This window comes from Frankia sp. R82, from assembly GCF_023716925.1.
In the GTDB taxonomy this organism is placed as follows: Bacteria; Actinomycetota; Actinomycetes; order Frankiales; family Frankiaceae; genus Frankia.
In genome coordinates, this window is record NZ_JAMQQG010000014.1 from 1 (window position 1) to 45,369 (window position 45,369).

Annotated in this window: 31 protein-coding genes and 4 pseudogenes; 14 read left to right on the forward strand and 21 right to left on the reverse strand. The window is 70.7% G+C overall.

What is annotated here, in order from left to right; translation table 11 throughout:
* A pseudogene (gene rpsN / locus ND747_RS04370) lies at positions 1 to 84 on the forward strand (30S ribosomal protein S14); the annotation flags it as partial.
* Between the two features lie 131 nt (positions 85 to 215).
* On the opposite strand, the pseudogene cysE reads toward rpsN, so the two are convergent.
* Both cysE and cysK read right to left on the reverse strand, forming a co-directional pair.
* A pseudogene (gene cysE / locus ND747_RS04375) lies at positions 216 to 728 on the reverse strand (serine O-acetyltransferase); the annotation flags it as partial.
* A gap of 2 nt (positions 729 to 730) precedes the next feature.
* Positions 731 to 1,663 (reverse strand): cysteine synthase A, encoded by a 933-nt coding sequence (cysK, locus tag ND747_RS04380; protein WP_251731982.1) that lies wholly within the window; start codon positions 1,661 to 1,663, stop codon positions 731 to 733.
* 316 nt (positions 1,664 to 1,979) lie between these two features.
* On the opposite strand from cysK, the gene ND747_RS04385 reads away from it, so the two are divergent.
* Both ND747_RS04385 and ND747_RS04390 read left to right on the forward strand, forming a co-directional pair.
* Complete coding sequence (locus ND747_RS04385; RefSeq protein WP_251731983.1) at positions 1,980 to 4,001, forward strand: TIR domain-containing protein; 2,022 nt, start codon at positions 1,980 to 1,982, stop codon at positions 3,999 to 4,001.
* A gap of 103 nt (positions 4,002 to 4,104) precedes the next feature.
* Entirely contained in the window at positions 4,105 to 7,350 is a 3,246-nt protein-coding gene (locus ND747_RS04390; RefSeq protein ID WP_251731984.1) for a toll/interleukin-1 receptor domain-containing protein, read from the forward strand.
* Between the two features lie 33 nt (positions 7,351 to 7,383).
* Here the strand turns inward: ND747_RS04390 and ND747_RS04395 are convergent, their stop codons facing one another.
* Positions 7,384 to 7,770: a hypothetical protein gene (locus ND747_RS04395; protein WP_251731985.1), complete on the reverse strand. Its 387-nt coding sequence runs from the start codon at positions 7,768 to 7,770 to the stop codon at positions 7,384 to 7,386.
* A gap of 404 nt (positions 7,771 to 8,174) precedes the next feature.
* Here ND747_RS04395 and ND747_RS04400 point away from each other — a divergent pair, with 404 nt between their 5' ends.
* Positions 8,175 to 8,702, forward strand: a complete 528-nt coding sequence (locus ND747_RS04400) for a GNAT family N-acetyltransferase (protein WP_251731986.1) — start codon at positions 8,175 to 8,177, stop codon at positions 8,700 to 8,702.
* Between the two features lie 180 nt (positions 8,703 to 8,882).
* Here the strand turns inward: ND747_RS04400 and drmC are convergent, their stop codons facing one another.
* The 5 genes from drmC to drmD are packed head-to-tail and all read right to left on the reverse strand — an operon-like array spanning position 8,883 to position 22,811.
* Positions 8,883 to 9,647 (reverse strand): DISARM system phospholipase D-like protein DrmC, encoded by a 765-nt coding sequence (gene drmC, locus ND747_RS04405; RefSeq protein WP_251731987.1) that lies wholly within the window; start codon positions 9,645 to 9,647, stop codon positions 8,883 to 8,885.
* Complete coding sequence (gene drmB, locus ND747_RS04410) at positions 9,637 to 11,751, reverse strand: DUF1998 domain-containing protein (RefSeq protein ID WP_251731988.1); 2,115 nt, start codon at positions 11,749 to 11,751, stop codon at positions 9,637 to 9,639. The genes drmC and drmB overlap by 11 nt, the downstream gene beginning before the upstream one ends.
* 1 nt (position 11,752) lies before the next feature.
* The gene (gene drmA / locus ND747_RS04415) at positions 11,753 to 15,469 is read right to left on the reverse strand and encodes a DISARM system helicase DrmA (protein WP_251731989.1); all 3,717 of its coding nucleotides are present in this window, start codon (positions 15,467 to 15,469) and stop codon (positions 11,753 to 11,755) included.
* Positions 15,469 to 19,647, reverse strand: coding sequence for an Eco57I restriction-modification methylase domain-containing protein (locus ND747_RS04420; RefSeq protein ID WP_251731990.1), 4,179 nt, complete (start codon positions 19,645 to 19,647; stop codon positions 15,469 to 15,471). Before ND747_RS04420 ends, drmA begins: the two co-directional genes overlap by 1 nt.
* Positions 19,644 to 22,811 (reverse strand): DISARM system SNF2-like helicase DrmD, encoded by a 3,168-nt coding sequence (drmD, locus tag ND747_RS04425; RefSeq protein ID WP_251731991.1) that lies wholly within the window; start codon positions 22,809 to 22,811, stop codon positions 19,644 to 19,646. Before drmD ends, ND747_RS04420 begins: the two co-directional genes overlap by 4 nt.
* Before the next feature lie 172 nt (positions 22,812 to 22,983).
* On the opposite strand from drmD, the gene ND747_RS04430 reads away from it, so the two are divergent.
* The 4 genes from ND747_RS04430 (at position 22,984) to ND747_RS04445 (ending at position 27,432) form a co-directional block, all read left to right on the forward strand.
* Entirely contained in the window at positions 22,984 to 23,787 is an 804-nt protein-coding gene (locus ND747_RS04430; protein ID WP_251731992.1) for a helix-turn-helix domain-containing protein, read from the forward strand.
* A 146-nt stretch (positions 23,788 to 23,933) separates the two neighbouring features.
* A complete protein-coding gene (locus ND747_RS04435) occupies positions 23,934 to 25,070 on the forward strand; it encodes a hypothetical protein (protein ID WP_251731993.1) in 1,137 nt (378 codons plus the stop codon).
* Between the two features lie 126 nt (positions 25,071 to 25,196).
* Complete coding sequence (locus ND747_RS04440; protein WP_251731994.1) at positions 25,197 to 26,006, forward strand: SDR family NAD(P)-dependent oxidoreductase; 810 nt, start codon at positions 25,197 to 25,199, stop codon at positions 26,004 to 26,006.
* A gap of 148 nt (positions 26,007 to 26,154) precedes the next feature.
* A complete protein-coding gene (locus tag ND747_RS04445) occupies positions 26,155 to 27,432 on the forward strand; it encodes an ATP-binding protein (protein ID WP_251731996.1) in 1,278 nt (425 codons plus the stop codon).
* Between the two features lie 56 nt (positions 27,433 to 27,488).
* Here the strand turns inward: ND747_RS04445 and ND747_RS29670 are convergent, their stop codons facing one another.
* Both ND747_RS29670 and ND747_RS04455 read right to left on the reverse strand, forming a co-directional pair.
* Positions 27,489 to 28,925: a DUF2786 domain-containing protein gene (locus ND747_RS29670; protein WP_251731997.1), complete on the reverse strand. Its 1,437-nt coding sequence runs from the start codon at positions 28,923 to 28,925 to the stop codon at positions 27,489 to 27,491.
* Between the two features lie 351 nt (positions 28,926 to 29,276).
* The gene (locus ND747_RS04455; protein ID WP_251731998.1) at positions 29,277 to 30,023 is read right to left on the reverse strand and encodes an HAD family hydrolase; all 747 of its coding nucleotides are present in this window, start codon (positions 30,021 to 30,023) and stop codon (positions 29,277 to 29,279) included.
* Positions 30,024 to 30,203: 180 nt separating this feature from the next.
* Between ND747_RS04455 and ND747_RS04460 the strand changes: the two genes are divergently transcribed.
* Complete coding sequence (locus tag ND747_RS04460) at positions 30,204 to 30,848, forward strand: hypothetical protein (RefSeq protein ID WP_251731999.1); 645 nt, start codon at positions 30,204 to 30,206, stop codon at positions 30,846 to 30,848.
* Positions 30,849 to 30,921: 73 nt separating this feature from the next.
* Here ND747_RS04460 and ND747_RS04465 read toward each other — a convergent pair whose 3' ends face one another.
* The 7 genes from ND747_RS04465 to ND747_RS04495 form a co-directional block, all read right to left on the reverse strand.
* A complete protein-coding gene (locus tag ND747_RS04465) occupies positions 30,922 to 31,296 on the reverse strand; it encodes a hypothetical protein (protein WP_285899978.1) in 375 nt (124 codons plus the stop codon).
* A 2-nt stretch (positions 31,297 to 31,298) separates the two neighbouring features.
* A complete protein-coding gene (locus ND747_RS04470; RefSeq protein WP_251732001.1) occupies positions 31,299 to 31,580 on the reverse strand; it encodes a hypothetical protein in 282 nt (93 codons plus the stop codon).
* Positions 31,581 to 31,785: 205 nt separating this feature from the next.
* Positions 31,786 to 33,183 (reverse strand): MmgE/PrpD family protein, encoded by a 1,398-nt coding sequence (locus tag ND747_RS04475; protein WP_251732002.1) that lies wholly within the window; start codon positions 33,181 to 33,183, stop codon positions 31,786 to 31,788.
* Positions 33,180 to 33,632, reverse strand: a complete 453-nt coding sequence (locus ND747_RS04480) for a hypothetical protein (RefSeq protein ID WP_251732003.1) — start codon at positions 33,630 to 33,632, stop codon at positions 33,180 to 33,182. Before ND747_RS04480 ends, ND747_RS04475 begins: the two co-directional genes overlap by 4 nt.
* Positions 33,633 to 33,731: 99 nt before the next feature.
* Positions 33,732 to 34,322, reverse strand: coding sequence for an isochorismatase family protein (locus ND747_RS04485; protein ID WP_251732004.1), 591 nt, complete (start codon positions 34,320 to 34,322; stop codon positions 33,732 to 33,734).
* A complete protein-coding gene (locus ND747_RS04490) occupies positions 34,313 to 35,809 on the reverse strand; it encodes an MFS transporter (protein ID WP_251732005.1) in 1,497 nt (498 codons plus the stop codon). Before ND747_RS04490 ends, ND747_RS04485 begins: the two co-directional genes overlap by 10 nt.
* A 29-nt stretch (positions 35,810 to 35,838) precedes the next feature.
* Positions 35,839 to 36,345, reverse strand: coding sequence for a MarR family winged helix-turn-helix transcriptional regulator (locus tag ND747_RS04495; protein WP_251732006.1), 507 nt, complete (start codon positions 36,343 to 36,345; stop codon positions 35,839 to 35,841).
* Between the two features lie 399 nt (positions 36,346 to 36,744).
* Between ND747_RS04495 and ND747_RS04500 the strand changes: the two are divergent.
* The 3 genes and pseudogenes from ND747_RS04500 to ND747_RS04510 form a co-directional block, all read left to right on the forward strand.
* Positions 36,745 to 36,927 (forward strand): annotated as a pseudogene (locus ND747_RS04500) (CoA transferase); the annotation flags it as partial.
* Positions 36,927 to 37,580: a CoA ester lyase gene (locus ND747_RS04505; RefSeq protein ID WP_285899983.1), complete on the forward strand. Its 654-nt coding sequence runs from the start codon at positions 36,927 to 36,929 to the stop codon at positions 37,578 to 37,580. The pseudogene ND747_RS04500 and the gene ND747_RS04505, both read left to right, overlap by 1 nt.
* A gap of 165 nt (positions 37,581 to 37,745) precedes the next feature.
* Positions 37,746 to 37,970, forward strand: a pseudogene (locus ND747_RS04510) (cyclase family protein); the annotation flags it as partial.
* Between the two features lie 198 nt (positions 37,971 to 38,168).
* Here ND747_RS04510 and ND747_RS04515 read toward each other — a convergent pair.
* On the reverse strand, positions 38,169 to 38,441 hold the full coding sequence (locus ND747_RS04515) for a hypothetical protein (RefSeq protein WP_251732013.1): 273 nt from the start codon (positions 38,439 to 38,441) through the stop codon (positions 38,169 to 38,171).
* A gap of 155 nt (positions 38,442 to 38,596) precedes the next feature.
* Here ND747_RS04515 and ND747_RS04520 point away from each other — a divergent pair, with 155 nt between their 5' ends.
* Positions 38,597 to 38,860 carry a hypothetical protein gene (locus ND747_RS04520; protein WP_251732014.1) on the forward strand — a complete coding sequence of 88 codons (264 nt, stop codon included), beginning with the start codon at positions 38,597 to 38,599 and terminating at the stop codon, positions 38,858 to 38,860.
* 107 nt (positions 38,861 to 38,967) lie between these two features.
* Here the strand turns inward: ND747_RS04520 and ND747_RS04525 are convergent, their stop codons facing one another.
* The 3 genes from ND747_RS04525 to ND747_RS04535 all read right to left on the reverse strand — a co-directional run bounded on the left by ND747_RS04525 (position 38,968) and on the right by ND747_RS04535 (position 44,442).
* Entirely contained in the window at positions 38,968 to 39,390 is a 423-nt protein-coding gene (locus ND747_RS04525) for a hypothetical protein (protein WP_251732016.1), read from the reverse strand.
* A gap of 728 nt (positions 39,391 to 40,118) precedes the next feature.
* Positions 40,119 to 42,341: an NADP-dependent isocitrate dehydrogenase gene (locus ND747_RS04530; protein ID WP_251732017.1), complete on the reverse strand. Its 2,223-nt coding sequence runs from the start codon at positions 42,339 to 42,341 to the stop codon at positions 40,119 to 40,121.
* Positions 42,342 to 42,552: 211 nt separating this feature from the next.
* Positions 42,553 to 44,442 (reverse strand): serine/threonine-protein kinase, encoded by a 1,890-nt coding sequence (locus ND747_RS04535; protein ID WP_251732018.1) that lies wholly within the window; start codon positions 44,440 to 44,442, stop codon positions 42,553 to 42,555.
* Positions 44,443 to 44,573: 131 nt separating this feature from the next.
* Here ND747_RS04535 and ND747_RS04540 point away from each other — a divergent pair.
* The coding region (locus tag ND747_RS04540) for a flavin reductase family protein (RefSeq protein WP_308204555.1) at positions 44,574 to 45,369 on the forward strand (796 nt) is incomplete at its 3' end.

Genomic DNA, 45,369 nt, shown 5'->3' on the forward strand with positions numbered 1-45,369 from the left:
CGGTGCGCGGCTACACCCGCTGCCAGCGCTGCGGGCGGTCCCGCTCGGTGTACCGGGTCTTCGGACTCTGCCGGGTCCACGCGGGTGAGCAGGGACTGGAGGCCGAGACCAAGCGGGTCGGGCAGGGAGTCGTCGTGGCGGGCTGGCTGCGGACGGCTGCGGGTGATGATCTGGCCGGGCACGCCGACGACGACCGCGCCGGGCGGCACTTTGCGCACCACGACGGCGTTGGCACCGATGCGGCTGTCGGCACCGACGGTGAACGGGCCGAGCACCTTGGCACCGGCGCCGATGACGACCCGGTCGCCGATCGTCGGGTGTCGTTTGGTGGGTTCGAGGCTGGTGCCGCCGAGGGTGACACCGTGGTAGATCGTCACGTCGTTGCCGACCTCGGCGGTCTCACCGATGACGACACCGGTGGCATGGTCGATGAACACGCCGTCGCCGACCTGGGCACCCGGGTGGATCTCGGCGCCGGTGAGCGCCCGGGCGACGGTGGCGCCGACGCGGGCGGGCAGCGGCAGGCCGTGCGTCCACAGCCAGTGGTTGACCCGGTAGGCCCACAGCGCGTGGACGCCGGGGTAGCACAGGGCGACCTCAAGGCTGGAGCGGGCGGCCGGGTCACGGTCGCGAGCGGCGCGCAGGTCGCGACGCAGCTGCCCGAACCCGGCCGCCCGGCGCCGGACGGGCAGGGGTGGGGCGAGCCTGCGCGGGGCGGGCCTGGACATGGTCAGTCCTCGAGGCCGGCGAACAGCGGGGTGGACAGGTAGCGCTCACCGAAGTCGGGCAGCACGACGACGATCAGCTTTCCGGCGTTCTCCGGCCGGGCCGCGACCTTCAGCGCCGCCACCGCCGCGGCACCCGAGGAGATGCCGACGAGCAGTCCCTCCTCGCGGGCGAGCCGGCGGGCGAGCACCATCGCGTCCTGCGCCTCGACCTGGACGATCTCATCCACGATGGCGGTGTCGAGCACCTTCGGGACGAAGCCGGCGCCGATGCCCTGGATGGGATGCGGCCCCTTCGCGCCGCCGGAGAGCACCGGGGACGCGGCCGGCTCCACGGCGACGAACCGGGCGGACGGCCGGCGCTCCTTGATGACCTCGGCGACACCGGTGATCGTGCCACCGGTGCCGACACCGGCGACGAGGATGTCGATCTGCCCGTCGGTGTCGCGCCAGATCTCCTCGGCGGTGGTCGCCCGGTGGATCGCCGCGTTCGCCGGGTTCTCGAACTGCTGCGGCATGAAGTAGCGGGAGTCACTCCTGGCGAGCTCCTCGGCCTTGGCGATCGCGCCACCCATCCCCTCCGGACCGGGGGTGAGCACGAGCTGCGCGCCGTAGGCCCGCAGCAGCATGCGGCGTTCCACGCTCATCGTCTCGGGCATCGTCAGCACGCACTGGTAGCCGCGCGCCGCGCACACCATCGCCAGCGCGATCCCGGTGTTGCCGCTGGTCGGCTCGACGATGACCGTGCCCGGCCCGATCGCGCCGGCCGCCTCGGCGGCGTCGATGAGCGCGAGGCCGAGCCGGTCCTTGACGCTGTGCGCGGGGTTGAACGACTCGAGCTTGGCGACGACCTGCGCCCCCGCCCCCTCGGTGACCCGGCGCAGCCGCACCAGCGGGGTGTTCCCCACCAGGTGCGTGATGTCCTCGGCGATCCTCATCGACGTCCCTACTCCTCGCACCCGTGCCCGCCCGTGTTCACGGGGCGCGCCCGGCCTCGTCGGCGTTCCGGTCCATCGGCAAGGGTATGTCGCGGGTCCGACCGGACCGCCCCCTGTGGGCCACCCGGCCCCGTTCCCGACCGTTCCCGACCGCTCCCGGAAAGTGCGCTGCCGTCTGCAGCCCGCCAGACCGGTCGGGCCTGCCGCGCGTCAGGTCAGCCGACGACCGCTGCTGCCAGCGTTTACCGACGGGCCGGATACAGTGAGCTGATTTCATCGTTGTAGGTGACCGACGCGCAGGTACGGGGGTCTGGCCGTGTCCATCGTGCATGGTGCCGGCCGGCCCGCGGGGGAACGCGGCGGGCCGGTCATCTTTGTCGGCAGCTCGGGGAAGTCGGTCGAACGCGGGATCGTCACGAGGCTCGCCTCGGAGCTGGTCGATCTCTTTGACCTGCATCTGTGGCGCAATGCCTTTCCCGCCGGCTCCTACATCCTGGATGTGCTGGTCGCCGAGCTGGACGTCGCGGACGGGGCGTTGCTGGTATTCGCCGCCGACGACGAGTACGCCCGCGAGGAGGGAGACTTCGTCGCAAGCCGGGACAACGTCATTCTCGAGTACGGCTTCTTTGTGGCGGGCCTGGGCCGGGACCGGGTCTTCATCGTCGCCGAGACCGGCGTCACCCTGCCCTCGGACCTGACCGGGCTGACGGTCGAGCGGTTCGATGCCCGTGACCAGGTCACGCTCGGGATCACCCTGGACAACTGCGCCCGGAAGATCAAGGAAAGGTGGCGCTACCTGCCGCCGCGACGCTCCGGCGGCATTGCGGACGACGGGCCTGCGGCCGCCTTCGGCTACGCGGAGACCCTGCGGCGGACCGGACGCCGGTTCGCCGACACCGTCGCCCGGGTCGAACAGGTGCCAGGCGCTCTGGTGGCTGGGGTGCCTGGCGGTGGAGTACCTGGCGGCGCCGAGCTCCCGCCCCGCGGCAACCAGGTGCCCGACTCGACGGTCGGTGGGGACGCGCTGGTGTTCGACTCGGCGGAGGCCGCACTGTCGACCTACGTCGAGGCCCTGGCCCGCGTCGAACGGCGTTTCTGGACGACGACCTTCCTGTCCAGCGGTTTCTGGAACAGCCCGCAGCCGGGCGTCCTGTCGGCCAACAACCGGATGATGAACCGGCTGCGGGTGTCCGTGGGACAGGCCCGGCGCCTGTTCCTGCTGGATTCCGAACCGGAGGCGGTGCTCGCCGGCATCCGCGCCGACCGTATCCATCTGCGGGCCGCCGGACGCAGCCGGGAGCTGCGCCGCAGCGCCAGCGAGTTCGAGCACATCAAGCGCAATGTGCGCCGGATGGTCGCCACCGGCTGCGAAGTACGGGTCGCCTTTGACTCGCAGGACCTGCACACGGCTCTCCCACCCGGACTTCTGGACAATCCAGAGGACACAGAGCTTGCGATCTACGACGACTTCCGCGTCGACGCCTTTGCGGGAGGCAGCGTCGGCCAGGTGCTCCAGGTGAAAAGCTTCTGCCCGACCGTCGAGCATTTCGAGACCTACCGGACGGCCGCCGAGGGATACTTCGACGACCTGTGGCAGCAGGCGCAGCCCATCGAGGGGTTTCTCGAAGCCATGCAGCGGGCGTTCGACTCGGCGCGCACCCACATCAGCTACACGTCGAACTGGCTGGTGGACTACGAGTTCGACCTCGACCGGGTGGACTCCCGCCTCAAGGCCGCGGAGGCCGCGCGGGTGCACGCCGTCCTCACCGCTGCGGGCCGCTGGGGAGAGGTGGGCCGCTACCTGGATGTCGGCACCTGCACCGGCCGCTACCTCCTGCTCATGCGGGATGCGGTGCGCCCCGACGGCGAGCTCGTGGGCATTGACGAGGACCTCGACTGTGTCCGGTTCACCGAGGCCGCCCTGGACCGGCACTGCCCACAGGAGACCCGGATCAGGGTCGAATGCTCGGACTTCCTCACCGTGCCGACGGACACCGGCCCGTTCGACACCATCACCTGCATGCTCGGCACCCTGTCCCACTTCGGCTGGAACCGGGCTCTTGACCACGATGACGCGTTGCAGGACGCGCTCGTCCTCATGCGCTCGCTGCTGGCGGACGACGGCCTGCTGATCCTCGGGACCTGGTCGCAGCTCGCTCGCGACCGGCACGCGATGTTGGCGATCTACCAGGACTCCGACCGGCACCAGCTGGCCCGTTGGACGCCGCCGATCGAGGAGCTGCACACCCGGCTGCGGGAGGCGGGCCTCGAGGTCGTCCGGTTCGAACGTCCGGAGGCCCGGCTCGACCTCACCGTGGCCCGGCCGGTCACGGCCTGATCTCGCCGGTGCGACCGGGATCATCCGCACCGGCTGTCCACACCGTGGTCGGCTGGACGCCCGGACAACGGCAGACCGGAGGTCAACATGTCATGCTGATCGGGTGATCGGCGGGGGCGACGAGGGCGCCCTCGACTGCTTCGTGTCGTACGCGCAGGACGCGCGCCCGTGGGCCGAGTGGATCGCCGACACGCTGGAGGTCGACGGCCTTCAGGTCGCCATCGACTGCTGGGACGTGGTGCCCGGCACCCACCGCATCGCCTGGCTCAACCGATCCACCCTCCACGCCCGCCAGACCATCGCCGTGGTCTCCGACGGCTACCTGCGTTCCACCACCGCGGTGGACGAGTGGGGAGTCGCCTGGTCCGCCCGGCACGACCCGCCCGGACGACCCCGAGGTGACGGCGCGGGGCCCGCCGAGCCCGGCGAGCCCGGCGAGCCCGGCCGCAGGCTGCTGGTCGTGCGGGTCACCGAACAGCCGATTCCCGGGTTGCTGGGGCAGATCGCCCCGATCAACCTGGTCGACCTGAGCCCTCGCGCCGGACGGGAGGCGCTGCTTGCCGCCGTCCGGGGGGATCGGCCCGGCCACGAGGCCCGCGAGGCCCGCGCCGGCGGTCCGCCCCGGCATCCCTACCTGGCGCTGCATCCCAGCGAGCTGCCCACGGTGTGGAACGTGCCAACACCGCCGGTGGCGCTGGTGGGGCGGGAGACGTCCCTCGCCCGGGTGGACGCGGCGATGGCCCGGGCGCCGCTGGTCGCCGTCACCGGGCTCGCCGGGGTCGGCAAGACGAGCCTGGCCACCGCGTACGTCCACGCGCACCGCGCCGAGTTCGACGCGGTCTGGTGGGTGCCCGCCGCCCAGCCCAGGCTGCTCGACGAGCGCATCCGCGCCCTCGCACCGGAGCTGGGCCTGCCCGCCCACGCGCCGCCGGCCGCCGTGCTCGCCCAGCTCGACCGGGCCGAGGCCCGCTGGCTGATCGTCCTGGACAACGCCCCCGACGCGGCCCTACCGGACTGGCTGCCCGTCCCGGGGCCGTTCGGGTCGGGCCGGGTGCTGGTGACCTCCCGCAATCCCGACTGGGACCGGCTCGGCGCGGCCGTCGCGCTGGCGCCGATGGAACGCCGGGAGTCCGTCGCGCTGCTCACCGACCGGATCGCCGGCATCGAGGCGACCATCGCCGGCCGCATCGCCGAGCAGCTCGGCGACCATCCGCTCGCCCTCGACCAGGCCGCGCACCGCATCCTCGCCGGACGGTTACCCGCCGAGACCTACCTGGCGGAACTCATCCGCGCCCCACGACGTCTGCTGGCCGAGGGCGAGGCCCCCGGCCGTCCCGGCAGCACCGCCGCGAACCTGTGGGACGAGTCGCTGCGGGCCCTCGCCGCCGACTCCCCCGCCGCCGCGGAACTACTCCGCCTGGTGTCCCGCGCCGACGCCCAGGGCCTGCCGCTACGCCTGCTCACCGCCGACCCGCTCATGCTCGCCGACACCGTCGGCGCCCTGGAACGCTCGGGTCTCGCGCACCGGGACGGCCCGTCGGTCACGGCCCACCGGCTGGTCCGCGCCGCCGTCCGTGCCGACACCGCCCCCGACCACGCCGCCGAGCTCACCCGCACGCTGCGCCGCCTGCTGCGCACCGCCCTGCCCGAGCGGATCACCGCCACCCCGGACGCCTGGCCGGCCTGGCGCGAGCTGCTCCCCCACGTTCTCGCCGCCCTGGACGGCCCCGAGGACTCCGACGGCCCCAACGACCCCGACGGCCCCAACGACCCCGACGGCCCTGCCGAGACCGATCGCACCGACGGCCGTTCGGCCGAGCGCCCATCCCGGCCGGACGACGACCTGCACGCCGCCTGGCTCGCCGAGCATGCCGCCGCCTACCTGGTCGAACACGGCCAGGGCCGGCAGGCCCTGCCACTCGCCCTGCGGGCCGTCGAAACCCGCGGACGACTCGCCGGCGCCGACCATCCCGACACCCTCACCGCCGGCGCCACCGCCATCCACGCCGCGATCGCCGCCGACCGCCTCGCCGACGCGGGCCCGCTGGCCACCCGACTGCTCACCGAACGCCGCCGCATCCTCGGCCAGGACCATCCCGACACCCTCGCCAGCGAGGCCACCCTCGCCACCGCCTACGAACGCGCCGGCCGCTTCGACCGCGCCCTGGAGCTCCTCCCCCACACCCTGGCCGACCGCACCCGCCTGCTCGGCACCGAGCACCCCGACACCCTCGCCACCCGCCACCAGCTCGGCCGCGCCCACGACGGCGCCGGCCACCCCGACCAGGCCCTCGACCTGCTGCGCGCCGTGCGCACCGACCGCCGCCGCCTCCTCGGCGAGGACCACCCCGCCACCCTGGAAACCACCCACCAGCTCGCCGTCACCTACAGCCGCCGCGGCGCCTTCGGCGACGCCCTCCCCCTGCTCGAACGCACCCTCACCGCCCGCACCGCAGTCCTCGGCGAAGACCACCCCGACACCCTGCACACTCGCCACCAGCTCGGCGTCGTCCTCTCCGCGTCCGGTCGGCTCAGTGAGGGGACCCGGGAACTTGGCATCGCCCTTGACCGGCGCGAACATGTCCTTGGCCCTCGCCATCGCGACACCGGCGAGAGCGCGCAGAGCCTCGCCGAGGCACACCTGAACAGCGGCAACACGGAGCGAGCTCTGTCACTGTTTGATCGAGCTCTTGCGGCCCGCGAGGACTCTCACGGCCCCGACCATCCGTTGACGAACCGCACGCGGGAAATCCTTTCCGAGGTGTACCTGCGTTTGGACCGTCCTGGCGACGCCGTCCCCCATCTCGAACGCGTTCTTGACGGATATGAGCAGACAGCTGGCGCGGCGTACATCCGAACCGTCGACGCCAGGGCCGACCTTGCCTCCGCCCTTCGTCGCAACGGCCAGGCGGAGGAGTCCATACCGCATCTGGAACAGGTGCTGGCGGACCGTGGCCGAGCTTTCGGCATCGCGGATTCCCGCACCCTGTGCACGGCGGACGACCTCGTCGCGACCTATCAGGAGGCTGATCGACGGCACCTACCGAGAGCCCTCTGGCTCAGCCAGCGGACTCTGGAGACCCGCAGACATGTCCTCGGCCGTGCCCACCCCGACACCCGCGACAACGAGCACAGCCTCGGTGAGCTCTACCACCGGGCCGACCAGCCGCGAACCGCCGCCCAGCTCTACCGGGACGCACTGCGTGAACGCATGCGCGAGGACGGGCCGTTCCACCCGGACACCATCCGGGCCCGTCGGTCCCTTGCCGACGCTCAGCAGGCCATTCAGACAGAACGGAACCCGAGCGAGCGACCGTTCCAGGCCGAGCCGAGACGGGATCGCTGGTAACCAGAGGTTCCAGGGCGGCGTCCGATGGCGCGGTCAGTCGCCGCGATCGCCGCCGTCAGAGCCGCCTGCACCGGACTCTCCTGCATCGGGCCTCAGCAACCTGTCCAGCTCGCTCTCCCGGGCCCTACGCGCGGACAGGTCCTCTTCGGACGGACGCCGATCCCGCGCTTCGCGCTCGGCCTCCTGCCGTTCCCGCCGAAGCCGCTGGAGCAGCTCCTCAGACCACTTCTCAGACTGCTCGGCGAAGAGCTGGTTGGTCACGTCGTTGCCGTGGCGGGCGTCCCAGACCCGGCTGGACGAGCCGTCCCAGTCCACGGGACGCAGTAACGGGCGACCGTCGCCGCCTGGTGCATCAGCATCGGTCCTGGCCGCATCGACGTCGAACTCCTCAAGCCCGGACTGGTCGGGGCCGGCCGGCATAGGACCACCCGCCTCCGCCGATTCTACAGGCAATGGAGAGGTCGCACTGGAGTCGGGCTGCCTACCAGATGAGTCGTCTGGCCTTGCCATCCACGTCCCTTCCAGAAATCGGCGGTGACAACGTCAGTATATGTGTTTGCGCGCGTTTTCGACGACAGTCCGAAACACACATGGACGCCGACGTTCCTCGGCCCGCACCAAGCACGACCTTGATCCCAAACCGGCTTCGGCCATAGATCGGGGCCAGTCAGCGACACTTCACGCCGCACCGCATCGCAAATGACATCCGCGACACATGCTGCGATACTCGGCCGCCCTCCTGGTGCGGCTGGCGTCAACCAGCCACCTCCGACACGTACCCGTGATGCGGTGGCGAGACCTTCTACTCTGATCGGATGCCTTCGGTGGAGATCCGCACCTGCGATCAAAGTGATCTTGAGATCCTTGACCGATACATCCCGACAGGAGGCCAGATGAGCCATCACCGCCGGCGGTTCGAACGGCAGAGTAGGGGCACTGCCGCATACCTCGTGGCCTGGCTTGCCGGGCGGCCCGTGGGACATCTACTGATCATCTGGGCGGGCTGCGACGTCGACCAGGTGCGCTGGGAGACCGCTGGATGCCCAGAGCTGAACGCGCTTGGGGTTTGGCCACCGGAGCAGCGCCGGCAGGGGACAGGCCGGGAGCTTCTTCGTCAGGCCGAGATGCTGGTCTCCGCGCACGGCTACCGAGTGGTCGGGCTTGGCGTGGCCAACGGCAACCTCGAAGCTACCCGCCTCTACCGAAGCCTCGGTTATGTCGCGCGGGTGCAACGTTATGTCGATCGTTGGACCTGGGTCGACCATGATGGCGTGGAGCACGAAGAAGCAGAGGAGGCGAGTTTTCTCGTCAAGTACCTCGAGACCGCAAAGAAAAGATCGCCGATTTATTGAATTTTTCCGGGTAGCCCTTCGGCGGCGTTGCATGACGATAGGTGGTGTGCTGCCAGTCAGACAGTTCTGCGGCGCCCGACGTTCAGGCCGTCAGACGTTCACAGGAACTGTTCAACGGGTGGCAGTAGTACAACAGCCAAGAGTCGCACGGCGATGTCGGAGCGGGCGGGACCAGGATGCTCATTGAGATCGTCGACCGGTGACCGTGGGCGTGACGTGATCGAAGAGGGTTCCGTGCTGGGCTCGCAGGGTGGACTCGACGGAGGTGGCGAGGGCGGTGTCGTGGACGAGTAGGCCGAGTTCGATGTTGGTGGTTTCCGCTCGGTAGGAGAAGTTCGCGCTGGTCGTCAGCACGACCGTATGGTCGATGACGATCATTTTCGCGTGACTGACCAGGGGGCGGGGCGCGCCGGGCAGCGTGGTGGTGGCGAACACCGTGGCGGCCGGAAGGTGGTCGGCGACCTGCTGCGGGGTGCCCGCGACAGCGTCGACGTAGACGGTGACCGTCGTCTCGGGGCGCAGCGACGCGGCCCGCAGCGCGTCCCACATTCTGGAGTGCGAGGTGAAGTTGTAGCTGGCGCAGGTCACCGAGATCCGCGCGCCGTCGATGAGGCGCAGCACCTCGCTGGTCAGCCGGCCGTGTGTGCTCTGGGGGCCGGGCATGGTCCACACCGGGGTGATGCTGGTGCGGATGGAGCGTGCTCCGGCGATCGCGCGCAGAATCGCGGCAGCGGAAGAGACGTCGTCATGGCCAAGCCCGGCAGCACGCAGTAATCGTCCCGCTTCGGGGCGACGGATCCGGGTGATCTCCCGCAGGGCACCGGTCGTACTTTCGCCGGCTTCCAACGCCACGACGAGCCGCTCGGCCTCGTACTCGGTAAGGAACTCCCCAAGCGCCCGGTGCGGGTCAGCGGTGTCAGAGGCGGCATCGGGATCAGACAGCATCGGCGGCGCCGAAGAATGCGGGCACGGTGTCGCCGTTGCTGGTGGGCAGACGCAGCAGGAAGCGGCGGTCGAGGAAGCGGTTGGCCTTCTCGCAGGACGTCTCGGAGGCGAAGCAGCAGCAGTGGCAGGCCGCGCCGTGCAGGAAGTCCTCGGGATCCCGCGGCACCCGGCCGGCACAGACCGGGTCGGACGAACAGCGGCTGGCCCGGCGCAACGCCGAGACCACCAGGGCCTGCAGGCGCTCCGGCTCGCCGAGGGCGACCAGGCCGCCGAGGGTGCCCTCGCTGTCGGCGGCGGTGGTGGCGATGAGCAGGCCGGCGGCGGCCGGGCGAGTGTCGGTGGCCGGCCAGGCGTAGAGACGTTCGCTGAGGCTCGCCGCGCCGTACCCGCAGGCCATCGCCATCTCGCGGATCAGCAGGTGGGCGAGGGTGTGCACGAGCCAGTAGCGGGGAGCCGGCAGCCTGGTGGCGGGGTCGACGAGCGCGGCGGTGACGGAGAAGCGGCGGGTGAAGTTGCGCTCGTGCGCCTGCCGGTGGGCCGTCCAGATGCTGGTCTGCAGCACCTGAGCCTCCCAGGCGGTCACGGCGGGCTCGTCGAGCTGCAGGAACACGCCTTCGCCACGGTCCTCGGTGGCCGGTACCCAGGTCGGGGGCCGGGTGGAAAGCTTGACCAGCCGGCCGCTCACGTCGGCGACCCGGTCGAGCTCGTCGATGCGGGTGAAGCCGATCATGGCGTTGATCTTCTTCATCCGGTTGACGGCGATGACCCGGCTGATCGGTGCGGGCAGCCGCTCGCCGGTGGCCTGCTCGGTGACCATGAGTCCGCTGGCGTTCTCCTGACGCGCGAACAGGCTGGGCTTCTGCAGGTACTCCCATTCGGGGACGAGCAGGTCCACCGGGTCCCAGGTGCGCAGTCGCTCCTCACGCTCCTGTTCGTCGGGGGGTGGGGCGAGCGCCTGGACGGCGGCGGCGAGCAGGTCCTCGTCGCTGACACCGGTCAGGTCGGTGCGGCGGTCGAGCATGGTGCGCATGATGCCCGGGAGTGTCGCGACCGCCGTGATCTCTTCAGCTGAGCAGGCCGCCCGCAGGGTGTCGGCGAGGACGGTGCGCTGTTCGCTGGTGGTGCGCGGCATGACGATGACGGACTGGGTGGCGGAGAACCACAGGTTCGACGCGCCCATCATGATCAGCTTCGTCTGGTTCTCGCAGCCACGGTCGAAGGCGTTCAGGTGCGGGTGGCGGCCCCGACAGGTGGGGAGTTTGCGCTGCCCGGAGTCGCCGCGGGCCTCGCCCATGCTGCGGGTCGTCTGGCAGGCCTCGCAGCGCACGATGGCGCTCGCGCCCTGCCCGATGTTGGTGTCGATGAGCTTGAGCTGCGGTGCCTCGGCTCCCCTGGGGCAGTCGTTCCCCCGGTGGACCCACAGCGCATAGGGGAACTCGTCCAGATGCCCGTCGGGGCAGGCCAGCAGATAGCGGGCGGGCACCGCCGGGCTGCGCCGCTGCCGTTTCTTTGGCGCTTTGCCCTTCCCGCCCGGGCTGGGCTGGTCGTCCGTCTGCCGGCGCCGGCCGGGACAGCCGACATGTTCGAAGCAGGCGAGGTCTGGGCGGAAGGGATGGGTGTTGGTGTATTCGAACCGGGCGAGTGGTCCGAGGAAGTCGCAGCCGGTGCAGCGCATCCACTGCGGAAAGACCCGTGCCGGAATGCCGAGGTCGCTGCCGTCGGCGGAGCGGGCGTGCGGCACCGGCTGCCAGGGGAACGGGCGCAGCTGGCTGACCTTCGGTAGCAGGATCCGGATGGCGTCCAGCAGCCGCGGCTCGTCGATCTGGGGGACGAACTGGCGGCGGCGCCAGATCGGTTCCCAGTCGTCCAGGCCCGCCGGCATGATGGAGAACTGCGGCAGATCCATGACCGATCCGATGCCGAAGGTGTACAGCAGCGCGGACGGGCGGGCCGAGCCGACCTTGGCCCTGTTCTTCACCTGGGCGTCCTCGGCGTCACCGAGCGGGTCCAGTGGAAAGGTCGAGGCGAGCAGCATCGTCGGCACGTCCACCGGTGCTGCCGCGTTTCCTCCCGCGGGGGGCGCGTTGGGATCGAGTGCGGTCATCTCAGTCCTCCTGCGCCGGCAGCTGCCAGGTGGGGGCGTCCGGCGGGTCGACGACGGCCAGGCGCTGGGGTAGCGGGGACACGAGCAGATTGATCTCCGGCTGCACCTCGCGCATCGAGTTGGCGACGACGAACGGCGGCCGGGGCAGGCCAGGCGGGTGGGCCCGGCTGTTCTCCGGGCTGATCATCAGGGCGCTCAGCGCCTTCGAGTCGCCGACATGCTCATAGACGAGGGTCTGTCCGGCGCCCACGGCGTGCTGGCGCCGCGCGCTCCACTGGTCCAGCCGGTTGACGAAGCGCTGTCTGACCTGCTCGGCGACGCTGTCGCTCTGCGCCGCGGCGAGGATGCGGGCGCGCAGCCGGGCCACCAGCGCGTCGAGTGCGTCCCGTTCCTGCTCGACGCGCCATGCCTCCCGCTCCGGCGACAGGCCCTGCACACCCAGATGGCCCTGCATCACCCGGGCGGCGGCAACAAGCACGCCGTCGAGGCCGCGCTCCAGAGCCGTGGGTGAGAACGGGGTGACAGATAGCGCCTCGACCTGCGCGTAGAACGTCTCGTGGTAGTAGCGGAACTGCTCGTAATGAGCAAGGTCGCGAGGGCGGGCCCAGTTGCCGAGCGCGACAACCAGACCGGGTCGCCGCTGCGGGTCGCGCCCAACTCGGGAAGATGCCTGGATGTACTCGGCGGTGTTCTTCGGCTGGCCGACAACAAGCATCAGGCCGAGACGTTGGACGTCGACACCGACCTGCAACATCGAGGTGGCGAGCACGACGTCGAGGGGGCTCGCGGGTGGCCGCGGAGTGGGATGTCCGGCAGCCTCCGCCGCGATCCGGGCCTGTAGGGCCGCCGACGTGTAGTAGCCCGGGTCGAACTCGAGGGCCAGTGCGTCCAGGGTGCGGCCGATATCGGCGGACGCGATTCTGGCGGTGAGCTCACCGGTGTTCAGGTAACCGAAGGAACCGTAGCGGCGCGGGAAGCCGGAACCACGCTTGGGGCTGCGCACCCGGGTCTGGACGTCGTCGCCGATGTAACGGGACATGCCGGCGAGTTCGCGGGTGGCGTTGAAATAGCCGACGAGGGTCATGTACGGGTCGGCGGCGGCTCCGCTGCGGTCGAACAGCAGCTGCCCGGCGGACAGCAGCACCTCGGCGACCCGGATCTCCGCACTGGACAGGCGAACGCCCTGCGCGCTGACGCCGATGTAACGCCGGCCGGGATTGTCCGGACTGATCGGGACCTCTTCGGAGAAGAAGGTGTCGGCGACGTCCAGAACCTGCGGGGGGAACATCTGCACGCGCCGGCCGTAGAGCGCGCGCACCTGTTCCTCGGCGTTGCGGACGGTGGCCGTGGACGCAACGATCATGGGCTGGACGGGTCGGCTGGCCGCGTCCCGCCAGCTGCAGAGCGTCTCGACCGCGGCCTCGAACAGGCCGACCGTGGTGCCCAGCGCCCCGGTGATCAGGTGCAGCTCGTCCTGGATGATCAGATCCGGCGGGCGCAGCCGCGCCACCGGCCGCACGCCGGCCGCTGGGAGGCCCTTCTCGGCCCGATGGCTGGTCTTGATCGAGCATCCGGCGTAGTCGGGGTGCGCGTAGCCGTGCCGGCCGCAGCGACCCGAGACGTAACCGAACAGCGAGGCCGCTTCGCCCTCACGGGCGAGGCGGGCGAACTTGTCCACCGTCGCGATGACGAAGGCGGGGGTGAGCCGGTAGATCTCCTCGTCGACGGTGAGGACCGGCAGGCCCTCGTCGACGCCGCCGCCGCGGGAGAACGGGCAGCGGCCCAGGTCGTCCCCGCAGTAGACGAACACCCGGCGGGTGGCGGCATCCGCCCGGACCTGCGCCGGAGTGATCGGAGTACCGCACCAGGGGCAGCGCTGGATCTGTAGGACGGTCAGCCGGTAGCCGCTGCCGTACTCGTTGGCCTTGCGAAGCTGTTCGTTGGCTTCGTTCCAGCGTTTCGGGCTGACGTCCGTGCCGACCCACAGGCCGATCCGGAACGGCTCGCGGCCCCAGCGTGTTTCGTCTGCCCGGCGAGCCAGTTCGGCCGCGCAGATCATCGCGGTGGCCCGCTGGAACTGCTGGGAGGTGAGCAGCCGCAGCGTGTACCGCATGAGGACGCTGACACCGTCGCGCCCGTCGAGCGGCCCGTCCGCGGTCTGCAGCACACCCTGCCTGCGGCGGATCGCAAGTGTGTAGGCGGCAAGCCCCAGGTAGGCCTCGGTCTTGCCACCACCGGTCGGGAAGAACAGCAGCTCCACCCCGGCCATGCCACCACTGCGCGCCGGCGAAGCTGGGTCGGTCAGGCCGGGCAGCTGCAGCAGGATGAAGGCGAGCTGGAACGGGAACCAGGACGCCGCCGCCGGCCCACGCGCCCGCACCCGCTCGGTGGCCTCCGCCAGGGACAGCCCAGCGGTGGAGCTGCGCAACGCCGCGACCTGCGACTGCAGCCGCTGGTCGCGCATGACGGCGTTCATGAAGTGGAAGCACTCCAGCGCCTGCGGCTCGATGACCAGGTGCTCAAGCCCTGCCGCGAGCCGGGCATGAATTCTCCGCGCCTCGTGCACAGCCTCGTCGGCGTCGGTGCGCAGATGTTCGGGCAGCGTCGCGGCTTCGGCGGCACGCGCGTCGAGCCAGCTGCCGTAGCCCTCGACCAGCGGACGAAGCCCCTGGCGCAGCTCGTCTGCGGTGGCGTGCGCCAAGGCGTCCATGGACAGCAGGGCGTCGGCCACCGAGCCGGCTCTGGTCTGCGGGGTTTCCGCAGTTGGCAGCCAGGTCGTCCAGACGGCGCTTGCCCGGCGCCTGCGCGGCTCGGCCGCCCAGTCGGCCGAACAGGTGCGGCCGATGGCGAACTCCAACCGGTGCCGGTATTGCAGGTCGAGGCGACGGACCTCCTCGTCGTCCTCGGCGCGGTCCTGCTCGAGGACGTCACGGACCGGTAGGAACACCGCCTCGCCCCCGGCGGCCACGTGCAGCCGGGTCTGGAACATCCACTCGGCGACCGGGATCGTCGGCGGGGTCACCTTGTCATTGCACAGGGCAATCTCCACCAGCCGGCGACCGAAGCGCTCGTCCTCGTAGAGGTCGATACGCAGACACACCTTCTGGCTGAGCACCCGGGTGTGAGTGCGGCCCGGGGTGAGCTCGGCAAGCCGGACGGGCTCGACGATCTCCACCGGAGTGCGCCGGTAGGCCCGCAGCGGCCGGCCCTTGCGGTCTACCTCCTCGGTGGCGACGCCTTCGTAGGTGCCCCACGACGCGGTCACCGTGACCTCGGCCAGATCGGCCGGCACCTGAAAACGCAGACCCATCGACGCGGGGATCATCAGCCCCTGCTGGGGTGCCCTGTCCTCGTTACCGTCGCCATCGCCGTCCCCGCTGTCGGGTCCGCCGTCTTCTACAGACATCGCGGGGATGCCCTGCTGCGTGGTCGGCCCCGACAGGTCATCGCGGGCAACGGCCAGCGCCTCACCATCCTCAACCGCGGCCTCATCGATCCGGTTCTCCGCGAGCTTCACCGGCGCGATGTGCCCCACCAGGTACATCTGCCGCGGGCTGATCGACAGCAGCTCCTCGGGCCCACCTGCGGGCCCCAACAACTCCCGCTCCAGGATGTCGACAAGGTTCTCCCGAACCGTCACCGACGACCCGTCCGGCTGGTGCGCCAGCCGGTACTCCGGCGCCAAGCGCGCCCCCGACGGCGGCGCCGAACCCACCATCAGAACAACCCCCCCTGGTCGTGCTGCCCCTCCACCTCGGCCGCCGCCTTCTGCCGACCACGCCCTTTCCTACCGGCGGGCACCGACAGCTTCTCTTCCTCCTTTGCCCGCCTTAGGTTTTCCTCCAGCAGCCGATCCATCAGCTCCACCCGTGCCGCCGGACTGATCGTCCACCGCCGCACCTGCCGATACGTGTGAAACCCATGCCCCAACTCGACGTCCGACCACCCATACGCCGCCACCACAGCCTCATCCACTTGCGCATGCAAAGCCCGCACCAGATCAACATCCTGGTCACCTACAACACTACTATCGTTAACCAGATTATAAAGTTTAGTTAGCCCAAGACTTCTACGCTCCATTATCTCCCGACGCCCCATCTCCAGATTTTCGCCCAACTCCCACATAACACCTGTAAAGCCCGGAAGAGGGAAAGTCTCGAAAACATTTGATGGCGTGTAGCGAGGATCACTTCGCATACCGAGACCATATTTGACTACCCATGCCTGATGGAGCCCCGACGACAAAGAAGCCAGCAAAGCATACGAATCGCTGGCAAATACAATTACCGTCTGGTCGAGGACTTGACGCGATGAAACTCGAGTCGGAGCCAGCGTACTACTAGTTTGTGCGATCACAATGACCTCATCTAGGCCGGCCATTGCATGGCGCATCCCAGGTCGCTTCTCTGCAAATTGCCACCAATAATCTCGATACATTTTTCGATTATTTTTTGCACGCACAGTCTTGACTTTTTCGGTTACCCATTGAAAAATTTCCGGGTAACGCCTAGCGCAGCTATCACACCGATCACCAAAGTCTACTATCCATCTCCCCGCCACCCGGTCCGGATGAGAATTTAGATTACCTCCAGTAAGGTAGGGAAAAATAACGTCTCTATTCGCAGGATTCGCATGCATCCATACAGAAGCTTCCCGCTCAGTCAGCGTAAAGTTACCCAATGGAATACATCCCTGGAAGGCGATGTTCGAATTCTCGATAAGCCTAACCGGACTCCCATCGACACGCCCGACCCCCTCAAGAAGGGTGGAGATGTACCGAACCTTCGCGCCATCAATCACTCGATCAACTCCTTTTTCAGGAGCGAATCGACAGCCCCAGACAGCCGCGTATTCCAAATTTGCACTTGCGGCAGGCCAAGCAGCACTCTGAATCCCTCGAGTGATCGTAAAACCCATCTCGACGATCCGATCAAGACCGACTTCGCGACTTACCCCCTGAGCAATGGAGTTAGTGGCGATCAATCCAAGTACCCCAGAGGAATTCAAGAGATCGAATGCTCGCAGGAGGAAGTAAGCGACCAGATCGGCACTTCCACGGCACCCCGACGCAAGCCAGTGGACAATCCAGTCACGCACATCGGCGCCAATTGAACTGGTAAGTTTCTGCCCACCCAAGAAAGGCGGATTTCCGATTACAGCGTCAAATCCGCCACGGTCGACCATGACGTCGGGAACCTCAAGTGCCCAGTGGAGCGGCTTCCAACGGCGGTAGTCGGTACGAACGGTCGGGGTGAGTCCCTTGGATGTAATGGCATCGAGCAGCGTCGGGTCAGGTTTTTTGCCAGGACCGGGAAATGCATCGGCGGTAGCTGCCCAGAGATTCCCGTAGGCCTCGTCGAGCTGGCGGCCGGGTTTGCCGCCGAGCCAGAGGCCGGCGGCGATGATGCCGTCAGCGACGGCGGTCTGCTGGCGGGTGACCTCGTGTAGCCGGGCCAGCTGGCGCTGTTTGGCGTTGGCGTTGCGCTGGGGGTCGTCCTCCTGGACCTCGCTGGCCAGGCGGCGACGGATCTCGATCGCCTGCTGGATGACGTCGTCCAGCGGCTCGTCGCCGAACCGGGCCTGCTGTGGGCGGGTCGGGTCGATGTGCAGGGCCTTGAGCTGGCGGATGTCGGTGAGGCCGAGCAGCGAGTTGCCGTGCAGGATTTTGTCGTCGACGAAAGAGAACGGCAGGTCCCGGTCGAGGGACACCAGCCACAGCGAGAGTTTGCACATCTCGACAGCCATGCCGTTGATGTCCGCGCCGTACAGGCAGTTCGCGACTACCGCGCGAATGGCCCGGATACGCAAGTCGGTGCGACCACGCAGGGTCGGGTCCTGCCGAACCTGTGCCTCGACCACCCGGTCGGCGAGGTAGCGGGCGGCGGCAACCAGAAAGGCACCGGAGCCGGCAGCGATATCGGCGACCTTCAGCGACAGCAGCTCGTCCGAGGTCTTCAGCTTCCATGCGGTCTCGTCCGGCGTCTGATACGGACCCGGTGCGTAACACAGCGGCTGGAGGGCGTGGAAGACGACTTCTTCAGCAAGGTTGCGAGGGGTGTAGTGGGCGCCGGCATTGCGCCGTGACGGGGTTTCGGTGACCGCCATGCCGCCGCGCAGGATGACGGTGGGCCGACCCCGCAGGTCCCGCCGCACGATCGGCATCCAGCGCAGCAGCCGGACGCGCAGTCCGGCGCTGTCGGTGGTCGCGCGCAGGTGACGTTCCGCGGCGTCCTGACCATCGTCCTTCGCCAGGGCCCGGGTGAGTGCCGAGGCGCTGGGGGCCTTCGCAGCCGGCTGATGGGTCTTCACCCAGGCGAGGATCGCCGAGACCAGGGCGGCATCGGTCTCGTGCTGGCGGGAAAGGTCCTCCAGCACTTCCAGCGGGATTTCTGGTTCGGCGCCGGGAGCACCTGTGAGGCCCAGCAGGGCGATGTCGGTGACGACCGTGCAGGTGTAGCCGAGCAGGCCCTCGTAGATGTAGCCGATCTGCTCGACGTCGATGTCGCGAAAGGAGATCCGGCGGGCATCGGAACCACTGAGGTTGGCGATCTGCACCGAGCGCAGCACATGGAGCATGACCCGGTCCGGAATCGGCATGGCGAGCGAGCCACGCTCGCCAACGGCACGCAGGAACGGGAAACGGTCCTGGCCGAACAGAGATCCGCCGTAGGCGGGGATGCGCACGTCCTCGAAGGACGCGCCGCGCGACAGTGCCCGGGCGGTGGCGAGCAGCCGGTGCCAGGTGAGGAAGGTGGCGTCGAGGGCTTCCTCCCCGTCGTCGAGGGCACGGCGTTCCAGCGCGTCGAGCTCACCGCTGATGCCGTAGCCGGCGGTGAACAGGTGGCTCTGCGGGAGCAGGCCGCGTTCCTCGGCGAACAGCAGGAACACCACCTGCATCATGACCGTGACGCAGGCCTCGTAGACGGTGTGCCCGTTGGCGGGCAGCGGGGCGACGCGACCGTGGCGGCGCGCGTCGGACTGCGCCTCGGAGAACGCGGCGACGAGCAGTTCCACCGCCTGGCGAACCTGGGAGCCGAGCGCCTCGGTGACCTCCTCCGCCGCGGCGACGGATTCGGCGAACAGCACCGGAAGCCGCTCGTTCGCGGCACCACCGACGAGATGTCGGCGGTGGATCAGGGTGAGGAACGCGTCGCGGGTGCGGGTCTCCTCGGCCCAGGCGAAGGCGTCCACGATGCCGGAGGCGACCATGACGCCGGGCTGGGCGCAGACCAGCGCCCACCAGCGGCCGTCGGTGACGATGCCGATCGACACACCGCCCTCGTGCAGCATGTGTGCCATCCGGTCGAGCGGGCCCGCGGCCCAGCCGTCCGTGCCACCGGCCCGCAGGTCCTCAGTTGCCGGGATGACGCTGACCAGGGCGCCGAGCCCATCCGGTCCGGTCAGCGCGGCGGTGGGAGTCACCTGGATCTGCCGGTTCGGGGACTGCGCCGTGGCCTGCGGCGCGACCGCGGCGCCCCAGGTGAGCATGTCCTGCCAGCCGGCAACGTCGGCGAGGACCGTGCGGACCCACGTGATCTGGGCCTCCCCGAACGCGGTCCGGGTGGATTCGCTGTCCGGGTCGTCGGCGCGGTCCAGCGTCTCCCAGGCCCGTTCAAAGGTGGCGCGGGCGGCGTTGAGCGTGTCGCGGGTGTCCTGGTCGAGCGCGGGGACGCCCTGCGGCCACAGCCGCTTCAGCGGTGGGACGGCGAGGAACGGGCCGTCGGTGTCGACGAGATCCAGCCACGACCGATGCAGCTCCGCGGCACTGGGCTCGCGGCGCCGGGCTGACGCCGTCCCGGCTCCGCGAGAAACGCCGGCCGGGCGAATGTTGTTGGCCGGGCGGGTGCTGGCCAGACGGGAGCGGATGGCGCGACCGGACGCGCGGGGGGCGCTCACCAGGAACCGGCCTGGGCGGCGTCGGCCTCGGTCAGGGCGAACACGACGGCGGCCGCACTGATGTGTGGTTTGACCTCTTCGTAGCGTTGGCTGATCGTCGCCACTTCGCGGGTCTCCTCTCCGGCGAGCGATTCCAGGCGTTCCCGCATCGCCTGGATGTCGCGGCGGCGCTGGCGTTGCTGGTCGTCGGGGAACAGGGCCAGCTCCGCCTCCATCTCCGCGGTCGTCAGCTGTTCCAGCGACTCGGTGAGGTTGCGGGCGAAGGCCTTGTAGATTCCCTGGACCCGCCGGATGTCGGACTCCTCGCGGCGAGCCAGCTGGTCGCTGACCCGCCGGTGGTAGGCGTCGGCCCGGGTGGTCATCGACTCCAGCAGTCGGGTGCGCAGCGGTGAGTCCGGCGCGTTCCAGGTGTCGGTCAGCGCGGTGCGGATCTCCGCGTCGGCGAGACGCAGGTCGGTGGCGTCCAAGGCCTGGTCGAGGTGTCGCTCGGCGCGTTCCTCGGCCATCGCCCGTCGTCCACGCAGCCGGACGCCGGCGAGGAAGACCTCCTCGTGCAGGCGCAGCCCGCCCCGCCCGACCAGCACCATGCGGGTCACCGCGGCCACGAACGACTCGGGCAGGTCGGGGACGACGACGGCGCTGACCCGGTTCAGCGGCGCGTCCGCGCTCCACAGTGAGCGGCGCAGCAGCCGTTGCGCCCGCGTCACCAGCGGATGGCCCAGATGCACGTGGACGAGATGGTGCAGGGCGCCAGCCTCCTCGTCGAAGGTGATCGGTCGCAGCTGACCGGGGGTGAGCACGGTGTCGAGGCCGGTCAGCGCCGGCTGCCAGGCGGGGCTCAGCTGTGGGACGGTGAACACGGCGGCGTCGGTGTCCTGGTCACCGGTTTCCACCAGCGGCGGCTGGTGGTCGATGCGCAGGGCGGTGTCGACGACCCGGCGCAGGTTCTCCGGGGTCAGGTGCAGCCGGGCACGTTCCTCGCCATATCCGCGTTCCAGTGCTGTGAGCTGGGCGTTTAGGTCCATGCCGCCCTTGAGCGCCCGGTTGATGACGGCGTTGCCGTCGACGGGATCGCGCCGACGGCGCGCGGGCGCCCGACCGGTGAAATGCTCCTGGATCTCGGTACTGATCAGCTGGTTGACCGAACCCAGATCGGATGCGATCGTCGCGACCTTCCGCGCGATCATCCCCATGAATGCCAGGTCCGCACCGTAGGTCTCGGACGAGGCCGGAGGCGCGAAGTAGAAGATCTCCGGCCGCCGCGTCTGCCCCCAGCGGTCGATCCGGCCGATCCGCTGCTCCAGACGCGACGGGTTGAACGGCACATCCAGGTTCACCAGCCGGTGGCAGTACCACTGCAGGTCGATACCTTCACCGGCCGCGTCGGTGGCAAGCAGAACCCGCACCTTTTCCTGCGCCGGATCGGCGGTGAACCGGGCCCGGATGACCTCGCGTTCCTCCGGTGGCGTCGAACCCTGGATGACCGCGAGGACGTCCGCATAGCCGAACTGGCTCAGCACCCGGTGCGCCCAGTCGATGGTGTCGGCGTATTCGGAGAACACCACCACCCGCTCGTTGGACCATGTCCCGGCGGGCCGGCAGATCGCGTCCAGCTCGACCATCAGCGCGTCCAGGCGCGCGTCCGGGCGGCTCTCGTATCCCCGGCCCCAGGCCGCGAGCTGCTCCAGCTCGCCCGGTCGGGCGGCGACCAGTGGGTCAGTGGACTTACTGGCCCGGATGTGGCTGGCCTCCTGCTGCTCCCACAGACCCTCCTCCTCGTCGGCCTGCCCCTCGCCGAGAATGTCGTCGTAGTCGGGGTCGGCCAGGCCCTGGCCGGTGACCTGGGCGGCCAGATACTGCTCCAGGGTGGTGGTGAACGCCCAGGGGCTGGACAGAAAGCGCTTCTTGAACAGCATCGTGGTGATGTCGCCGGACGGTCCACGTCCGTTCGCCCGGGCGCTGTCGTGCAGGATGCGTGCCAGCAGGGCGAACATCTCCTGCTCACCGGGGTCGGGCTGCACCGGCAGGGCCCGGAACTGCCGGCGCTGGAAGTCCTTGTGGGGCAGGTCGCTCTTCAGCCGGCGCACCGTGACATCACGCAGGGCCGACTCGTCGAGCTGCGCGCCGCGAGAGAACCGCCTGGAATCGATCATCTCCATCAGGGCGGTGAAGGACTCCGGATGCCCGTTGTGCGGGGTCGCGGACAGGAACAGCCGGTGTTCGCACCGGTTCGCGAGGCCCCGCACCGCCTCCGTGCGCTGGGTGTCGACCGCGTAGCCGCGTCCACCGCCGACCACCGACGGGCTCGCCGGCGCGACGTGATGCGCCTCGTCCACCACGAGGATGTCGAACGCGAACCGTTTCGCGCTGTTGATCTGCGTGGTCTGGCCGTAGACGTCGCGCAGCATCCGCTGCGCCCGCACCCCGGGCAGCCAGGCCAGACTCACGATCACCCGGGGGAACAGCAGGAACGGGTTGGCGTGCAGCCCATAGGCCCGGCGGACGTCCCGCAGCCGCTCGCTGTTGATGATGGTGAAGTCAAGGCCGAACTTGTCCCGCATCTCGTCCTGCCATTTGAGCGCCAGGCTCGGCGGGCAGACCACGATCGCGGTGCGGGCCCGGTGGCGCAGCAGCAGTTCCTGGATGACGAGGCCCGCCTCGACCGTCTTACCGAGGCCGACATCGTCTGCGAGCAGCAGGTTGGTCCGGGCTGAGGACAGTGCCCGGCGCAGCGGTTCCAGCTGGTAGGCCTCCACGGAGACGCCGCTGCGAAACGGTGCCTGAAAGCTCCGGTCGTCGGCGGAGGTCACCGCGCCCCAGCGCATCGCGTCCACGAAGCCGGCGAGCAGGTTCGGGTCGTCGAAGCCGTCGGCGTTCAGCGATGTCGGCAGGCCCTGGTCCGGGGTGATCGTGTGGCCGACCTCGAGCTCCCAGACAACGGTGAGCTCCTCGCCGAGCCGGTCCTCGTCCAGCGCCTGCAACGTGACCACGTGGTTCAACCCGGCCACCTCCTCGTCGCCGGGGCTGCGTGGCAGACCCTGCTCGGCGACCAGAGCCACCGCCCAGGTCGAGCCGCGGACCTCCACGACCTGCCCCTGCTCTGGAACGGCCGGCGCCGCTCCCCCGGTGACAGCGTCGGGGCGCAGGCTCGCGGAAACGGTCATTTTATTGACTTTAACGACAATATGATGCGGGCCGTAATCGACCCCGCGCTTTGCCGACCCAACCTGTGCCGTAAAGGAACATATATGGACACTTTGCGTCTCATGTCACGCCGTACGCAGACCACTCCACCCATCGGCGAGGAGCGGCGCGGCGACGTTAGAGTGATCGTCCATGAGCGAGGTCGAGCTGCGGGACCGGGTGGCGGCGCTGCGGGGCGAGGGGAAGTCGCCGAAGCAGATCGCGCGGATCCTGGGGGTGGCGCCGTCCGTGGTGGCGCCGCTGGTGCGGGCCGCCGCGGCGCAGGCCCGGGCTGCGGCCGGGGAGCCGGCGCTGGTCGGGTGCTGGATCAACGCCGGGTGGAGCCGGGGCCTGACGGTGGATCCGGCGCGCGGCTGGGTGGACGCGGCCCTCGCAGGCGGCGATGCCTCGGGTGGCAGCGACATCCTTGCCGGCGGCGACGCCTCGGACGACGGCGACGGGGCCGAGGACGTGGTGGAGCCGATCGTCCTCGATGCCCGTAACAGCCTCGGTGGTCTGGTGACGGTGCTGGTCGCGCGGGCGCATCGCTGGGGCAGCGTGTCGGTGTGCGGGTATCTGGCGGACGTCTACTGCCTCGGGGTCAAGAACGCGATGGGGCCGGACGTCATGATGGACGTCGAGCTGCCCGGCTTCCGGGAGCAGTACTTCGCCGCCCAGTCGAACGGCTGGCAGGACGCGCCGCTCGGGCTGGCCGCCGACCTGGTCTTCGGCTCCGTCGAGTACGCGCGCGGCCTCGGTTTCGAACCGCATCCCGACCTCGCGGCGGCCGCCGGCCATCTTGGTTCGTGGGCAGGGCCATCCGCGATCACGTTCGGGAAGGACGGCCGGCCGTTCTACGTCTCCGGGCCGTACGACGACCCCCGTCGGGTCATGCGGACGCTGCAGAGCGCCTCGACCGACGCCCAGCCCGGCTTCGTCCTCGGCCCGGCGGGTTGACGCCGGACCTTGCCGCCGACGCCGCCGACGCCGGATCGAATGGGCGCGTGTCGGCGGGCCACTCCCCCACCTGCACATCGGAGAGTGATTTCCTAACTTCATAGCGTCGCCACCAAGGCGGCCGGGTATCCGTCCTGGAGGCGGCGATGCGCCCGAAGCGTGCGGTCAGCATGGCGGCGGCAACGGCAACGACGGCGCTGGTGGCCGCGACCGTCGCCGCGATGTCAACCGGAGTGGCCGTGGCCGCGCCGCCCGCCGCGCCGCCATCGGCGCCGGCAGCGGCGAGCGTGCCCGCCGTCCCGACTGTGCCGCCGGTCGATCTCGGGGGCCTGCCCGGTCTGCTCTACACCAACGCGACCGCGATCAACGACCATGGCGACGTCGTCGGCTCCGGTTACAGCTCGCCATACGACAACCACGGGTTCCGCTGGTCGCAGGGCGCCCTCACCGCACTGCCCGACACCGCGCGCGCCCCGTTCAGGATCAACAACGCCGGGCAGATCGCCGGCACCCTGCCGGGCCGTTTCTACTCCCCCGGCTTCGTGCTCCGTCCCGATGGCACCGTGGTCGCCCTCGACTTCTCCACGTCCGACCAGAACGAGCGGGGCGAGGTCGTCGGCACGGGTCCGGTGACCGGCGGTGGAACGCACGCGAAGCTCTGGCGCGACAACCACACCTTCGACCTCGGTGCTCCCGCCGGTCACACCAGCGACGCCCGGGCCATCAGCAGCAACGGGTGGATCCTGGGCGAGATCCAGGACAGCAGCCACGGCGACGACTACTTCGCCCGCTGGATCCGTGGCCGCTGGGTGCCGCTGCCCACTCCGAGCGGCTACGGTTCGGACATCAACGGCCGGGGTGACGTCGTCGGCTGGGTCACGAACGCGGACGGCGTCACCCACGCCATGCTGTGGCAGGGCGACCATGCCATCGACCTGGACCCCACCGATCCGCTCAGCACGGCGGTGGCCATCAACGACGCCGGCCAGATCCTCGGCGACACGTTCGATCCGGTGACCAACATCGGACGCATCCTGCTCTGGGACCACGGCCAGCAAATCGATCTGGGCACCTTCGGCGGCCTGTTCACCCGGCCGATCGCCCTCAACCAGCGCGGCGACATCATCGTCGGGACCAGCACCGCGGCCTTCCGCCGCAGTCACGGGCGGACCGTGCAGCTCGGTGGCGTCGGTGCCTGGCCGGCGGCCATCAACAACCGTGGCCAGGTGGTGGGCACCATCCAGGCGCCTGACGGCACCAGCCACGCCGCCCTGTGGAACTGACCAGCCGGCAGCGACAGCACCGGCAGCGACACCGCTTGTGCCACGCGCGACCCAGCCGCTATATCTGACGTAAGGCACGTCACATCGATGTCGCGGCAGCTCGGCGTCGCGGCAGAGGCGGGGTAGATGGATCTCGGACTGGGCGGGGCCAGGGTCGTCGTCAGCGGCGGCTCCAGGGGAATGGGCCGGGCGGCCGCGGAGCGGTTCGCCGCCGACGGTGCCCGGGTGGCGGTGTTGGCCCGCGGCAAGGACGCGCTGGAGGAGACCGTCGAGGCGCTACGTGGGCTCGGTTCGCCGGACGCGCTCGGGATCCCCACCGACCTGACCGACGCCGACTCCGTGCAGGCCGCCTTCGACACGATCACCGAGCGGTGGGGCAGCCTGAACGTCCTGGTGAACGCCGCCGGCCCGGTCGAGGTCGGCGTCCGCCCGTTCGACGACCTCAACGACGCCGAATGGCTGGCCACCTTCGACATCGGCACCCTGAGCGCGGTGCGCTGCGTGCGCGCGGCGCTGCCGGCGCTGCGGGCGGCCGAGTGGGCGCGCATCGTCAACGTCAGCGCCCATTCCACCCGGCGGCAGTCCCCGCGGCTGGTCGCCTACACCGCGGCCAAGTCGGCGCTGACCAGCCTGAGCAAGAATCTCGCGCAGTCACTCGCGCCCGACGGGATCCTGGTCAACACGGTGTCGCCGGGGTCGTTCCTGTCCCCCGCGCTGAAGGGGTACCTGCGCACCCTCCCGCCCGAGCGGGGCATCGACCCCGACAGTCTTGAGGACGCGATGCGCGTCATCCGGGAGGACTACGACCACCCGGCCTTCCTGCCCCGCGCCGGCGACCCGACCGAGATCGGCCCGGTCATCGCCTTCGTCGGCTCCCGCCTCAACAGCTACATGACCGGCGCGAACATCAACGTGGACGGCGGCAGCGACTTCTGACCCGCACCTCCACCGGCGACACCCGCCAGATCCGTGCTCCAGGTCTGTCCAGATCTGTGACTCGTGCCCCTCCACATCTGTGGTTGACGGCCGTCCAGATCTGGGATTCAGGGTCGTCCAGATCCGTGGTTCGGGTAGCCTGGCGGCCATGGATGCACGGCTGCACGGGCTGGTGCCGCGACGGCTGGGGCCGATTGTCGCGCGCCGGATGGCCGACGAGCCGGTGGTGCTCCTGCAGGGGCCCCGCTCGGTCGGGAAGTCGACCCTGCTGCGCAGCCTCGCCAGCGACATCAACGCGGAGCTGGTCGACCTCGACGATGTGGCCGTGCGCGACGCGGCGGCCAGGGACCCGGCGCTGTTCGTCTCGGGCACCCGACCGATCTGTATCGACGAGTACCAGCACGTTCCGATCATCCTCGACGCCATCAAGGCCGAGCTCAACCGGGACGGCCGGCCCGGCCGGTTCGTTCTGACCGGCTCGGCCCGCCACGATGCCCTGCCCCAGGCCGCGCAGGCACTCACCGGCCGCCTGCACCGGCTACCGGTCTACCCGCTGTCACAGGGTGAGTTACACGGGGTCCACGAGCATCTGCTTGACGATCTGTTCACCGACCCAGGTGCCACCGTGGCCGCCGCGGCGGCTCGGCCCTCGGCGACGACCCGCGAGCGGTACATCGACAGCGTCACCATGGGTGGGTTCCCCTCGGTGCTTGCCCGCGCCTCCCTCACGTCGCGCAACCGCTGGTTCGACGACTACGTCAGTCTCAGCCTCGAACGCGACGTGGCGGGCCTGCGCCGGATCCGCCAGGCCGCCGCGCTGCCGGCCCTGCTCGAACGGCTGGCCGGTCAGACCGCACAGATCCTCAACATCACCCGGGCGGCGTCCGACGTCCGGCTCGACGAGTCGACCGCGCACAGCTATGTGCGCCTGCTCGAAGCGGTGTTCCTGCTGTACCGGCTACCCGCCTGGGGCACCACCCTCACCGCGCGCTCCGCCTCCTCGCCGAAGCTCCACGTCCTGGATTCCGGGGTCGCGGCCCGACTGCTGCGTCTCACCCCGCAGAAACTGGCGGCCCGCAGCCCGGCCGCGCTGACCGAGTTCGGGCATCTGCTCGAGACGTTCGTCGTCACGGAGCTGCTCAAACAGGCCTCCTGGGCGGACTGGTTCAGCGGAGCCGGCCACTGGCGCACCCGCGGCGGGGACGAGGTCGATCTTGTGATCGAACGCGACGACGGAGCGATCCTCGCGTTCGAGATCAAGGCCGCCGGCCGGGTGCCCGGCGATGATCTCGCCCCCCTGCGGAAACTCCGCGACACCGTCGGCGACGCCTTCCTCGCCGGCGTCGCGCTCTACCTCGGCGCGCGTTCCTACACCTACGAAGACCGCCTGCACGTCCTGCCCGTCGACACCCTCTGGGCCCCCTGACCACATGCTCCGCTGACCGTGTTGCTCCTCTCGCTGGCTGGGCTTCCGGCGGCTGATCACCTGGAACGGTCGGCGGCGACCTCGTCGCGGGTGTGCAGGGAGGCGAGGTCGGCGGCGGCGCGGCCGGAGGCCCAGCCCTCGCCGTCGTTGGCGCGGATGGCGTGCGAGGTGAGCTGGGGGAACATCGCCGTGGTCGCCGCCTGGACGGAGTCGGTGCGGGCGGCGAGCACCGGCAGCAGGCGGCTGTCGCCGGCCGCGGCCACGGCCTCGTCGCGGACCTGCTCGGACGCGGCCCGCAGGCGCTCGCCGATGCGCATGGCGAACGACGCCAGGAACGACTGGCGAAACGAACGGGTGCGGGATCGTCCCGCGCGGTCCTGGCGGGCGCCGGCCCGGGTCATCGCCGTGGTCGCCTGCAGCAGCAGCGACGTGTAGAGCAGTTCGACGGCGTCCAGATCGGGTTCGAAACCGATCACCGTCGAGTGGCCGAGGTGCTTCGACCACACCGTGCGGCAGCGGTTCGCGTCGGCGACCACGTCGAGCAGGGTCGCCTTGGCCATCTCGTAGGGATTGTCGATGCCGACCCGGCGCCCGGTCGGCTCCTCCCGGGAGCCCTGGCCGGCCGCGAGCAGCGCCTCGTCGATGCTGTGGCGGGCCATGAGCTGCTGGGCCTTGGCGGTCAGCGCCTCGGCCTCGTCGGCGAACTCGGTCGACTCGGCCTTCGCCAGCAGCGCGCGGACCTTGTCGAGGATGCGCGTGTCGGCACCCTCACCGGCGCCCTGACCGACGTTCGGACCGGCGCCCCCGGCTGGTCGAGAACCGCTGCCGCGCGAGGAGTGCTCCCGCCGAGCGGTGCCCGGTGGGGGGCCGAGCATCTCCACCTCGGGCAGCCGGTGCAGCACCCCGAGCAGCTCGATGACGTCGCTCAGGACCATGACCCGCACGCGTCCCTCCCGCTCGCCCCAGGCATCCAGCCACTGGTCGTCGTGCTCCCACCACACGCTGGCGCCGAGGCTGCCCAGCTGGGCCGGCCACCGCTCGTCCACGGTGGCCGGGGCGTAACGCCGCAGCTGGCCGGCGATGGCGTCGAGCACCAGCCGCACGCGGCGCTGGTCGCTCTGGCGGCCGACGATCCGGTGCAGGTCCACCGGCTGCCAGCCACGCCGCCAGAGGGTCTCCAGGACACGGTCGAACCAGCCGACCAGCGCCCTGTTGACGGTCCGACGCCCGCTGGGCCCGTTCGGCGGGTCGGACAGGGCGCTCAGGAACCCCATGAACGACTCGTCGTCCTCGGCGAGCAGTGCGGTCAGCGCATCGGCGATGATCAGATCGACGAGCTCCGCCAGCGATTCCCGCGGCGGCACCGGCGGCCCGAACGGACCTGGCTGCCCGAACGGACCCGCCTCGGTCCCGGCGTTGCGGGCCCGGGCCCGGGCCCGGGTGGCGCGCGCCTTCTCCTTGGCCTTACGTCGTTCCCTGTTCTGGCTGCCCACGCGTCTCTCCCGCTGATCGACCCTACGCTCGCCGAGTATCGCAAGCCGCCCAGGGCCCCGGAGAACAGACCAACGGCCAGCACCCGGGCCTACACGTGGTCTCGATGCAGTGCACCACCGCCGCGCCGACCGACGACCACAACCACGACCGTGGCCACGGCCACGGCCACGGCCACGGCCACATCAGCCGTCACGGGCCGTTGCCGACTCCAGCGGCCCGGTGGGGCGGATGGGTCCTTCGGCAGGGATTAAACGCGCTGGGCACCGGATAGCTGCCTTCCGCCCAGGATGGGGTGCGCAGCCGGTTCACCAGCATCCGAGCCACCATCGGAAACGTTCGTGGACAGCGCGTTAGCCGCCCGGGCGGGCCGGGACGGGTGCCTGGACGCCAGCAGCCGGCGCCGGGGGGCCGAACAGGGCGGCGCGCACGGCGGCGAGGTCGGTCAGCCCGGGGAGCACGGCGCTGGCGCCGGCCGCCGCAAGCTCCTCCAGGCTGGTCGTGCCGGTGGCGACACCGACCGCGCGCACCCCGACGTCGAGGGCGCCGCGCATGTCGTGGACGGTGTCACCGACGACGATCACCCGGGCGGGGTCGAAGGTCGTCGTGTGGGCGGCCTCGGCCCGTCCGACGGCAAGGCGCACCAGGTCGGCCCGGTCGGCGCTGACATCCCCGTAGCCACCCAACTCGAGATCGAGATGCCGGGTGAACCCGAACACGGCCAGTTTGACCTCGGCGACGGGACGGACGTTGCCGGTCACCACCGTCTGCACCACCCCGTCGGCGGCCAGGTCCGCGAGGGTTTCCCGGGCTGCGGGCAGGGCCCGGCCGCGCCGGTGCATCTCGTCGCGCAGGGCGACCGCGGCCAGCGCCATCTCGGCGTAGAACACGGCCAGCATCGGCGCGACGTCGCTGATCCCGGAGCGCTGCAACGTCTCGGTGACACTCGCCCGTTCGGTTCGGCCGGTCAGATCCACCTCGATGTCCAGCGGCCGTCCGACGACCCGCTCGAACGCCCGGGCATACAGTTCCCGGCTGATCCCGCCGGCGTTGAGCAGCGTTCGGTCGATGTCCCACAGGACGAGCGCGGGCGCAGGCATGCCCCGATGCTCCCATGCGCCGACCGCCCGCCGCCCCGAAGCTGCGTTGCGTCGACGCCGGCTGGCTGATCCCGGCCACCGGCGCCGAACATGTCGGACCCGGTCGCTAGGCTCGGCCGCGCCGGATCACGAGAACTCCGGATCATGAGAACGCACAGCTACCTGTACAGGGGGGCAACAGTGGCGCGAGAGGTCATCTCCATCGTCAACGTGTGGTGCGACAACGGCGGGCGTCACCCACACGAGCGGGCCGCCGCGACGACGAGCGCGGCGTTCGCGTTCGACGGTCAGCTCGTCCGCCTCGATCTGTGCGCCGAATGCCGCGACGAACTGTCGTCCGTGCTCGGTGAATACGCCGAGTTCGGCGAGGCGACCCCGCTCGCCCGCGGCGCCCGCCTCGACACCACCTGGTCCACGATCGAGGAGAACGACGCCACGAACGCCTCGGAGCCGGCTCCGGCCACCTCCGCCGGATCGGCCCCGCGCACCCGGAAGCCGGCGGCTGCGGCCTCGGCCTCGGCCTCGGCCGCCGAGGATCAGCCCCGGCGGCCACACCAGATCGCCTCCACCAACGAGGTCCGGGCCTGGCTGCGCGACCACGCCGGCGAGTACGACGCCCCCGTCCCCTCCCGCGGCGCCCGCCTGTCCGCCGACCAGAAGGCCGCCTACGATCAGGCCCACGGCTGGGCGCAGGTCGACGGCACCTGGCGCCCCGCCGCCCCGTCCGACGGCGATGCGCCCGCGCGGACCGGGGCCGAGGCCACCGAAACCGCCGATGCGCCGTCCGACGCCGTCCCGGTAACCGCCGACCTCGCCCACGTATGACCTGCGACCACTGACGTCGGCCACGTACGTGTGCGGAGACAACGCCTGCTGGGTACCTCGCCGCCCATCGCCGTCAGGCGGCGAGGTTCATCAGCTCGACCCGCTCACCTTCCCAGTTCTCCGGCGCAGCGGTCGCGACCACCGCGGCGACCGGACGATGCGGCATCGGACCCGCCGTGTGACGGATGTGGGCCGCCGCCCAGGTCTCGTCGCGCGCAACAGCGAGCGCCGCCGACAGGTCCAGGTCCACCATGAGCACGCCCGGCAAGGAGGCGATGTGCTCGGCCACGCCCCGACGGATGCGGTCAGCCTCGACCAGCGCGCAGGTCGGCGCGTACACCCGAGGGCCGCCGGGCTGCCCGGCGTGGACGATGAGCCTCGAGCCAAGCAGGTTCCCACGGCCGATCGCGAGCATCGCCGTCGCGTCGAGCACCACGTGGGCCGGCATGCTCACTGCGCTGGCCGTGGGCGGACGAGGTGCGCGCAGCGACGCTCGAGCTCCGCATCGCTTTCCGCGATCTCGGCCTCGGTCGGGTTGTAGCCGGAGTACGCGAACAGGGCCTTGAGCGCACGTTCGGACTGCTCGCGCCGTTCCTGATCCGTGTACACCTCCACCGAATGCGCCAGACGCGTCAGATACGTCCGCAGCGACATCCCCTCGTCCCGCGCGATCCGGACCAGCCGATCACGCACATCCTCAGGAACCTGGATCAGAGCTTCGGTCAGGGCCATCGATCCTCCACCCACCGATACGGACGGACGGTGCCCGATCAGGGTACGACAGGTGAGGCCGAAGTGGATCTGCTTTGAAGAAAATGCCCGCGCGTCACGACCGGAGCACCAACAGTGCTCCAGGGGTTCCGCGGAACCGCACTGCCGCCCACACCCGACGGCGGAACGGCGAGCCGTACTTCCTGACCCAACCGACCCGACCGGATTAAATGATCTTACTGGCCGCCGGCGAGCACGCGGCGAGCAGATCACGGGCCGAGTCGGCTTCGGCCGCCCGGGCCAGCGTGTCGTGCAGGTCCTCGACGCGGGCGCCGTCGAGGCGGGTCCGGGCGCCCAGGCGGAACTTCGTCGCGATCTCCTGGTCGTCCAGCGGCCGGTCAGGGCCGCCGCGGTTGCGCTCCACCCGAGCCTCGTGGCGGCGTCCGTCGGTCATCTCCACGCGCAGCACCGCAGGCAGGTGCCGTGGGAACAGGCTGTCGCAGGCCTCGTCGGGCACACAGGTGACCTCCGCGGCGACGGTGTACGGCCCGGAGAACGCCGCCGCATAACCGCTGGGCGGCGCGGCCTTGAGCGCCGCGGGCTCGGCGATGGTGCGCAGCACGGCACTCGGCGCGCCGAGCTCGATCCCGACGATCTCGGCCGGGTTCACGCCACGGTCGCGCAGGTCGAGGGCCGCGTCGATGCCGGCGTGGGTGAAGTGGTTGCACGGGTACGGCTTCGTGTGGACGTCGTCGGACTCCCAGACCTCGCCGAGCCCCGCGGTGACCCGCTGCGGCACCGCCTGGTCGCCGCACCAGGCCTGGAAGAAGCCGAACCGGCCCTCCAGTACCGTCGGCGGCCCGGTCAGGCCGGCGGCGGCGAGCTCGCTGGCCACGATCGCACTGTGCGCGGCCCATCCGGTGTGCACCCGTTTGGCCGTTCCGCCGGTGCGGTTTGCCTCCAGGAGGCCTGAGCCCATGCTGGCGGCGATCCCGGCGGCGTGGGCGACGCCCTCGGCGTCAAGGCCGGCGAGCATGGCCGCAGCGACCGCTCCGGCGACGGCCCCGCAGATCGCAGTGGCGTGCTGGCCCCGCTCGAAAAAGATCGAATTGCCGAGCGAGGGGTCATAGCCGGCCAGGCCGAGCCGCACGCAGAACTCGTTGCCGACCGCGATCGCGTCGAGCATCGCGGCGCCACCGTGGCCCGCGCGCTCGGCCGCCGCCAGCGCCACCGGCACCACCGTCGCGCTGGGATGCAGCACAGACGGAAGGTGCGTGTCGTCGAAGTCGAGCGCATGGGCGAGGGTGCCGCCGAGCAGGGCGGCGCTGGCCGCCGGGTAGCGCCGCGAGCTGCCGGGCACCGACGCGGGCCCGTCGCCGCCCCAGCCGTCCACCACGGTGCGCACGATCGTGGCAATCGGCTCGCCGCTGGCGGCCAGGCTGTTGCCGACGACGTCGAGCAGCCGTCCGGTCGCCCGGTGCCGCCGCTCGGCCGGCAGGCCCCGCTCCCGCACACCGACGGCGAACTCGGCCACCTGCTGGATCAGGGAGCCCTGGCCCGATGCCGGCCGGCCCACGCCACGCGGGTAGGTGGCGCTCTGATCCTGGTTGGGCGTGGTTGTCATGCGTCCTCCCCCATCAGGGTCGGGTCGGTGCCGAACCGGTCGGCGAGGGCGAGCAGACTGGTGGCGCGACGTACCACCGCCGCGTCGACGAAGTCGCCGTCCGCGGTGGCCAGCGCGCCGCGCCCGGCGTCGGCGGAGCGGCGTAGCCGAGCCACGAGCTCCCGCGCGGCACGCACCTCCCGCGGCGTCGGAAGCTGGGCCGGATGCACGGCTGTGCGGCCGAAGAACCCGGCTGCCCGCCCGGCCCGGGTCGTGCGTCGCAGCCCGGCCGGGTCGGCCAGCGCCGCGTGGATCGACTGCACCGGGCGCGGGAGTCCCCGTGCCCGGGCCTGGATGACGCAGTGGGCGCGGGCGTTGTCGAGGAGGGCGTCGGCACCGGCGGCCAGCCGGCGGAACAGCTCCTGCCCCCAGGCCGGCCGAGCTGCAGCGTCCTTGTTGCTGCATGGCACGTTTCCTCCTGTGCGTACTCCCCCGGGGTGCGGACCTCTGCGGTGCGTGCTCCGGCGGGACGGCTGCGCCGGTGGGGCGGGTCAGGCTGGTAGGGCGGGTCAGGCTGGTGGGAACGTCTTCGCCAGGTGGTCGAGGACGGCGTCGGTGTCGTCGACCTGGCTGATCCGCGGGAGGACCCAGCGCAGCGCCGCGTCATGCTCCTCGGCGCTCGGCCCGCTGATCGCGTCGGCGACGACGATGGTGCGGTAGCCGTGTTCCCAGGACTGCCGCACGCTGGACTCCACGCCCAGCGTCGTCACCAGGCCGGTGACCACCACGTCCCGCACGCCCCGGCGACGGAGCTGGTCATCCAGATCGGTGCCGTGAAAGGCACTCCATTGACGTTTGGTGATCACGATGTCACCCGGGCGCACGCCGAGCTCGTCGACCAGGGTGCTCCAGTGCGGGTCCAGGTTGGGCGGGACGCCCGGTCGGTCGACGGGGGTGCGCAGGGCCGCGCCGCCGTCGGGCCCATGATCCACCCGCACAGCGAACACGGGCCGCCCCGCGGCGCGGAAGGCCTCGGCCAGCCTCGCGCTGCGGGCCACGACGGCGCCTGCCGGGTTCGGCGCGATCGGCATACCCACGATGCCGTACTGCAGATCGATCATGACGAGAGCGACGTCCGAGGTCAGATGGGTCAGGGGCATGACTGTTCCTCTCCTGTGCAGGCGTGGGAACGAGCAGATGCACGGGCATGCCGGGCCGGCAGCGCCGCGGCGGCCACCAGCGCAAGGCTGATCACGGTGATGACGGCGGCCAGGTGGTGCAGACCGCGACTGCCGGCATGATCGCCGAGGGTGAGCCCGACGAGGGCAGCCGCCAGGTTCGCCCCGACGTACTGGGACGTGCGGTACAGGCCGGAGGCGGTACCGAGACGCTCCGGCTGGGCCGCGGCGTACATGGCGGTCTGGTTTCCCATGTTGTTGAAGCCGTTGGGCAGCCCGAGCACGGCGGCGGCCAGCAGCAGTACACCCACCGGCGTCGCGCCGCCGATCCCGAGCAGGGCGAGGCTGCCCGCGAGCAGGCCGACCGAGCCGATGACCAGCAGCCGGCGGTTGTCGCCGCGGCGCGACATCCGGGTGGCGAGCACCGTGGCCACCACCCCGAGACACGCGATCGGCAGCACGACCAGGCCTGCCTGGGCGCTGCTCATCCGCCGGCTCTGTTCCAACCACTGCGGAAGCCCGTAGAACACCGAGTAGAAGACGACGTAGGTCACCGCACAGCGCAGGTAGGTGGCCGTGAGCGGCCGGTTCGACGCGAGCATGCGCACGTCGATGAAGGGGCTGGCGCAATGCCGTTCCCAGCCGACCAGGACCAGCATGAGCAGCGCCGCGCCGACCAGGTCGAGCCAGATCGGACCGTGCGCCACCGAGAACAGGAACAGCAGTAGGAAGACCATGCCGCCGGCGAACAGGACGATACCGAGCGGATCGAGTGCCCGCAGCGCCGCGCCCGCGGGCGTGTTCACGCGCGCGTCCCGGCGGATCCGGCGCAACGCCAGGACCAGCGCGAGGGCCGCGACGGGGAGGTTCACCCAGAAGATCGACCGCCAGCCCGCCACCACCACCAGCACCCCGCCCAGCGGCGGGCCGAGCGCAACGGCGACCTGGGACGCCGCGGAGATCGCGCCCAGCGCCGACGCGGAGCTCGCCTCAGGACCGGTGCGGTCGGCCCAGTCCCGCACCAGTGCGACACCCGCGGGATAGGCCGCCGACGTGCCGACCCCCAACAGCACCCGCGCGATGAGCAGGTAGCCCAGGGTCGGGGCGAACGGCGCGGCACACGCTGCCACGATGATCATCAGGAGGCCGGCGCAGAAGATCCGGCGCGGGCCGAACTGGTCGGCGAGCCGGCCCATCGTGGGCTGCGCCACCGCGTTCGCCAGATAGAGGCCCGAGACCAGCCACACCACCGAGGCGCCGGCGTGAAAGTGGTCCCCGATGGCAACCAGCGCCACCGCGATCATGGAGGAGTTCAGCGCGTTCAGCAGCGTCCCCAGCACCACCGGCAGCAACAGTGCCAGCGGCGGACGTGTCGCCGCCAGCGCGGGGATCGGCTGCGGGGGGGAGCTGAGGGGGGGAGCGGGGACCGGCCTGGTGCCGGCCACCGCTCCGGTGTCACTCGCGGTCATGACAGCCTCCCGACTACCGGAGTGTCCGGTCATCCAGATCCGCTGGGCCAGCCAGGGTGGACGGGATCCTCCAGCACGGACGGATCGGGCTCGGCCAGCAGCGACAGCAGCCGCGCCGACGCCCGCAGGAAGTCCTGTTCGACCGGGGACAGCCGTTTTTCGATCGCCCGCGCCAGCCAGGCGTCGCGCTGGCGGCGATCGGAACGCAGCAGCTCGCGACCAGCCTCGGTGATCGAGATGATCGACTGGCGACCGTCCGTCGGGTGACTGGTGCGGGCCACGAGCCCGGCATCCTCCAGCCCGGCGAGGGTGCGGGTCATCGTCTGCGGCTGCACCCCCTCCTGGCCGGCGAGCTCCTTGGGGCTTGCGGGACCGAGCCGGTGCAGCCGCGAGAGCACGGACATCCGGGTCAGCCCGAGCTCATGCGCCGGGCGCTCCTGGCGCAGCCGCCGGGCCAGCCGGCCGACCGCAACCCGCACCTCGCTGGCCAGCGTGTCATCCAGCGACTCGACATCCTCACCCTCATCTCTACCCATATTGTCAGCATAGCTTATCAGCTTGGGGCAGACAAGTCTGCACCCCGACCGGCACGCGACACACCCCGCACATCCCGAGCACACCCAGCACAGCCGAGTGACAGTTGCCACATTTACCCACCAATGGCGAGCAAAAAGTTACTTTCAGTGAAAATTTTTGGCCATCTAGCGGCATATCTCCCGGTCAGGCCGTCATCACGTCGGTCATCGCGCCACACCGAGTAACACTTTTCCTGTACGAGCGGGGCACCCGGACCATCAGCCGACTCCACTCGCTACCCAGCAAAGATGTTCGCCATGCGCAGTATCTGGAGGCGAAAAGGTCCTCACGAAGGGAGAGGTTGCACAGGTGTCTCCTACTCCGAACGCGCCGCGCGGGCCGCTCGCGGGTCTGCGGGTCAGAGCACCACGATGAACCTCGGCCGGCCTGGGGGGCAGGAGCTGTTCCGCCGGCTGGCCGCCGGTGCCGACGTGGTGATCGAGAACTTCCGGCCCGGCACCCTGGAACGCTGGGGCCTGGACTACGACACGCTGCGCGCCGACAACCCCGGGCTGATCCTGGTCCGCGTCACCGGCTTCGGCTGACCAGCGGGCGCTGCCAGGACGACATCCAGGCGGTCTGTGGTCCGGGCCTCGCCGGCGTGCGGCTGCCGAAGATCGAGCACCCCGAGGACGTCCACCGGGTCGCCGGCTGGCTGGCCGCGGCCGACTGCGAGGCGGGCGTCGACCTGCTGTTGGAGTCCGCCTTCGCGGTGGAGATGGCCTACCCGCTGGCCATGGCCTCGCCGCGGGTCCGCATGCTCGGCCTCGGTGAGGAGGACCTGCGCGCCGACCTGCGCAGCGCAACCGACACGGCGACCCTGGACGCCAGCCGCACCCGCTGCGTGATCGCCTCCCGGGCGGCCCGGCTACCCAACCCCGCGCAGAGCGTCTTCCCCCAGGTGCGCGACCTCCCCGGGCTGGTGGCGTCGAGCCGGCGGGGCAAGGCCATGGGATTCGTGGGCCGGATGGCCATCCACCCCAGCCAGCTTCCCGTCATCCACGAGGTGTTCACGCCGACCGACGCGGAGATCGCCGACGCACTGGCGATCAGTGAGGTGGCGAGTGCGGCGCAGGCGCACAGTGCCTCGATCGTCATCACCGAGGACGGCCGCACGGTCGGCCCACCGATGCTCGCCCACGCCCGCCAGCTCCTCGACCTTGCCGCCACGATGGAGGTACGACAGGCATGCTGACCACTGCGCCAGTGACCACTGCGCCAGTGACCACTGCGGTGACCTCCGAGCCGACCGGACCCGATCGGCTGCTCGAGACCGTCCGGGCCGGCGTCACGGTGTTCGACCTGGCCCAGCCGCTGGAGAACGGCATGCCATGCTCGCCGAACCACCCCGGCTTCCGCCCCGGCCGCCTATCTGGGCACCGAGACAGGAGTGCCGGGTGCCACCGTGTCGGCGGCCCGGTGGCTGGCCGAACGGGGTGTCATCGCCGCGGGCGCCGACACCACCGCGTTCGAGCAGATCACCCCCGGCGCCGGACATCGCACCCTCCCGGTACACCGGATCCTGCTGGTCGAGCACGGCGTCCACATCATCGAGCACCTCACGCTGGAGTCCCTGGCCGACACCGCCCGCCCTCCGAGGTCCTGATCACGGCCGAGTCACCGAAGCCGGCGGCCCGCGGCTGCGCGCGGGCCATGCACCGAGTGCGAACCGCACCGGATCAGCCCGGAGGAGGCCGCGCGCTGACGGACCGAAGCAGCACCGTCCCGGGGAGCTGAGCGAGATCCCCGGGGCCGCGGACAGCCTGGATGTTCCGCCGGACCGTCAGCGCAGGCCGGTGGCGGCGCAGGCGTCGGGGAGCGTCGGCCAGCCGGTGCCGAGCATCAGCCAGCCATCATGGCCGGCGAGCCGGTTCGTCGGATCGTGGACCTTGACCTGCCAGCTGCCGGCGCTGGTCTCCCGGGCATAGGCGGCCTTGCCCTGGTACGTGCCGTAGTAGCTACCAAGCTTCGCTGCCGGTTGGGCCTGCGCTGCGGCGGCGGGTGTCGCGGTGGCGGGTGTCGAGGGGGATTCGGCGAGGACGTCCTTGGAGGGCATGGCTGGCTCCCACGGGGAGAGAGCACCGGGGTACCCGGCGGTGAGCGGTCATGCTCGCGGGATGCGGCATGGTTGCGGCGGTCCGCTCCGGGTCGGCTGGTACTCAGCATCCTCACTCTACGCCCACACTGCCACTCGAAACGTGAGGAGCGGGCGTGAGCGGACGACCAGGCCCGGACCGCGGTCGCCAGCGCCGAGTTCGTGCGGGCGGTGGACGACGTGCAGTACCGGCTGGGCGAGGGCCGTGCCTGCTGGCGCTCGAGTCGGGGCGCACCCAGGTGTCGCTGCTGCCCGATCGGGTGGTGGGCGCCATGACCGTCTACGCCCAGGTCCTGTCGCAGTCACAGCGGCTGGCCGCCCAGCTGCAGGAGGCGTTGACCAGCCGGGCCGTCATCGACCAGGCGCCGGGGTCATCATGAGCCGTACGGGCAGCGGGCCCGAGGAGGCGGCGGAACAGGACCCCACCGACCGCTGGGCGCCGTGGATCCACCCCCCAGCGGTCGGTGGCAGCCGGGCAGAGGACGGGTCAGCCCGCGGGCTCGAGCGCCCAGCCACGGTCCTCGCCGAACACCGGCGACAGGGCCACCATCGGCGGGAAGACCAGAGCTGGGTGCAGGCCGAGGGTGAGCTCGTTCTCCACGACGCCGATGGTGACGGTGTTCGGCCGTGGGCCGTCGCTGATCCGCCACTCACGGGCCTCGGGAAGGGGACGGACCCGCTCGAACACGTCCGGTTCGCCGTCGAAGCCGACGAACAGCGGCGCGGAGACCTGGCGAATCGTGTAGGTGCTGTCGCCGTTGTGACCGCTTCCGCTCTGCCTGATCTCCCAGTCCTGACCGGGGCCCTCGCCGGGCAGCAGGAAGATGTTGTTCCGGTCGGGCGAGCTCAGAGTCAGGTTGTCCCGGCCGTCGATTCTGATCCGGTAGACACCATCAGCGATTTTTCCCACGGTCAACCCCGTTCCTGGTCATGAGGTAACCGGCCCTAATACGACCGGTTCGGACAATCGGGCGCTGTGGTCTCGGCAGGACCACTTCCTGCGAGCCGGTACGCCACCCGTGTTGTCGGACCCATCATGCCCATGCGCTCGGTACCAGACCGCGAGCGCCACGCACTCGATTCCGCAGCGCACCCATTTTCCTGCAATCCTGACTACGTCTTCTTTGCCCTTTTTCCGTGCGCAGCCCGACACCTTTGCCCTGCCCAGGAGGACGAGCGGGAACCAGCACCGCAACGACGGACACCCCACCCGTGTGGTGACGGACAGGGGACCATCGCCCTGACCGGAACGCTTCCCATCGTTGGTGACCGGCTCCGTCATGTCTACGGCTTCGACGATCCGGGGGAACGCCCTCGCGCCATCGAGAACATCCACCGGTCCGCCGTCCGGACCCGCTGCCCGCCGCCGCTCCAGCGGAAGCCGCGGTCCACCCCATTTTCGGCACAGTCCCGCCTCGGGCGAGATACGCATCGTCGTGTCGTCGGGAAACCGACCCGCGGCCGGCAGGAGAGACGATCTCAGACCGCCGAAAAATCCGGCTGTTCCACCGGGATCATCTGAGCCCTGGGGATATCGGCCCGGACACGCCACTCAGAAAAGATCGGAGGGGCGTCGCACCGGGAATGGTCGACGCCCCACCCGTGTGGTGACGGATGGGGCGTCGCGGTGCGGGTGGCTCAGGTGGTGATGAGGGTGAGGGCCTCGTTGAAGGTGACCGACGGGCGCATCACCTCGGTGGCCTTCACCGGGTCGGGCTGGTAGTAGCCGCCGATGTCGGCGGGCCTGCCCTGGACGGCGAGCAGTTCGGCGTTGATCGCCTCCTCGGACTCGGCCAGGGTCTTCGCCAGCGGGGCGAACGTGGCGGCGAGGGTGACGTCGTCGGTCTGGGCGGCGAGTTCCTGGGCCCAGTACAGGCTCAGGAAGAAGTGACTGCCGCGGTTGTCGATGCCGCCGACGCGCCGGGCCGGGGACTTGTCCTCGTTGAGGAAGGTGGCGGTGGCGCGGTCGAGGGTGTCGGCGAGGACCTTGGCGCGGGTGTTGCCGGTGACGGTGGCGAACTGCTCGAAGCTGACGGCGAGCGCCAGGAACTCACCGAGGCTGTCCCAGCGCAGGTAGTTCTCCTTGACCAGCTGCTGGACGTGCTTGGGGGCCGAGCCGCCGGCGCCGGTCTCGAACAGACCGCCGCCGTTCATCAGCGGAACGACGGAGAGCATCTTGGCGCTGGTGCCGAGCTCGAGGATCGGGAACAGGTCGGTCAGGTAGTCGCGCAGCACGTTGCCGGTGACCGAGATGGTGTTCTCGCCGCGGCGGATCCGCTCCAGGGAGAGGGCGATCGCGTCCACCGGGGCCTTGATCTCGATGGTGAGGCCGGCGGTGTCGTGCTCGGACAGGTAGGCGCGGACCTTCTCGATGAGCCGGGCGTCGTGACCGCGGGTCTCGTCGAGCCAGAACACGGCCGGGTCGCCGGTGGCACGGGCGCGGGTGACGGCGAGCTTCACCCAGTCGCGGATCGGGGCGTCCTTGGTCTGGCAGGCGCGGAAGATGTCGCCGGCGGCCACCGACTGCTCGAGGACGGCCTCGCCGGCAGCGTTCACCACCCGGACGGTGCCGGCCGTGGCGATCTCGAAGGTCTTGTCGTGGCTGCCGTACTCCTCGGCCTTCTGCGCCATGAGGCCGACGTTGGACACCGAGCCCATGGTCGCCGGGTCGTAGGCGCCGTGGGCGCGACAGTCGTCGATGGCGGCCTGGTAGATGCCGGCGTAGCTGGAGTCGGGCAGCACGGCGAGGGTGTCGCCCTCCGCGCCGTCGGGGCCCCACATGTGGCCGGAGGTGCGGATCATCGCCGGCATGGACGCGTCCACGATGACGTCGCTGGGCACGTGCAGGTTGGTGATACCGCGGTCGGAGTCGACCATGGCCAGGGCCGGGCCGTCGGCGAGCTCGGCGTCGAACGACGCGCGGATCGCCGCGCCGTCCGGGAGTGCCTCGAGGCCCTTGAAGATGCCGCCGAGGCCTTCGTTGGGGGTCAGGCCGGCGGCGGCGAGCGCGGCGCCGTGGGTGGCGAACGTCTTCGGGAAGAACGCGCGGACGACGTGGCCGAAGATGATCGGGTCGGAGACCTTCATCATGGTGGCCTTGAGGTGCACGGAGAACAGCACACCCTCGGCCTTGGCCCGGGCGATCTGCGCGGACAGGAAGGTCTGCAGCGCGGCGACCCGCAGCACGGACGCGTCCACGACCTCACCGGCGAGCACCTTCAGGGACGGCAGCAGCACCGTGGTGCTGCCGTCGTCGCCGACGAGCTCGATGCGCAGCGTGTCGTCCGCGGCGAGGATGACCGACTTCTCGGTGGAGCGGAAGTCGTCGGCGCCCATGGTGGCGACGTTCGTCCTCGAGTCGCTGCTCCACGCGCCCATCCGGTGCGGATGTGCGCGGGCGTACGCCTTGACCGAGGCGGGGGCGCGCCGGTCGGAGTTGCCCTCGCGCAGCACCGGGTTGACGGCGCTGCCCTTGATCCGGTCGTACCGGGCGCGGATCTCCCGCTCGGCATCGGTGGCCGGGTCATCCGGATAGTCCGGCAGGGCGTAGCCCTTGGCCTGCAGCTCGGCGACCGCGGCGCGCAGCTGGGGGATCGACGCCGAGATGTTCGGCAGCTTGATGATGTTCGCCCCCGGCGTCCTCGCCAGGTCACCGAGCTCGGCGAGCGCGTCGTCGATGCGCTGCGCGGGCTCGAGGTGCTCCGGGAAGCTCGCGATGATCCGCCCGGCCAACGAGATGTCGCGGCTGTCGACCGGGACACCCGCCGCCGCCGCGTACGCCTGCACCACCGGCAGGAACGAGTACGTCGCCAGGGCCGGCGCCTCATCGGTCAGGGTATAGACAATCGTTGACTCAGTCACCGACACTCCGCTTCACGTCTGGTCCGTCTGGGTATCACGATATGCCGCGAGCTCTCCGCATTCTGGCCGCCACCGCTCCCACGCACCGTGATCACTGCCGGACCCCCGCCGAACCCCCGCCGATCAGGCGTCGAACCCCCCGTCCCGCAGCCACCGTCACGCCCCGCACCCACCCGGACCGGCCGGTGCACCGTCGACCCGGCGGTCGAGGTCAGGGCCCCGGCCGGAAGGATGCGACGACGGTGCGGAACTGGGCCGCACTGGCCGCCCACCGGTCCTCGGGGACCCGCCAGCGCAGGGCGTAGCCGTGCCCGTCGCGCACCACCCCGAGATCGAGCACGTGGATGGTGCGTCCGTCCGCGGTGAAGGTGAACTCCCAGGCCGCGGACGTGGTGCCGGCGCCGCCGTCGGCTGGGTCGATCGCCAGGCGCCGGTAGCCCGGCGAGGTCGTTCGGACGGCGGGCTCGAGGTCGTGCCAGGCGTCGATGGCCGAGGGGCCGGCCTTGGCCTGGGTCTCGATCAGCAGGTCCGGATAGCCGGATGGGGCGGTGGCCACGAACCTCGCGCCGTCACCCGAGGTCTGCCACCCGGACGGCAGCGCGACGGACCAGCCCAGGGCGTCCCGGTGCGCGGTGTACCCGGCCGGGACGGTCGCGGGCTTCGTGGAACTCGGGACCAGAGCACCAAGATCGTCAAGGCTGGCGGTGCCTCCACCCGCCCCGTCCTCGGTGCCGCTCGTGCTGGTTCGCCCACCGGACGGTGCGGCGCTCGCGGTGGTGGGCGAGCCGGCGGAGGCCGTCGGGGTCGGCGCCCCGGCCGTCCCGATCGCCGCGCCGGAGCGGGCCGGCCCGGCCAGCTGCTGCTGCGGCCTCTCCCCGTCCCCGCCGAACAGCAGGCCCACCAGGATGCCCGCCACGACGAGCACCGCGACGGCCACTCCCGCCAGCACCCACCATCCCCGGTACCGCGACCGTTCTCCCCCGACCGGGCCAGCGTCCACCGCCGGCGCGGATGACCCCCCCGCCACCGGGCCCGGCTCGTCCGACGCGGGCACGGCAGCAGGCGTGGGCACGGCAGCAGGCGTGGGCACGGCAGCCGGATCCGCCTCCCCGCCTTCGTCAGGTGCCCCGACATCGCCGGCAGCCGCAGCGGCGTCCGCCTCGACGAGAACCGGATCTGGCGGGACGACGGCCTCGTCCGCGAGTGGGTCACTGGCCAGGTCGGGGGGGAGGAGGTCGAGCAGGGTGCGGCCGGTCTGGGCCTCGCCAAGGCGTTCGGCGACCTCGCGCAGCCGGCCGCGGGCCTCGGCCAGAGACGGGCGGTGGGCCGGGTCGGCGGAGAGCAGTTCGGTGAGGACGCCACGCAGCGGACCACTGTGCTCGAAGGGACGGCGCCGGTCCGCGACCACGGCGGCGAGAATGCCCAGCGGACCCTCTCCGGCGAACGGCGGGACGCCCTCCACCGCGGTGAACAGGGTGGCTCCGAGGCCCCAGACGTCGGCGGCGATGCCGACCCGGGCACCGTGGGCCCGTTCGGGTGCGATGTAGGCAGGCGAGCCGACGAGCATCCCGGTCGCAGTCAGGGCGGCATCGCCCTCGGTGATGGCGATGCCGAAGTCGGTGAGCCGGGCGTGACCATCCTGCGTGACCAGGACGTTGCCGGGCTTGACGTCACGGTGAATCACACCCGAGCGGTGCGCGGCCTCCAGGGCGTAGGCGAGGCTGACGCCGATCCGGGCGACCTCCAGGGCCGGCAGCCGGCCCCGCTCGCGGATCAGATCGGACAGCGACGCCCCGTCGACGTACTCCATGACGATCCAGGTGCGGTCGTCGGTGTGCAGGACGTCGTAGACGGTGACCAGACCGGGATGACGCAGCCGGGCGGCGGTGCGGGCCTCGCGCAGCACCCGCTGGGCGAACACCTCCGCTTCGGCCTCGGATGCCGCCGGCGGGCGCCGCAGCTCCTTGATCGCCACCTTCCGGCGCAGCAGCATGTCCTCGCCCTCGCGGACGACGCCACCACCGCCCCGGCCGAGGACGCGCCCGAGTCGGTAGCGGCCGGCAAGGCTGCGCTCCTGGCTGGCATCTCGGTCGGTCGGCATCGGCATGGCTCGCCCTGTCCCCCCTCATGTCAGAGATGTCACCGCAATGCACCCATCCTCCGACGTGCGCACCGCGCAGGCCGGGTATATGGCACGGCGAGCCGCGATCCACATCTCGACGGTGACCGCTGGTGTACACAGACGCGTCGGTGCAGCAGGGTGGTGTCATGCCGAAGCACACACCTGTCCCGCCGCCCACACCCCGGGCAGCGGCGTCGGCGCCCACGTCGGCCCCGGCGCCGGCACAGGCCAGCCGTCCAGACCAGGCCGTCCGTTCGGATCCAGCGGTCGCGGCGAGTGAAGGGCTGCGACAGGCGTTCCGGCGGCACGCGGCGGGCGTGGCGGTGGTGACCTTCACCCGGCGCGGCGAACCGGTCGGCTTCACCGCGACCTCGGTGACCTCGCTGTCGCACCGTCCACCGCTGATCTCGTTGGCGCTGGCGACGACGTCCTCGTTGGTCCCGGCGCTGCACGCGGCCGAGACGCTCATCGTCCACCTGCTCGGGCAGGACGCACGGGAACTCGCGATGCGTTTCGCCGAACCAGGGGCCGACCGTTTCGCCCCACCCACCCGGTGGCGGCGGCTGGAGACCGGCGAACCACTGCTGGCGGACGCCGCCGTCTGGCTGCGCTGCCGCATCCGGGAGCGGATCAGCGCCGGTGACCACTGGCTGGTCATCACCGAGGTGCTCGACAGTCACCTCGAGCGCCCCGTCGCCCCCCTCGTCTACCACGACGGCGGCTACGGCACCTTCCACACCGGCGCCCCCACCGCCGCCGCCATCACTGCCGCCACGGGCCCGGGCATCGGACCAGCCGGGCAACCGGACGGAGACCTTGGCATCCGGTCAGCCTCGGGCTTTCACCGGGGTGATCGTCTGTTGGGTTGCCGCAAAGAGGAAAGTGCTCCTGAACAGGGAGGATCGG

Bases quoted from the DNA above. Each gene is read 5' to 3' on its own strand.
- cysK (WP_251731982.1), bottom strand. From the start codon at position 1,663: ATGAGGATCGCCGAGGACATCACGCACCTGGTGGGGAACACCCCGCTG.
- ND747_RS04395 (WP_251731985.1), bottom strand. From the start codon at position 7,770: ATGCCGGCCGGCCCCGACCAGTCCGGGCTTGAGGAGTTCGACGTCGAT.
- drmC (WP_251731987.1), bottom strand. From the start codon at position 9,647: ATGCTGTCTGATCCCGATGCCGCCTCTGACACCGCTGACCCGCACCGG.
- drmB (WP_251731988.1), bottom strand. From the start codon at position 11,751: ATGACCGCACTCGATCCCAACGCGCCCCCCGCGGGAGGAAACGCGGCA.
- drmA (WP_251731989.1), bottom strand. From the start codon at position 15,469: ATGGTGGGTTCGGCGCCGCCGTCGGGGGCGCGCTTGGCGCCGGAGTAC.
- drmD (WP_251731991.1), bottom strand. From the start codon at position 22,811: ATGACCGTTTCCGCGAGCCTGCGCCCCGACGCTGTCACCGGGGGAGCG.
- ND747_RS04430 (WP_251731992.1), top strand. From the start codon at position 22,984: ATGAGCGAGGTCGAGCTGCGGGACCGGGTGGCGGCGCTGCGGGGCGAG.
- ND747_RS04435 (WP_251731993.1), top strand. From the start codon at position 23,934: ATGCGCCCGAAGCGTGCGGTCAGCATGGCGGCGGCAACGGCAACGACG.
- ND747_RS04440 (WP_251731994.1), top strand. From the start codon at position 25,197: ATGGATCTCGGACTGGGCGGGGCCAGGGTCGTCGTCAGCGGCGGCTCC.
- ND747_RS04445 (WP_251731996.1), top strand. From the start codon at position 26,155: ATGGATGCACGGCTGCACGGGCTGGTGCCGCGACGGCTGGGGCCGATT.
- ND747_RS04455 (WP_251731998.1), bottom strand. From the start codon at position 30,023: ATGCCTGCGCCCGCGCTCGTCCTGTGGGACATCGACCGAACGCTGCTC.
- ND747_RS04465 (WP_285899978.1), bottom strand. From the start codon at position 31,296: ATGCCGGCCCACGTGGTGCTCGACGCGACGGCGATGCTCGCGATCGGC.
- ND747_RS04470 (WP_251732001.1), bottom strand. From the start codon at position 31,580: ATGGCCCTGACCGAAGCTCTGATCCAGGTTCCTGAGGATGTGCGTGAT.
- ND747_RS04475 (WP_251732002.1), bottom strand. From the start codon at position 33,183: ATGACAACCACGCCCAACCAGGATCAGAGCGCCACCTACCCGCGTGGC.
- ND747_RS04485 (WP_251732004.1), bottom strand. From the start codon at position 34,322: ATGCCCCTGACCCATCTGACCTCGGACGTCGCTCTCGTCATGATCGAT.
- ND747_RS04490 (WP_251732005.1), bottom strand. From the start codon at position 35,809: ATGACCGCGAGTGACACCGGAGCGGTGGCCGGCACCAGGCCGGTCCCC.
- ND747_RS04495 (WP_251732006.1), bottom strand. From the start codon at position 36,345: ATGGGTAGAGATGAGGGTGAGGATGTCGAGTCGCTGGATGACACGCTG.
- ND747_RS04515 (WP_251732013.1), bottom strand. From the start codon at position 38,441: ATGCCCTCCAAGGACGTCCTCGCCGAATCCCCCTCGACACCCGCCACC.
- ND747_RS04535 (WP_251732018.1), bottom strand. From the start codon at position 44,442: ATGCCGACCGACCGAGATGCCAGCCAGGAGCGCAGCCTTGCCGGCCGC.